Origin of the sequence: Psychromonas sp. psych-6C06, assembly GCF_002835465.1 — a bacterium.
Classification (GTDB): domain Bacteria; phylum Pseudomonadota; class Gammaproteobacteria; order Enterobacterales; family Psychromonadaceae; genus Psychromonas.
In genome coordinates, this window is sequence record NZ_PIZM01000010.1 from 49,669 (window position 1) to 107,339 (window position 57,671).

Genomic DNA, 57,671 nt, shown 5'->3' on the forward strand with positions numbered 1-57,671 from the left:
GTTTACAAGCCTGTATCTCGATGCGGGCTTTTTTGTGTCTGTAATTTGTAATAACAAATTTGTATAATTCAATTCCATATATTGGAACAAGAACGAAATCTAGCGTTATTAAACCAGCAAACAAAGGTCTTGAACTAGTATCTCTTATTTCTAGATAAGATCTGACATAGTCAAATTTGTTTACAAGCCTGTATCTCGATACGGGCTTTTTTGTGTCTGAAATACGGCTATGAGTTATTAATACCAATTCCGCTAATATAGTGATTAAATATTACGCAGGAAAAAGGAGTTAGTTCAAGGCGAAAATTGATGCAAATGGTTGTTTCCTTTACGAAATTTTTAACGCTTAAATAGCTTCTTTTAACCAGTAAGATTGATCAGTTATTTAGTAGATTTGGCATTACTACCAACTAAAACATACAAATCGCCATTTATCACAAGAGGATACTCAAACAAACAGCTTCATCATCGCTAGATAGCTCGCTTTTTTATAAAAAAATGTCCACAATAGCCTCTATATTTTCAATAGTGGTGATGCTTTTAATGACTCAAACTCCTGTAACCTTTTACTGGCACGATTATGAGTAAGACAACTCAAGAGACTGATTAAAAATATATTATTAAAACTAAAAATAATGAAGGTACAAAGGAAGGTACAACTTAATAAACCACTGTTTGTGCGAAGGGAAGATCGGGCAATTTAGCGATCACATTCTCCCCCTCTACTTTAACGTAATCATCAACTGCCAATCCAGGCACCGACACCACCCACAATAAAGCAGTACCCCACTTTACTTTGACGCGATTAAGGCCAACATCAACCTGTGTTACTTGCGCACGAAAAATAGTGCGCTTTTCCGATAATGCTTGAAAGCGTTTTAAGGTGTTAACTGTAGCCATGATTTAACTCTATTTTTGGTTGTTGCCAAATATCAGCAATACTCTGCAGTGGTACATTGTTATTTAAACACAACCCTGTAACCGTTTTATTTTCAAACTTAATACGCACGATGTCGCCAGGTAGTAGTAAACCAAAATCTCCACCAGGAGGAAGCACGGGAAACTTTAAGCCGATCACCTCTTGCAAACCGCTATTAGAAAAAATATTTCTGGCAAGCTCATTATTTACAGCATGATCTTGTGACAGTGGACTTAACACATCATCGGCCCAACTATCACCCGCCGTTCCATCCATTACCGGATTCGTGACAACACCCTTATATTCACCACTAATCATCACCGTGTTTAATTGTGGTGTTTGATGGTCTTGGCTAGACGTCGTAGTGATATAATTTGCATCAATAACATGATCACATTGCGCATCTGTTAATGCTTTCCAATTCCATGGACTAAATTTGTAGCGAGGTTGAACATGTATGGCATCAAGAAGAATATCAGGCTTCAAAATCGCCCCGACGGCTGTTGCTGCTTTCTGAGCAAGGTCAATACTCGATAAATTCATATAACTAAATGAATCAGGAGCCAGGTTCCATTCCGGCGTTAATGTATTACGTTGCAACGAAAAATTAGTACTTTCTAGCTTGCTTTGTATTAATTGCCACATGCCTGTGACGCTTTCAATGTTGCCGGTATAGAGTTCACCATGCGGTTTATGTAAAAATTGCACCGATGAAACAGCAGTAAAACTATAAGCTTGATGCGCAAAATTCGTAGCCTCGCTATATTCCCGCAATACAAAATTTAACTTATGCCCATTTACTTCTATTTCAAATTTAGCGCGAGTGCCTAAATAATTAAGACATTCTTCGCCAAGCAATACCCCGCTTAAGCTATAAACAAAACTATCAATATCAAAATCAAGGGTTGCATTTATCGGTGCTAGCGCCGTTTTAACGCTGCCCGATGACACATGATTAACAATTACTTCATTCATAACAATTAACGCATCCAGTTCTATTCTTAAAAAATCCAGTTCGCCGGTGTTGCTCCATAGAAATTTAAAATCTAATGGGGTGATTGGGTGATCTGGAACGATTGTGGGTGGAATGATTATGGGTTGTCGTTGGCCCGTTGGGTTTACTGCATCTTCAAAATGGCTTAACCACTGTTTTACAATCGCCTTACCACTTTCAAAGTGATTAGTTACTTGGTGTCGTAGCGCATCTGTGTTTTGCCAACATGCAGATTTTGCACAATCTGAACGAGAGGGATATAAATAACCACTGCTAATATCATTAGCACAATCTGTGCCTTTGAAAAACAGTGAACTTAAATCCCTGTCTGCATCTGCTAAACGATGGTTAGTCTGCACAATATTTGATTGCACGTTATCGCCATCGCGTTGCAATGCAATACAGTTTTTCTGTTGTTTAGGTAACTGTTGTTGCAGAGAGTCGATACTGCGTTGCATTGATTGCGCATCGCGTTGCAGTGAAATAATATTTGATGAAAGCGCGGGGCTATCTTCAAAGTAACTGCTAATCACGTTGCTACGCTTAATAGCTTGCGCGTTCCGCGATGTAACCGCCGACTTAATGCCACGATCAACATTTATATCAACCTCAATATCATCGCTTGTCACCTGTTTGTCGATAACATTATCAGCAACGATTGATGACAGACTATCTAACCCTGCATGACTAATTACAGCGTGCAAGCCTGACTCTGCAACTATATCAATAATCGGGGTGATGCCCGCGACTGAAACGGGTGCGGGGTGATAATTTTGAGCAACAATATCGATAATTTTTGGGGGGGCGATGCCTCCCTCAACAATAAAGTCTAACTCTCCCGTGGCTGACCAACGGCTTTTAAACTGCATACGCCACACCTATAGCTCAGTTATTAACCAACCCTTTAAACGCAAAAGGCTACCCGCAAATAAAATGGTACTTGGTAACTTTAAATCTTCGCTACTCGCACTATCACCAACACTCAGCGAGGCTAACACCGTGTTATCAATGGCGATGATTTTAGCGCTTTTAGCTTCAGCGTTAATCAACACCATCGACTCTGGCAAGTCTCTGAAAATTAACTGACCATTTGCGATGCTTGATTTTGAAGGGCTAGGAAATAGTAAATTGCACACTTCTTCTTGCGCCTCATTATAAAGAATAAGGTGTGTTTCCTGCGCATCAATCGCATCACATAACATTTGTAAGCGTGCATTTTTTATAGCAACTGAAAAGTTAATCGTCATGCTTTGTCACCTTTATTAATTTGTATTCAATGACTAAAAAACACCCCATTAGAAGAGAAAAAAGCCCACCAAAGGCGAGCAAAAACAAACTATTTTCGGGCATTTTATTGTCTCCCATAGGGCGTAGGTGTTTGCCAATCAGAAGAGATTGCACTGTAATCGGGCGGTGTGTGTTCATCTGCATTGCCGTATTGCGCTGTCACCATATATTTTTTGCTCATAAGCAGTGAATCAAAGCGATAGTTACCATTTTCATCACTGACCGTTTCATCAATCAATACACCTGAATCGTGGGAAAATAACATCACCCGTTTATTTGCAACCGGAATGTCACTTAATTCCGTTTTGCTTTCGATATAACCAAATTCGCGTAGTTTGCTATTTTGGTCAACTATGGGGTCAGTATAGAAAGGGTTATTCTTCACGGCATAGGTTGAGTCAAAAGGCGCGATTCCGTGGTGTTCAAGGTAAATCGGCTGCGGGTTTGCTTGCGCCTTTGTTTCTCTGTTTGACCATGTTATGGATGATAAGCTGAGTAGTAAGTTTACAATTGGAGCTTGGGAAACAAAGTTAACCCTTGCGTCTATTTCATGCTGAGTTAATGGGCGGTTGTAAATAGCGCAATCTGACACTTCGGAATTACTATATACGCCTATCCCAAGATCACTTGTGTGCGTGAAAGCGCCAACTGATAATTTCAATCCAGCGATTAAACCACTGAATAAGTTTCCTGGTACCTCCAATAAAACATCACCATCTACATACAGCTTAGACTGATCTGTCGCTTCCTCGTACTGCATAACAACGTGGCGTGGCTCTGCAAAAAGCGTTTGTGATCCGTTAAATAAATTTGAAGCACCTAAAGCGTAAAGGTTGTAATCGTTACCATCCCGCTGAATAAACTGAACCCTATCTGCGTTGTTCTCTATTTCTCCAAACTGATTAAAAGCAAACGCTGCTTTGTAAAGGTCTAGCTCGTTTTTAAATCTACACCAGACCTCTATACAGCGAGTGCTAAGATTGTTATCAACAGCCATGTAATTAGTCACTGTTTCTCTTCTTTCTGGATCATACGGCGGTACATACGCCCCTAGGCCTTCGGGAGATAAGGCTTCCGTGTTGTGAGAAACAGAACCGACCACGGTCATATGATCGCGCGAAAGACTTAAATCCTCACCGTTTACGTAAAGTGGCCAATAACTTAACAAACCCTCTGTATCTAATATGGTTTCTTGGTAGGTTCTAGGAGGGGGTAAAAGGTTAAAGTGGGTCGTTACATCGCCTTGTGAAAAAGCTTCATTGTAATAAGCAGCGTAGGCGCAAGTACCTTTCCATTTCGACTCAGCTGCTACACCATTAACCGCACCTGCCACTGACCAGAAAAGGGCGCCTACAGCATTAGCTGTAGCCTCGTTTTTCAATTCTTGTGAAGCTGCCGATACACTACACAACACCCCATTTTTGTATAACTCAACCAAACCTGTTGTTGCATGATGAACGGCAACAATATGACAAAGTTCGTCCACTTTCGGTCTATCATAAATTGTTCGTGTATACCTATTAATTCGCTCCGATGATGGGGTGCTCCTTGCAGAAGATCGAAAGCTATCAATATCTTGTTGAGACACGTTTATATAATTATCAACAGAATCACCTATATCAAAAATGCGCGACCAGGTTGTGTACTCTGAAATAGTCATTAACGTTTCTATCGTTTTATCACCAGTGGTAAAGCCAGAACCTTGCAACTTTAACCACTGCGAACCATCCGTTCTAGCAAACCTAAAGCCGTTTCCCATCTCATAAATTGGATCTCCACCTTGCCAAGCGGCAGTTAAGCCTAAACTACCCTCTGGCGTTATCGTTGATGACTCAAAATGAATAAAAGTTAGTGGGTTTCTTCCTCTTATTTTGTCAAATAAAGTTAAAGCGCCCATACCTACACCTCGACCGTTGAAATATCAAAGCCAATCAGCGTTGCGGATAAATCAGAACGGCGATCATAAGTTGCTCGTAAAAAGCGGAATATTTTGTTGGGGTGCTCTGGTAAATCCTGTAGGTTTTTACGCTCTAGCGATGTGGCGTTAGCCAATGGCTCTACGAGTATAGGCATATAGCCACGCAATGTATTATCTGACTCTTGAACAATAGTGGGCGAGGTGTTGAGATAAAAGCCGTTAGTCGCAGAATCAGGGTAGTTAAACAAGTCACTGCCACGGCTTCCCATGCCACGTTTTTTCCACGAATCGCCGGCATCTAATTGATGGTATCTGCGTGCAACATAGTTCTGACTAGCCACGTTGTTACTGGCGAAATAGTTGTAATATGGATAAGCACTGTTAACTTGATCCCATCGCGCATAAGTACCATCGCTCGCGCTAGATACAGGAACATGATTCATTATAAAGTGATATTTATCTCCGGCTCTAAGCGTGTCAATGTAACCCGCCACAAAGCAAGCTTGCTCTTTACCTGCGCCATATTCTGGCATAGAGAAAATAAAGCGATTGTCACCCACTAAATCCCATTTATGATCACTGTATCGACCAGTTGCAGGCCAACAATGTTCATAAATTGTTTCATAGGTATCTATGTCCGTTACGTTCTCAACCATTGCCACTTTCATTAGTCGTGCGTAAGTACCTGACCACCCACTAAACGCTGTGTTATCAATGCGTAATGACACCTCACCTAAATTACCTGCGGGGCTGAAAACTAAAATGTCATTAGTTCCGTTGGAGTGAGTAATCTCCCAACCTAGCGGTGCAATTTTAATTTCTAATGAACCACTTGCGGGCGCAACGGGTACAGTATCAAGCTCGAACCAAATTTCAGTCGAGGTAACTTTAATAATGCGGTGCTCACCATTGTAATCAGTCACTGCGCTACCTGAACAAGCGATAACTGAGTCCTTTTCATACGCATGACCACCACTAAAACTCGCCTTTGCTAGCAATTCTGTTTCATCCCAAACGATAGAATCAGGCGCTAGCGAACCAAAACCATCAACTAAACAGGCTTTTAAAATGGCAATCATTGTTCCCGCATCGCTATCACCCGTTTGACCTGCGCCTTGCATACTTTCGTTATAAAACTTAACTGGATATGTTTTCATTACTTGTTACCTTTTGTGTATTTTAGGTCTGATTTTGGGATTGCTTTTGAGACTTGGGCGGTTTTGATGAATACGGTTTCTGCATCTATTTCGCGCATCACTTCTACCACTAACCCCGCGGGCAAGTTGTGATGCCCGTGGCGCTTAATAGTGACTATTACGTTACTCATTTACGCCACCTCTTTGTTAACATTGCCACGGATTTGAAGTTCAAATTTGTCACTTTCAATCGGCGTTTCTGGCTCGCCTTGCAAGACTGTTCTGATCACGTTCATCTGATAAACGGCCCCAAAAAAATCGATGCGCAATACGTTGTTGTCTGACCAACCCGTGCCCCACCCTAATTTATTAAGTGTGAAGTAGGGCTTGCCGGAAACAGGGTTGTTGGGCGCAAAATCGTTGTTAATATCACCCACGGCGATTTGCCCAACATGCTCGCCAATCAATTTAAAGTTGGTTGAACTGGTAAACACAATCGCAAAACGTTCAGTGATACAACCATCGTTAGTGACTTGAATCGGGTATAACGTGTCGTTGTATTCTGCCGGTGCTTCATCACCTATTAGGTTATCGCTAAACGCCCCTGTCCATGTTTTTTGGTCAAACAGGTTGGTATAACGTGCGAACAAGTCACCCGCAATCAATACACTGGCAACCTTGGCTTTGTTAGCGTCATAGTTGTGTGATAATGGCCTTGATGTTTTTAGCAAGCCTGAAATATCAACGTAAACCAACAGCGCCATATCTTCGATGCGATAATCAATCTCGTAGTTACCCGCGGTTGGAAATAAGACTGTACCGGCATCCAAGTCGATCACTGCATCGGGTGCGGTCGTGGTGCAAGACGCAAGGCGCACATGAGGCAGTTGCACTAAATCATTAGCGTTTACTGTTTGTAAAAAATGCTCATCTTGATGAATAACTACCACATCACCTTTTTCAAAAATCACAACTCGGCCATCACTTGGCAAGCGGATAGAATCAATACCTAGTTGATCAGCGTCGAGCGGTAGATAGTTATAACTGACGCAGTTATATTTCAACGAGTTGGTATCGAGCAAACCACTTGCGGTAAGCTCAACCACGCCCGTTTTGGTTTCGATGTAACCTTCAAAATCTTGCGTTGGGCTTGATATATAACCGTTGGCATCGGTGTTGGCGTTGATGTTTGAACCATCAAAATTAACCGCATTCACTTGTAGTGATTGTGATGCAACCGGATTTCCGGCAGTGCGAAACACACTGTATTGTGTTTCGGGCAAAATGCCCGTTTTAGACACCCCGCGCACTAATGAAATTTCACCGTTGCCGGTTGCCCATTCGTTTATCTCTACCTCACCTGTTTTTAAATCGATGCTACCCACTAGGTTATCCAGTGCATAAATGCCTGTGTCACCTTTGTTTTCATAAAGCAGACCGTTGTAATTAAACGCTAATGTGTCGCTTAATAGCTCAGTCGGGGTTTGCACGTTAATCTGTAGCGGATGTTGAGTGCTAAACCCTTTCACTACACTACCTGCCAAAATTTCTATTTCAGGCGGGCGGGTCGATTGCTCTGAGCCTCTTGCATAAACATCGTGCCCAACTTGAAAATCGGCGCTACTTAGCGTTACCTCTTCGATAGAAGTTGTACGCAAGGCGAACACTGGGTAGTTGTAAAACCCCGTACTCTGATCACCTATTTGCTCAATGATGTAGTTTACCTTTTCAAAAGGAATATCTATTTTTTGAAGGGTCACAACACCGGTTGCATAATTCACTGTGCCCGCAATTGGGTTGTTTCCAACTTTGGCAATTAAATTTCCATTGCCATCATCAATTAATGTAACTAGGCGATCACGATAATTGCGATAACTTTTAGCCGGCGGTGGGTTAGGATTTGCAGGCGCAAAGCTTGATTGAAACTCAGTCGTGCTTTGATCACTACAAAGATAAGTTAATCGTAACTCAAGGGAGTTAGGCGGTATGTTTGCCGGTAAATTAACTATGTTACCTGCTTGCAGGTCGCGCGCTACACTGAATATTGTTTTTTGCACTGTCTCAGTCGGCGTTAACTGTTCATCCCATGCAAAAGTAAACTGAGTTTCGCTACTTGGCACAGTTGTAAATGTCACGCTGATACTATAAAAACCACCTTCGACAACGTATTCTCCGGCCATATCTCCAGTGATAATGCCATTTTCTAGGGTTGCGGTTTTATCATCCCATGTAATTGTAGTTAACTCGCTATTCAGCGCTGTTTGACCAAGACTGATTTTAAAGTTTTCTTTAATGCTTAAATCGCTTGCTTGCAACGGTTTCAAGTAGTTATTAACGTTTTGATAATGCACTAAAATGGGTACATCGGCATCGGGTAACGCGCTTAACGTTAGTGATAAATTGCCAAATTCATCTAATTGGCCCGTACCAAACGCATCATTCGCGGCTTTTAATACGCCATTTCCATCGTCTTGCAATTCGTACCAACTTCCCTGCGCCATGAACGAGACTTTAGTCGTACCTTTTGAAGGGATAGGTACTAGGGTAGTAACATAAACATAACCCTGATTGTTGATGGTCACTGGAATTGTTTTACTTTCTACCCCTGTGATCAGCTCACCTTCAATACCATCACCACGGTCAAATTTAGCTGCAACCAAGTTAACGGCACTCAAATTGATGTGCGGTGAATCAACGCGCGTACTTGGCACTAATTGCGTGTAGATGCTTTCTACTTTTAACTCAGATTTAGCAAATAACGCATTCGTAATTAAGTTTTTAGTGCCGAAATATTTGGATGCGTCAGCGACCATCGTTTCATAAATCGCGCTAGACGCTGAAATAGGATCATTAGAACTCGGTTGCACACCAACAAATTCATGGCGTAATGGCTCAGTGATAATGCACTGCACAACTAGACGTTTGAAGTCGGTGTTATTACTGGTAAAGCTCTGTAGTTCACTGTTTACTTCTTCGGTTTTTACGTATTGTTCTGCACCGGTTGATTTGTTAATCAACACAATTACATCACCGGCTACGGGGGGGCTAATGTTGTTGCGCTGAATAAATCGGATAGAGCGTTGACCCTGCAACTGCGTATAAAGTAGTTCGCCTTGGTATTTAGCGCCTTTAGTTAAGTAGCGCTCGATAATATCGCGGGTTTCGTCACGCTTAATGTAAGGGTCGTTGACACTCATTAAAGTAATATCAACATTAGGATCGACCGGCGTTTCAACTAAACCTATCGTGGCGCCAAAAAAGGTATCATCATTTGGCGAGTCGGCTTTTACATGCACGCTACGCAGATTTACAACACCATAGGCACGATCAAGATCGGAAATGTCATCAAAGATAGAGTTATGTTCACCCGACACAATCTCATTGCCGGTCATTTCACCACCGCCATCTGATTCATCAGTCATCACTTTGGAGGCAAATAGCTTTATATCGTTTTTGTTAATTGGCATTTAGTCTAAGACCTCGATTAGTTTTAATGTTTCAAGTGTGTACTCTGCATCATCGCTTTGATCTGCATCGTTTTGATGCAAGTGCTTTGCAGTAAAATGATCAGCTTGGCTGTAATCCCATCGCACATTGAATAACTCGCCATGAAAATCTAAGGTTAATAAAGCCGGTGTTAATCGCGTTTGTGATATTGCATTGACTTGGGCGAGGCTTAGCCAGGCATGGCCGTTACCAACTAAATGAATAGGCCGGCCATCAATTAATCGCCCCCTTAACAGCAACGTTTTACCAGTGATAGCAATGTGATTTTGTTGTTTAATCGGGCAATAATCGGTTTTGTTAGGCCATAGCAAGCCATCTGGCAGGGTTATGCCGTTGAGTTTGATCATGTTGTCACCATTTTATTTTTTTCTAATAGCGCGATAAGATCTTCTTTGCCGGCTGTGTTGGTTGGGAACGAGGCGCTATCACCGCCCAGGTTTAACGTCATAATGACGCGTTCAACAGTTTCTGCTGGGGCCGACGCAGGGGCGCTAGTGATGCCCTGCTTTTCAGCGGTTTTCTGTGCTTGTTCGTCTTTTATTTTTTGAGCTATATTCTTTTTTTCTTCATTATAAATTCTCGCATTTAGTTTTAAGGCTTCTTGTGCTTCTTCTAACTCTTTTTTGTTCATGCCCCACGCTTTGTATAATTTGCTATACATTGCGACCTCACGCTCTAAACGTTGTTTGCGATTCTCATAGGCGGCTTTTGCTGCGCCTTCTTCATCACCACTGGCCCGGGCAAGCTCTTGCTGCATTGATGCAATGGCATTTTCAGACGCGCTTTGCATCTGTATTAGCTCACCACGTACCGATTGAACGCCCTCTTTCAGCTTTGATAAATTAGATTTATTTAGGTTTTCTATGCGCCCTTTGGCACGATCAGCACCATCACCCACATCATCTAGGGCAGCCGTTGCCCCCGTAGCCGCCGTTTCAAACGCGCCCCCCATTTTTAACACTTCATCTGCCACACCTAGCACTTTTGCTTGCACCCGCACGGCGGATGAAATAACCCCTTCGTTGGCATCAATCGCGATTTTAGCGTATGCAATAAAGGCGGCTTTTTTATCCGACAATGCAGCCGTACTATTATTGATTGCATCAAACGCAGCTTTTGACGATTTAGCCGTTTTTTCAAGTTCGACCTGTGAAGTGATACCTAACTCTTTAAACGCTTCCTCAAGTGAATTTACACCGGGCGTTAAATCATTGATTTTTTCTTCAACCTGCTTAAGCATTTCTTCCAGTTTTTCACCAGTAAAAATGCCTTCATCACCCAGGCGAATCACTTCCTTATTTAGTGCTTCAAGCTCACTGGTGGTATTGGTTTTAGCAAACACTCCATCGAAAGCTTTTTCAATATCATCCGCACTGGCGGTGGCGGTTTGTGAAATAGTGGTAAAAGCAATTAATGCCTCTTTCCCAATCTCCGTAAAACCGTTACGTACCTTGTTTAGATCTAGCCCCAACTTGGTAAACTGCTCTTTAAGTGGATCAACATCATTAATGATGGATTTAATGTCCACGCCCAGGGCTTTGAACGTATCGCCGGCTTGCTTTTGAATGCTTGCCAATTCGTCACTACTGAGATTTTTTAGCTGCTTTCTTAATCCCGTTTCAATTTCGGCGGCGGTTATCTGTGCTTTGTCCTTTAAGGTTGTCAGCACATCAACCACATCGTTAAGCCCTTCGGCATTTTCAACATCAAGGGATTTAGTTATTTCTGCAATCGCATCAGTGACATTCGCCCCACCTTGTACCAACTCAGTAAATTTATTATTTAAACGTTCGGTAGCGGGCAACAACGATTGCGACAACACCTCTGCATTATGCTTTTGTAATTCAGTTTGTTTTTCTAATGCGGAATTAGTGCGCTCAAAGGTTTGGGTGGTTTCATTAAAGGTGATTTGACCACTTTTTAATAATTGTTCCCACTGATCAGTGCTAGTGATAGCAATGCCCACCTGATCGCTGTATTTCTTATAAGTGGCTGTTAATTGATCGGCGGTTTTCTTTTGTAAATCTAATGATTCAGCGGCCCCCTTTTGTGATTTACGCATTGATGCATAAGCATCACCTAATTTATAAATTTGTATTGATGCCTCGGCGACTGCATAAAGTAGTGCGCCTTTTAATACACCGGCAAATACACGGGTTTGAATAGTTGCCGCTTTTGTTGCCCCCGTTACACCGCCCATTGACGTAACCGCCCCGGCTGCAGCTTGTGCAAACCCAACAAACATACTTGCCAGTTTTAGTTTTAACGCTGTCGCGGCTAATAGCGTGATACTGTCTTTTATTTCGTAAACTTTGCCCGCAACCTGTTTTGCACCTTTCACAAAATCAACAAAGGCATCAGAGATATTTTGCGCCCACTTTTTCAGTGTGCCATCTTGGCCCAACTGCTTGATGGTATCGCCTAACTCTCTAAGCTGTTGCTTGGCATACTCAAGCGCACCACTTTGCGCAATATCATTTAAAAACAGTTGCCATTCATCTTTAAGGTTTGACACTAACCCGGTCATACGGCCCATGTTAGCGGCAGCTGCACCATCGGCACCCTTTCCGATTTCATCGGTTAATGCCTTGATCACATCACGGCCCAACTTGCCCTCTTTACTTAACTTTTGTAGTTCAAGGGTATTACGTCCGGTGGCTTTTTCTAACAAATCCCACACCGGCACACCACGTTCAACCATCTGCAGTATTTCTTCACCCTGCAGTTTTTGTTTTGCCCAGGCTTGGCCCAGGGCGAGCGAAATACCTTCTACACGCTCCATACCACCGCCCAATTTTTCTGATTGGTCGATGATGGCTTGCATTGAGCCATCCATAGGATCAAGACCAAAGGCTTTTAATCGCGCAAAGGTTTGCGTTACTTCTTCAAGCTGTAGCGGTGTTTTCTTGGTGAACTCTTTGATCCACTCAGTTGCTTTTGCGCCCCCTTCAATACTGCCCATCAACGCATCCATTTGAATGCGTAGCCCCTCAAACTTATCACCCGTGGTAAATACCGATAATGCCATCTGTTTCAGTTCAGAGGTGAAACGGCCAATGGCTAACACGCCAGCGGTCCAGTAGGCAGCTTTTGCTAAACTAAACTTGCTCGCTTGCTTTTCTGTTTCTGCCGTAGCCTTCCCCATGTCGCGCATATTTTGGCTATAACCCTGTAGCACGGACTTGCTGTTTTTGATTTCACGGGTTAACTTTTCTTCGCTCTTAGCCAAGTTTGACGCATCAATATTGCTACTTTTAAGGCTATTTTTAAGCTTGTTTAATTCAACAGTTTGACTACTTAAACTGCGTGATGCCTTATGCGCGGCCGCTTGGGTTTTTTCTAGCTGCACTGAAAACTGATCAGTGGGATCGCCGGTTTCGTTAATTTTAAGGCGTAACGTTTCAACACGTTTTGCTAACTGTTGGTAAGTTTCTTTTGTTTTATCAACGGCTTTTTGTTGTTTTTCAAACTGAGAAATTAGCTTTTTCTGATCTTCTAATTTCTTTAAATTGGCACGTAAATCTTTGCTTTTTTTCTGCAGGTTATCGAGTGATTCACTGGCATCATCTACATCACCAGACAATAAATTTTTGGCCTTTATGGCAAGGGAAATAACCGTATCTTTAATGCTCATAATCAGCCTACTTATTACTTTTTATTAAATTTTAGGTACAAAAAAGGGGTGAATAAATCACCCCTTTAATTTGTTCTGCAGTTAATTAACTAGGCAGCTTCACGGCGGAAAAACTTAGATTTGCCTGTGTCGGTAATGGCATCATCTGCCAGGCATTCACCCTCTAAATCAAATTCACCGTAATCATTGCCGATCAGTGATAAACCCGATGTTGGTGCCGGTTTCCAACGGTACACTTTAACCACTGACGCTTTACCCGTTTCATCATTGATGCCATCAAACACCATGCGCACTTCTTCACCGGAGTTAACCAGGGCTTCAAGTGCTGAAACGGCTAACGTTTCATAAGTGACTTTTAATGATGCGCCATCAACAATTGCACCCGTGCTGAGTGTTTTAATACCCGCAGCGGTTACTTCAAAATCAGTACCTTTTACGTAGGTAGTGGCATCATCGGCGGTTTTAACAACCACTACTTTTGAAGCGTCCACCGTTTCTTTTGTTTCAATTAGCCCCGGCATTACCGCAACAACCACTTCATCAGTAACCGTTTTAGAACCTTTAATCTCAACATTACCACGCAGGGCCAACGCCAAGTTTTCATTATTAAATGAGTCTAACGTTGCTGCTAGTTTCACACTTTTAACGCGTTCACTAGATGCAACATTACCGCCACCAGGGCGAAAACTTGGTTTTGTTTTTTGTTCGGTTTCGATGGCAAAATCAAGTTTTGACACGTTACCAACATCACGACCGCCAACATATACAATGCCAAGGCCGATATACTGCTCATTCACTACCATTTTGTGTTCCTTCTTTAAGGGGTGGTTTGTAAAAATTTAACTTGTAGGGGGATAATCGCGACCATATACGCGCCCGATTCAGTGAGTGAAAAGGTCACATCACCTTCATGCTTAAACTCTTTAGCCAACCCATTAAGGGGGTTAGATAAAGAGTTAAACAGCACATTAATCGCATCAAACATAAACTGATCACGTTGGGCATCAGCATCTACATCTGAACCTGTAATGCGAACACCTAACACCAGGCTAAAATGCCGGGTAGCCACTTGCTTGTTGATCTTTTGCTCACCATCTGGCGTTTCAATATCAGCTTGTAACACGGCTAACAGTGGTGATTTATTTTCTTCAAAATGTACGAAATAACCCATTTCAGCACTCACACCATCAAGCGTTGTTAAACGGTTTTTTATTTCAGTTTTTATTTTTGTTATTTGTAATGGTTCGGTCATAACAATTCCAATTCATCTAACAATGCATTTACGGCCATTTCAGATACTTGCGGGGCAATATCAGCTTTTACGGTTTTGAACACTTGCGATACACTCGGCCCATGAAGCACTTTAATAGCACCACGGCCTTTGCCCGTTCTCACCGCTAATGCCATGCCATTAACACCATTGCCATTTTTAAGCGGTAGGAAAAAAGCAGGTAAAAACTTGCGAGAGCCTTTACGTTTAACCTTTATCGTTACCCCTTTAGACTTTTGACCAGGGGCTAAACCTCGGCGTTTATCACCTTTACTTCGGCTCTTATTTTTAACGCTTTTAGTTACTTGTTGGGCATCAAATCGAGTTAATAACACACCACGACTTTCAGCCCCGATCACCGCTGTCAGGTTTCCAGGTGTTGCCGGTGTAATTATTCTTAACTTTGAATTTATATAGGAAGGGGCAAGGTTAACTTGTTGGCCGATACCTTTTTTCGCTAAGTTTTTGGCTTTCCGTGCTGTCGCGTTTATAGCTTTGACGGCTCTTTTATCAACATGCGCAGGAATGGCCGATAGTTCATTTTGAAAACGTTTTAAATTATCTTCAAACATGCCTTACCCCTTTAAACTTTTTAAATATCTATGGCGCTGTAACTAATTAGTGTTCCTTCCGTTTTAATTTTTCTATTTAAACGGTAGGTAGTTGCTTTGATAGTAATTTCATCGCCACGGGCATGATCTGGCAAATCTAAACTAGACAAGATCAACACTGAGGTTGTTTCTGTGCCTAATTCCGTTTCAAGCTCGGTATCTACATCAACAATTACACTGGTATTAATATCAGGCCCGGTGCCATTTGCGTTGTAAATGGCGGGATCACCCATTTTCTGTAATGCCCGCCACTCTTTCAAAGCGAAACGCTCTGATAAGCTCGGCATTACTTAAGTACTGCCTGTACGCTAGTTTCACCACCGGCGGCCGCTTCAAAGGCATAACCTGCTTCATGGTTTCCCGATGCGGTAGTGGTTAACTCTGCAGTACCATCTTTTAGATATAATTTAGTGCCCTGGGTAACTACATCTGCAGATACTTTTGGTAATTCCCATGCGCCACACGTTGCACAAGCAACCACATCACCCGCTTTACCTGCAGTAAGTGTTACCACTATTTTTTTGCCGGGGGTTGCAATCGCAACGCCTGACTCGGTATCTGAAATCAGTGTTACATCAAGTGTTTCACCGTTTGAAATTTGGTTTTTAGCCATGTTATTTCTCGCTTTTTAGATAATGAAAAGCCCCAATAAAGGGGCTATATTGATAAAAATTAGGTTGTTACACGCCTGAACTGCGCACAAAACCTCGGTAATCAGTGGCAGCAACACCGGCATCGATACGCACTTTAGTTTTAACACCATCAGAGGTGAAACCATCTTGTTGCTCAATGTATGGCACTTTAACGCCATCCAAGTAGGCAACTTCAATAGTGTCATTACCTTTACCGGCTGCAAGATAGAACTGTGTTGCACTATCATCATCAAGACGAGGCTCGCCAATGTACTGCGCAAAATTTTGAATTGGGTTGATGATGCCGGCGTTAATATCAGCACCTTTCACCGATGATGAACGGATTGTTTGGTTGGCTTTTGCCTCTTGGCCTATTGGGCCTAAGATAAATGCCGGGCGAATATTTAAGTTACGACCATTTGATTTTTGCATACGCATCTTTTTGCGTAATGTATCAAGTGAATTAACATCATCAATGGCACCAGTACCAATGTTTCCGTGGTCATTATGAAACAGTGTATTACCATCCCCCATTTTAGGGTTTTTGGTTAATACCGCATAAACCAGATCCGCAATGGTCGCTTTCGCTGCTCGGCCCATCTTCATAGGAATAGTGGTAAATGCACCTAAATCATCATTAATGATCGCTTGTCGGCTAATATTGAAAATCTCACCATAAGTAGCAAGCACAATATCTTCGGCATGATCATTAGTGCTGATCATCTTATATTCAGCCCCTTCACGTACTTCACGTAATGAACCAAAGCCATCTAAACCAACACGCTTAGAGGTTTTAAAGTCGCTTAACACCCCTTCATTAGTCCACTTTTCAAAGGTTTCTTCTGATTCTTCCCAACCTTTTAACAGTGATTTATTGGATAAATCAATCAAGATATTGCCAAAATCAGAACTGGTATGCATGAATGCCTGGGCGATCATTTCCATTGGTGCCATAGTTGCACAAGCGATACCACGATCAGCTAATGATGCACGGGCAAGTTCACGTAAACTTAAATGGTTATACTGGTTGCTCGCTTCACGTTGTTCATGACCACTGCGAGACATTAGAGCAGCTTTAATACTGTCACCAACAATATTACCGTTACCGGCATAGATAGAATCTTTTTTAGGCGCAAGTGAATCAGTATCTTTGCCTAATGCAGCAAGCACTTTATCTTTTGCCATTTCAACAGAACATTCCATATCTGCGATACATTCAGTTTCAATTTCTTTATGTTTACCACCAAACATTGCAAAGATATTTTGAATACCTTCACGACGGGTTTTATCGGCAGCGAGAATTTGTGCGCGAATAGTGGCTTCATCTGCGCCTTGTGGTGCAGGGTTATTTGGTACTTGTGCCTTGGGTTTCATCAAGGCTTTAGCTTGTGCTGGCATATTGTGGTAATCCTTCATACGGTTAGAAGTAAAGTAATTAGAGGTTTTGTTTGAGTCGCTAAGTTCATCAGCAAACCCGGCTTCTACTGCTTCTGAACCATTCATCCATGTTTCAGCAGCAAGTAAACTGGTAATATGGGCTTCATCTAACCCTGTTTTTTTCACGTAGCTTTTTAACAGTGTGCTTTCTACTTTATCGAGTAGCTCTGCATAATCACGCATATCATCGGCATCACCCATTTGACCGCCCCAGGGTTTATGAATCATCATAAAGGCGGTATCTGGCATAATGATTTTATCGGCTGCCATTGCAATCACACTGCCCATTGAGGCTGCTAGGCCATCAATGTAACAAGTGACATAAGCAGCATGACCACTTAACAAGTTGTAAATGGTTGTGCCTTGAAATACATCACCGCCAGGGCTATCAAGACGTAAAGTGATGTTTTTAACATCACCTAATGCAATTAACTTTTCAGCGAATTGTTGCGCGCTAATTCCCCACCCACCGATTTCATCGTAAATGGTAATTAAAGCGCTATCATCGGCACTGGCTTTCATTGAAAACCATGTTTTATTTGGTTTATTGCTATGACTGGCTTGTATTGGAATCAACGGGTGGTTCTGTTTCATCTGGCTTATCCTTATCTTTAGGGGCTTTGTCGGGCTGTGGGTATTCTTTATCTTCAGCATCTATTTGGCGCATCACTTCACGCGGATTTTCGCCTCGGTTACGAATCCATTCACTACGGCTTGCCACTTTATTTTCTTTCAAAGTTTCCATTGCATCGGCTTCTTTTTTCGGGTCGATCCAAGGCATGGTTGGGCCTAAATACAAACCATCAAAAAGCGTATCTTTATCTAACTCAGTAGGTACTTTTATTCCGTTTAATAGTTCCATTTCTAGCCAACCGCGATAAACCGGGCGTGACCATTGATTGACAAATTCATCTTGTAAAACTTGAAACCCTATGTGGGCCTCGACTAACTCTTGACGCTGTGATGAAAATGTACCGTTATAATCACGAGCAATTGAGCTGTAACTTGAACGCATACCCGCACTACCGGCGCGTAGTTGACCACTACGCCAAGGCACAACGGCGGCACTCGGGCGGTTGGACTCAATCATGCCAACATCTTCACCAGGCTCTAAGGTGTCCCACACTGAGCCAACACCAAGATCAAACTGGCGCTTATCTTCCTCACCTGTTTTCGCTTCGTATAAGTCGGGCGAACCTTTCTTGATATACATGCCTAGTGCGGCAGCTATTCTCGCCGCAACCCGTTCTGATTCTTCATACTCTTTAAGATCTGAGAAACGGGTAATAACACCGTGAAAAAGCGACACACCACGCAGTTGATGCACACGTTTAATCAGTGCTAAATGCAGCATTCTTTCGGCAGGAATTACCTTTGATTTTGAGCTATAAAATGATTCAGAGGGGTGATCGTATAAAACGTGATAACCGGTTGCGCGCCCCCATGCATTGGTTTGAATGCCCTGGCGAACGCCGTTTTTTACTTCGTTGAACATCGGCACAAAATCAGCCTCTAACAACTCAATGGCAAATTTTGTATTAGTGAGATATTTGTAACCCGGTACATGACCCCGTAATACTTGCGCAAAAATTTCACCATCACGTAACCAAGAACGTAAAACTAAACGTTCCATTGAACTACGCGCAAAACGACCTGTGGTTTCTGGCTTTAAGCTCCAGTTTTTAAAACGTTCACTGATTAATTCAGCAAATTTTACGTTTATTGCTCCACCTTTATTTCGCGGTTGAGGCTCGATCATGATGCCTTTCGGCCCTACAACACGTTCCTCTAACTTATCTAAAATACCAATGGATATATCGTGATTGTTATCTAACCAACGCGCTTGCTCGCGTAGCGATTGACCGGCTGCAAATACTGCTTGATTCGCGCTGTTTTTCTCTCGGTTGGCTTTATGGGTACGGCTTGGTTTAGCTGCTTCAAATGCCTTGATCACATTTCGACTTTTAGCACGACTAGCGCCCCAACTAGGGGATAAGTTAGCAATGGTTGTTTCAAAAAAATTCATAACAAACCTTAAGTGAAGTTAACAAGACGAGGGCCACTACGACCGCGAGTAAACGTGATTAATCGGCGTTCCCACTCTTGACGACCATTGCGGATTTCACCTAAGTTTTCACTCTGCATCATACGACTGCCGATCATCACGTTCTTGCCGGCTAATACATCGGCTTCGGCGGTCTCATACATGGCTATCATCTCTAGGCACTTTTGCTTACTCATAACCAAGAACTCCCACTGTTATTGTTGTTTGAAAGAAAACCACTACTGGCTTGTTTAGTTGCTGTTGCTTTGGGTGTTGGTTTGACTTTAACCGGGGCTTTTCCCGCTTCATCGGGGATAAATAGGTTGGGGTTTTTATCCCAATCTAGCGCCCAGGGCTTTGGCGTTTGCCAGTTCATTTTTTCGTAACCGTTAAGCAATACAATGGCGTGACCATAATCAAACAGATCAATCGCTTCATTACGGGCGCGGTTTGAAATTTTTGTCCACTTGCCGTTATTGCGTACTTCGGCGGTTAATTCTTCATAGAACCACTCACCCAACCAATCAGGGAAATGAATATAATTAGGCCCGAACTGATCACGCTCAAGCGCGGCGGTTAATCGGTCTTTAAATTCATCTGTCTGCAATAGATACAAAGGAACATCACCCAGGGCTTTAGCCTTACGGGCATTGTTTTTTGTATTATCCGGGAATGATTCAGAGATTAATTTGCCACGACTTGACGCCCCTTTAACCAGATAAAAACGTCTATGTAAGCCTTTTATTTTTAATCTGCGATAATATTTATAGGCGTTATCAGATACCCCATCTTCACCACCATGATCACAGGCGGTAAATTGCACCGGCATACGGCGACCAGAATCATCATCTAACTTGTAGCTTTTCTCTAAAACGTCACTGGTAATAAGATCCCAATCTTCGGCAAATCCTGCAGGGTTGATACGTTCAACCACGCCATCATCATCAAAGCGTATCGAATGTTTAATGTTGTAACGATCAATTACCCAACGTTCACCGGCTACGCCATAACCAATAATTTGCACAACAAAGCGCGCATTACGCCCACCTTGAACATCGATTGCAGCAACCAAGAAACGAACACCACGCGGTACAATGCGTTTTGTTAAAGGCTCGGCTCTTGCCATCAGTTCTTCAACGGTACAATTATCAACACCACTGCGCGGTATATAGGGTTTGCCTAAATCCGTATTTGTTACCGCTTTTAATTTGGCTTGTGACCCTGTGAGTTCGTATTCTTCTTCTGCAGATAAAAACTTATAAACAAGTTGTTGCCAGGTTTGGAAAGCTGCCGCCGGCCCCTCCATCCAAAATGAAGCGATGCGGGATTTTCTAGCGTGACCTGTCACGTTACCTTTTTTATCTATTACTTGGCCCTCTTTGAGCCACACACCATTTTTATTTAAACCTCGCTTTTGATGGCTATCAATACGGCCTTGGCAATGTGGGCACTGCATGTAAACCGTATCACTGGCGCTTTTAGCATCGGGCGCATCTTCATCATATTTAAAGGTTTCATACACGGGCTGAAAATATTCGTGACAATCTTCGTGTGGGCACTGCCAATATAACTTACGTCTATCACCCTGGTTATAGAGTGAAATAATTCCTTCGCAGGGTGGCGCTTCATGCGGGGTTTTAGGTCGCCATCGTGGATCATCCACATCAAAGCCGGGCGAACTTTCTGCCATTGTCATGCCACTACTCATAAACGTGGTGGTACGTTTACTGGCTAAAGTAAAACCATCACCTTCACCATCAATATCACTATCCCAACGATCATAATCAGTAAGCGCAACATAGCGGTAATCGGACGAACTCAATACATTGATTGAGGGCCAACCTATTTTTAGGTAAGTACCATCACGAAATATTTTATCGTGTACGTTATTATCGTTACGGTATGGGCTAAGGCGTTTATTTAATTCGGGGCTTATGCGTAAGCAACGATCAACACGTTTTTTACTAAACTCTCGCGCTTTTTCTTCGGTTAGTTGCACGATCAGCATATCCGATGGATCGCAGATCATAATGTGCGTTAACCAACCCTCTATTAATCCGTTGGTTTTGCCGGTACGAGCCGGGCCAACAAAAGCAACCGCATCATAATCACGACTTGCCAAACAATTCATTGGCTCTAACACATAAGGGGCGAGTGATGCATCCCAGGGAATACTATTTTGCCCACCTTTAGGCACCCGCATATATTTTTCGGCAGCATCAGAAACGGCCATGCGCGTAGGGGCAGCAATACTTTTTGCAATATCTAACCGGATTTCACGCGGATCAGCATACTTCATAAATTCTCAACCGCCTGGGCAATGTTATTACGCAGATCATCAATTTTACTTTGCACCATTGAAACCGCATCAGGTGATAGGCCACAATCACGCTCTAAAATATCCGGTAATATTTCAAGCTCTGCGATCATTGGTTTTGCCAAGTTAGAAAACTGCGTTCTCACTTCTTCGGCCAAACACAAAACACTGGTTTCAAGCTCAAATTTAAGACGTTCATTTTCACTTTGATACCATGCACGGCGATCGCCTGGTTTCATCTTATTAGGATCAACAGCTGATCCAGTTGAACCGGTATTACCTAAAAGTGCCACGGCAGCATCTTTTAAATAATATAAATCGGCGTTTCCTTCGCGCCCTGCTTTGGGCAATCCTGCTGCCTTGATCCTTTTACGCACGGTGTCTCGACCAAATCCAAGCATTTCAGCAATGTTTGAAATATTGTATTTATGGTCTGTACTCATACGCACTCAAAATGGAATCAAAAAAGAAGGGAAAAAATAGGCTTACTGCTGACGACCTATGAAACCGAAAAGTAGCCAAACACCGAGATTTCAGTGCCCCCGTGTGTAGCAGGGCTCCGGGAGTACCTTTGGCATGTGGTTGCGATGATGAAGATCATCACGTTCACAACATGGATGAGCTCACTGCTCTCGCAAACAATCACTCACATCTTCCATATAGTTCAACAACTCAGCGAGTGATTGAGGTGGTAAGTACACGCCACCATCATGTACCGGCTCAACACCATTAGCCGTTGTCACTTGGCCTTCTGCGGTGCTTATCCACACCAACTGTGGGTAAGTCGGTTGGCACCCTTGGTAGTTGCTTTGTTGGTTTACGCAACTCGCCATTGCTAGGCTTACCAAACTTATTAGCAAAAGCTTTGATAGGGTTTTTACGTACATCTTCACGGCGCTTATCCTTTCGTTGAATGTCTCGTCGCTTCTTGTAGGTTAACCAGACATTAAATAAAAGATTACCAATTCTGGCGATGGCGGTTACTAGATTCATTCTTAGCGCCCCCATAATTACCCGCAAAGAATTCAACAATTGCCACGAGAAAAGCAGGGAGTTTGGCAATCCATCGAGCGGGTACCCATGAGCGGGCATGCGTCAAAAGGAAACACACTGCACCTATTGAACCCAACCATTGAGCTGCTTTTTCACCACCGACCAATGATGCAAGCAATTCAAACAACGGTACTGCATCAGTGTTTACAACTGGGGCTAATTCTTGTGCCTGGACAATGCTCACTGCAAATAAACCGAACAACACCACAAGGGCATATCCAACGACACTATTACTTAATTTCATATTACTACTCCATGTTTATCTGATAGGAATTACCAGATTTCAAAATGCATTAGGTCATTAAACGATTGATCATCTAATGATTCGTCACCATCCCAATTACCACCCCATCGGAATTGATAACCTTTCAACTCACAATAAGCCTCAAGTAAGCCGGCGATGCGGGCGTAATACTCAGCACAACGAGGTGAATGGTTGTGATCCATAATTGCCCCAACGCCAGAAACATAGGCATATAAATCAACGGCGCTCGATGGCAACGTATTGTGTTTTCCTTTAGGCCACTGCACCTTTGAAGCGCCACTTGTAAACGCAGCGGTTTGCGCAGTTTCATCTCTGTAACCACATGCCACACCAACATCCACAAAATTAAGCAGCCACATAACAGCATGTTGTGTTTTTGTGTTGCAGGTAAGCAATCGAACGCGGGAAATATTTGATAATTTATACAATGGTTTATTCCTTATTTAACCTTGATTTCTAAGTAACGAATGCGCTCATTTGCATCACGATCAAACTCTTGTAATGACTCAACTTTGCTACTTAATACAGCTTGATTAGACGTTAACGCACTCATTTGGCCACTAACGGTATTAATGGCTGTTTTAACGCCCTCAAATTCCGTTGTTATTTTTGTTACCGCGGTTTGGTCTTGATCATCTCTTGCTTTATTCGCCTGGTAAGTCGCGCCTACCGTGCTTAGGATGCCCGATAAAAAAACACTTAAAATAGTCAGAACGGTTTGATTCATAAAACACCAGGCATAAAAAAACCCCAAACAGCCAAGGCCATAAGGGGTTGAAGAGGTTTAAATAATTTTATTACAGATACAAAAACGCCCCGAACAATGTCGAGGCGTGTATATCTAACGATATGTGATTTAGACTACTCGGGTGGGTCCACTTTTTCAAGTAAATAATTTCATTATTATTCTGCTAAGTCATACTTCACTTGCACACACGCAAACTGGATAGTTTTTATTAAGCGTTCATTGGCTCTTTTGTACGCTAAAACAATAGTAAAAGACAAAAGTGTTAAAAGCAGAGCACAAATCAGGGAGAATAAATGATCACCCATTAATGACGTATCTTCTTTCATGCCACCTTTAACCCAAAGCATTACACCAAAATTAAAGTAATACATGTAAAAGGCCCACAATGTACCGATAGCAATTTGATAAAACTTTATACGGCTATAAATGCGTTGAAAGACAAATTCAAAATTTTGTTCTAATAGTTCTACATCACTAACGGTTTCAATACCCTCTCCACAAAAATAGCTAGTGACAATATCAACATCTTCATCTTGTACGCCACTCATGGAAAATGTTGATGGAAGTGCGAAAATAGTAACTATAAATGTAACCAAACAAGCGATATAAAAAATAACATGCCGAGTATCTGGATTATCCTGAAGAAAATACACAGCAGGCATACTTACTATCATGAATCCAAAAAATACGGCGCTCATCATAGGCAATGGTTTAAACAGGTTATCCATGCCTAACATTAAAAAAGAAAAAGGATGCCCTACAAATTTACCCAACCTTTTCATTATTCTATTTTTAAACTTTTGGTTTACTAATAACGACTCTGTTTTATCAAGCACTGACTGAGCTGCATTAAACATTTTTAACGCTTCCTTGTGTAAAATTTAGGCAGATAATATCACTAAATATGTTCCTCTATGATAAATATTTAAAATCACTATAGGCCTTAATATAACTGAAGATAGAGTATAACTTGGAAAAAAGTAATCTCGGTAATATCTCAACTTAATGCAATTTATTTAATGAGCCCCTCACATCAAAAAACCAACATTAAACTTAAAAAAAACTTAATAATAAACATGTTTTCATGCATAAACCTTTATAATGAAAAAAATTAAGAATTAGTAAATTATGACATTTCGAAAAGATATTAATTGTTTAAGGGCAATAGCTGTTTTAGCTGTTGCGGTATTCCATTTCAACAAGCATTGGCTTCCAGGAGGTTTTGCCGGCGTAGATGTATTTTTTGTTATATCGGGCTTCTTAATGACAAGAATTATATTTGAAGGGATAAAGAATAAAAGTTTTTCTATTCTGTCATTTTATGTAGCAAGAGCAAGTCGGATAATTCCAGCATTATTCGTTCTTTGTTTGGTATTGCTCATCCTCGGTAAATTTTTTCTTATCAATTCTGATTATGATCTTTTAATTAAACATGCAACAAAAAGCATTATGTTTATTTCAAACTTTACATATTGGAATGAATCGGGATATTTCGACATTTCATCTAGAGAAAAGTGGCTGCTGCATACTTGGTCACTATCTGTAGAATGGCAATTCTATATGCTTTACCCATTAGCATTAATTTTATTAAGCAAAGCCACCTCCATAACAAAAATTAAATTTTTACTATTATTGGGAACCGTTGCAAGCTTTGTTTATTGCATTGGAGTTACGTATAAATTTCCTAACTTAGCATATTATTTACTACCTTCGAGGATGTGGGAAATGATGCTTGGTGGACTAGCATACACTTACCCCTTAAAAATTAAGAAAAAATATAAAACACACATACAGCAACTTGGTCTTATTTTTATTTTTACTTCGTTTTTTTTTGTATCAAAAGATACCCCTTGGCCTGGCTACATGGCAATATTTCCAGCTCTAGGAACCTTCTTTGTTATACAAGCCAGACTTGAAAATAGTTTTCTAACCAATAATGTTATTTTTCAAAAAATTGGAGAATCGTCTTATTCTATTTACCTATGGCATTGGCCATTAGCTGTATCCATCTACCATTTTTCATTAGCTAATTATTTTATTTATATTGGAATTACTTTATCTATAATATTCGGTTTTCTAAGTCATAAGTATATTGAAAGCTTTAACTTTTCGAGTTTTTATTTGAAATTTAAAAAGCAAATGCTACACATTATTTTACTCTTAATAATTTTCGGTAGCTTCACCTCTATTACGTATGGGATTATTCCTCCCCAACTACATACGTCGGAACCAAGCAAAAATATTATTAAAATAAATAATGAACAATACAACAAAAACCCAAGAAGAGAAGAGTGTATGGGGTCATCAAACAACATACCAGAATGCATCTATGGAGAAGGTAAACTAGGCGCAATAGTTATCGGTGACAGTCATGCGGGTAGCATTATCAGAAGTGTCGAAAAAGCCCTCCCTAATAATATGAGTGTGCTTGACTGGACTATGTCAGGATGTAGAACGATAGAAAATATTTACAACATTCGAAATAAAGGTATTCCAGATTATTCCTGTGGCAAATTCATTTCTTACATTTTAAATAAAATAGAGCTGTACCCAAATATTCCAATAATTATCGATACTAGGTATTCAACAATGCTATTAGGGCCAAATGAGCCAGAACTTGCTTCTCGTAGAGAGTTTGTAGAAGAGCTTATAACTACAGAGAAAAAATATACATTAAGAACAGATGAATATATAACAACAATGAACAATGCTTTTATTGATACTGTTTGTAAGTTATCTGAGAATAACCCTGTTTTTATAGCAGAACAAACTCCAGAAATGAAAATCAATGTTCCCAAAAAAATGGCGAAAGAATTCAAAAAAGGCAATACTGACTTTAGGGTCAAATTAAAAATTCAGGAATACAATCAACGGCATTTAGCATTTCAAGCGACAGTCGCTGAATTACAAAATACATGCAACATAAAAATAATTCCAATTGTGAATAATTTTTGTGATGAAAGCTTTTGCTATGGCGATATCAATGGAAGACCGCTATACATTGATGATGATCATCTGAGTGAATATGGCGCATCAATACTAATACCAACTTTCAAAAATTTGTTAACTCCATTTTTGCCATAGCCACCATCATGCCACCTCATTCATAAACAAACACGCATCAACCCAAGCGGTGCCGGCTTTAACCAACACATCAGCACGCTTACGGTTGATCTTCTTTTTTGCATCATAGCTCAACACCCTTGCTACATGGCTGGCATTGCCGTTACTGAAATGATACGTCACGACCGCTTTGGCCATCTCTGCATCACGTACATTCAACTTTGCCAGAATGGCATCTATCTGCATTGCCTCATCATCGGTGATCATAATATTTGGCTTCGTTATTTTAGCTGCGACCTCTTTAAACATCGGGCTTTCTCCGTAGCCATTCGGCACTGCACGCCCTACTCTTGCCCAGATAGACCATTGAGATAACAACCAACATGTATTTGAATTTAACGACATCTACACTTCCTTTGTATGGTGACATTACAACATTAACGAACGCGCAGTTGTCGTATGAAAACAGTGGGCATCGCCCTTAAATACACCTTCGCAACCACCAGGCACAGGGCTATTACATTTTTCACACCCTTTTAACTGTGACAGGTCACGCTTTAGCTTTTCACTATCATTACGAATCAGCGTCGCAATATACTCATCACGCGAATATGCACCACGGACACCGCCACGGACTGAACAACCTTCATCAAGCAAAGCACGTTCATTAGCGGATAACTTCACCTCCACAACAATAATATCCATTAACTTCAACTTTTCACGTTGCTGTTGCTTACGCTCATTTACCGTTTTTGCCATTGCTCACGCTCCGCTTTTCGATTTCTAAAAATGATGCATAAATGGGTTTTTACCATCGCCTGATATGCCTTAGGGACCTCACTAATTGCCTGCTGTCGTTCAGCAAGCGTCTCAAGCCTGGCAATTCTATTCGCATGCTCTCGCGGTCTAGTTGTATGCATCACACCCACCCCTTAATCTCTTTTTTCAGTTGTTGCCCGAGTCCCTGTGTCATCAACCAATCATGGTATTTCACTAATGCATCACGCATTAAATGCGTTGCATGGGTGTGGATATAGGTTTTATCCATCTTATTTAACACATGGTTTAACAGCATTTCAGCCACCAAATAATCGATATCCAAATCCATCCATGCAGTACGTGCAAACTTACGCAGATCATGTGCACGCCACTCTCGGTCACTCACACGTTGCACAACATCGTTGGCCTGCTTTTCAGAAAGCCCCGCCACCGCGCCAGACTTAAAAATAAAACCCGCACGAGAGTCAGCATCGAAATCAGCTAACAAGGTGAGCGCAACATAAGTTAACGGCAAAACATGATCAACTTTGGTTTTGGTATTCTCTTTGGGAATAAACCACGTGTTATTCTCCATATCGATATGCGACCACTTAGCCAAGCGCGTTTCCCCGATACGTGTTCCGTGCAATAGCATCATCAACACAAAAGTACGTTCCATTTCATCGCAAGCCCCTAATTGCTCAGCAAGTTGCGCTACCGAATTCGCTTGTAATGCACAACTTTTAGGGATTATTTTGGCATCGGTAAAATCAGAAAACTGAATCTCAGAAATCGGATTAAGCGCGATTAACTTCAACGTTCTCGCTTGCTTAAACGCCTTTTTCAAAACAGCCAAAATCAAACGCACCGTTGAAAGCTCGTAATCCTGTTGCAAAGGCCAAATCAATTGCGTGTCGAGCACCGCATGGTCCAACTCATCAATCAACAAACTGCCAAGCTTGGGCATCAAATGCACCTTCACCACAGACTTTACAGAGGCCTTGCGCTTGCTTGACATAAAACGATTACACAACACACGCTTTACGTACCAATCAAGTAGCTCCCCAACTGACTCCCATTCAGGTAATACCACCGTTGAATGTGGAACCAATGAATACTGTGTTAACAGCTCAGGGAAGTGTTTCATCACACTGGCCGTTTTCACTGCCGGATAATTACCTATTTTTTTCCACTGCGTTTTAGAATTGCGATGCAACACCAAGTACCAAGAACCACTTCCATGCGCTCCATAACGAAAACGTAAATTGCCATGGCGAGTATCACGTAGCTGGCTCACAGCATCATCACCCATGTAACGCTGAATTTGTGCTTCCGAAATACGCACTGCGCGGGTTTTGCTCATAGCAAACCAACCAATTTTTTTAAATTTTTCGCATTTTCAATTGCCACAGCTTGCGGAACAGGGCGCGACTCCGGTACAGCTGAAATTGCCTTAGGAACATCAACATTTACATTTTCACCACGCATCACTCGGTTCACTAACACCGTGTAATTACGATAAAACTCAGCGCGAGAGACCCGCTCATTTGCCGTTTTTAGCAGATGGCAAGTCGTATTTCTCACCGCTTCACGCACAGCCGCATGCGACCAATTCGCGGTAATATAACTTCCCAAATTCGCAATCGCTTCACGATACGCATCTTCACGACATGGCAAACCGTAATCTTCAGGCGTTGGCTTACACCAATCAACAAAAGTCCCCACCGATGGCCAATGTGGAGATTTACAAGCGCGTGCATGTTTCACCCCTAGCTTGAGTTGACTAATCGATTTAATACCGGCATCTAAAAAACCTTTTACCCAAGATTTTTTAGCATGATTTAGCGACTCTTCACTGGGGAACGTGTTGCGCCAAGCAGGGAAAATAGCCTGTAACTCAGCAAACAGCGTATTCACCAACATCGTTGTTTCATGTGACAGCTTGCTCGGCAAAGCACTGCGTGGAGAACTCGCATGCACAGCATCAACAACCTGCATCGGCGTAGTGTGCTTCACCATGGTAGATAAATTTTGCATCACAACACCCCCAAATCTTCAGACCAACGCGTATCACCAGAGTGGAAATTGGCAGGTTGGTTCATCGATTGTTGCTTTTGAGCAACGGGGATAGGCGTTCTCCAATGCTTCTCTCGAATAAATTTAGTCAGACCTTTCACGAACTGGCCGTTCGCATAGGTTGCCCATTGGGGGTCAGAAACGCTTGCAGACTCCAACCAAATCAAAATATTTTCAGCATCACAATCTTTCAAATTTTCCTTTTGCCAAATCTTCCAAAGCTGACTGGAAGTACCACCTCGGCGATGCGCTGGATACAGATCAAAAATAGCCTGAATATACTTCGGTTTTTTAGCGCGTTTTTTAACTGACGGTTCTATTGATGGTTCTATTGATGGTTCTATTGATGGTTCTATGATGGTTCTGGGTGATCCTGTGACACTAGGTCGTGTCGTTAGGATCACTAGGTCGGGTGATCCTGTGACACTAGGGGGGTGATCCTCTGCCACCACCTCACCTAGTGTCAAATTGTCACTAGGTGCTATTTTTTCATCCTGTTCACGCTCTGCTTTTTTCGCTAATTTCAGCGCTTCTTTTTTAGCTGTTAGCGAACTAATATCACCTTGATTAATCGTTAACTGGAACATGTTCGATTTATTAAAATGAATCCCACCTTTTCTGTGCTTTTTAATTAAAAAGCCCGTAAGTATGAGGTCATCAACATGACGCATCACCGTTCTACGGTCCATTTCACACTGTTCAGCAAGGTAGTTGTAACTTGGCCAACAAAACCCCTCGTCGTTGGCATTATCAGCCAATTTCACTAACACTAATTTACGAGAAGCATTAGCAAGCTTTACCTGCCAAGCTTGCGCCATTAACAAAACACTCATTCAATCGCCCCTTGTCGCCCAAACTGCATCAATTTAAGCACCTCCAAACGCTCAACCAACTCATCAACCTGTTCAGGGCTCGTCAAAAACAACTCTGCACGACCTGCACGACCACTAATTGACAAACGTACTCCATTACACTGCCGTGTTTGTCCGACACGTAAATTGGCTTTTACAGGCTCCTTTGCAAGAAACTGAACGCAACCAATTGCAATATCTGAAAAACGGGTATAATCTCCACTTACTTCCTTAACGACCGTGGTTGGTGTTTTGGTAAGTATCGAATGGCCCTGTTCCCGCAGGGCTTTTTCATTTTTACAACCGCTGTTATCGCTCATACTCTTTGCCCCTTTCGACTTTCAACCGAGACCAACAACACATTTAATGAATCGATCGCCTCTCTGATCTCCTTAACGGTCATAGAGCACTCTCTCGCACTCATAAACCCATCATTGACCACATTCGGAATAACCCGGGCAACATCGCCAACTTCTGCCATCACCAACATCATCGCTTGCGAAATTGCTTGTGGTTGCTCAGTCATCGGCACCAATTTAACGCCATGTGAATTAGCCAACACATGCAACGGAGTTAAATCCCCCGTGCAAGCACACATCGCATCAAGCTCAGCTACCGATAATTTCGCAGTGCTATTCGTTGGGCAAAGCTTATTGCGTAAACTTTGCTCATTCAGTGCCATCATTTTTGCTAATCGAGGCACACCAAATTCATGTGCACAACGATGCACTTCAATCTCTAACGCATTCATTTTGTTCCCTTTTGTTTGCTTTTTCTGAAATCAAATAGTTACGAATAATGGAATGTTAATTATTATTCTCATGGTCTTTGAGGAGTTCATTGACTGAGACTTTATGATTTGTTGCTTTAGCGACAGACCTAATGTGCTTAGCCGGTAATCTCCCACGATGGATCCAATTCCATACAGACGCTTGTTTAACGCCAAGGATGTCAGCAACATTTGTTTGAGTGCCGATAATATCGACGGCCTTTTCTATTGCTTTCATGCAGATTCCTTTTTTAAATATAGCTTTATGTGTATTTAGCAACACATTAAGCTATTTGTCAACAACACAAAATGTTGTAATGATGTGTATATGGATATAAGTAAACGAATAAAAGACCGAAGAAAAGATATAGGGCTGTCTCAAGAAGAGTTGGCAGAGCGCGTAGGCGTGTCACAAAATGCTATTCATAAACTTGAAGATGGCACGACTAAAAAACCTAGGAAAATATTTGAACTAGCAAAAGTTTTAAAATGTGATCCAGAATGGTTATTGAATGGGATAGCTCCAAAGCATTCAGAGTCAAACCTAATTACCCCAATAAATAAACTATCAGGGCTGTATCCGCTTATCGATTGGGTACAAGCCGGTAACTTTACCGCGATAGCAGAAATTCACCCAAGCGATGCAGAGCACTACCCCTGCCCAGTAAAATGCTCAGACCAAACATTCCTGCTCAAAGTGCGAGGCCAAAGTATGGCCGGCACCTTTAACGAAGGTGAATTGATATTTGTTGACCCTGAAGTAGAAGCGATCAACGGTAAATATGTCGTAGCACGGCTAGATGATGAAAATGAAGCGACTCTTAAACAGCTCATCATCGAAGGTGGCGAACGCTATCTAAAAGCAACGAATCCAGACTGGCCCAACAAAATATTACCGATCAACGGAAACTGCACTATTGTGGGTGTGGTTGTTTTTGCTGGTAGATTGTTTTGAACACAGCACACCTACCCTTTAAGCCTAAGAATATAAATGGTAGGTTTCACCTTACAGCTCCCCAATCGCTTTGTATTTATGGGGATGACATATCAGAAACATTGAAATATTTGTCCATTATTGGTGACTTTACAGTTAATAAAGGGCAACCTTTACACTTAGACTTCAGTGAAGTACTCAAGCTTACAGCAGCTGCTTCTGTCATGTTATTTGCAGAAATTACACGAGCTCAGTTAGCAACAAACAAAAGCGACATCATTACCATCTCTCCACCAACAGATAAAACTCAAAGAAGAATTTTTATTGGCTCAGGTTTATTTAAAGCGATTAAGCCAGGAGGTGAAAGTAAATTAGAAAATTTAGTCCTAAGTAAAAATATATATCAGTCTGGAATTGATCCTGCTAAGTTTTCACTGTCGGTACTAGAGCAAATTAAGTCTTCTGGCATCAACTTATCTCCCCACCATAAAAGAATATTTTCTAGGGGTGTTCAAGAAGCTATGTTAAATGTAATACATCATGCTTATGATGGATTTTCTTCAGATCCACTGACAGGTATAGGAAGACGATGGTGGCATGCTATAATCGTTAATAGAGAAAAAAATAGAATTGCATTTATTATTTACGATAAAGGTCAAGGCATTGCTAACTCGATGAGCGCCAGCACATCTTTGCCTCTTTTCAATCACGGCGAGTGCATTAAACATGTGTTGCCTAGAGGAGTGAGTCGATTTACTGATCAGCCAGAACGTGGAAAAGGGACACAAGACATTCTACAAGTAACTGAAATTGAAGATAACTCTATGATCGTAATTTATAGCGACCACGGTCGCTATATGGAAGATAAAAAAACAGGATTAAGCGAATGCTTACACATGAAATGCAGTGTACATGGTACACTTATTGAGTGGCAATTCCCTTTATGAGATATAATATGATATACAACTTAGCCAAAGAATTTACCCCTACACCATTCGGAAGGTATATTTCCGACGGCCCTAAAAGCGCCGAAAAATTCAGGTCTATATTGATCCCTCTATTAAATGAGTGCCATAAAAAAAATGAAACGTTAACTATTGACTTAGATGATGTTCCAATCGGTATAGGCTCATCATTTTTAGAAGAAACTTTCGGTGGAGTTATTAGAGAAAAAGAGTTCAATGAGCATCAACTTAGCGAAATACTTATAATTAAATCTAACGAAGATAAGAGCTACATTGATGAAATTAGAGAATATATTAGAGAAGCACAGAAGGTAATAAATCAATAATGACTTGGTTAATTGCTCTGGCACCATCTATCGTATCCGCTAGTCTAGTGCTCATTGGTTGGAAGGTGCTGTATGGAAATGCTAAAAGAATTTCCTCTCGTAGCGAAACACATGCTTTATACCAGCAAGCAAGTACATTACTTTACGATATTGAAGAATTATCTGAAGGGTTTTGGTTAAAGGGGAACTACAACGACAGTCCATCAACTTTTGAAATGCTTGCTCTAAATAAAATTAAACGTTTAAATCAAATTCTGTCGAGATTAAAGCAAAGAGATATTCCATTAGATATTACAGCTTTTGTTTTGAGGCGAGTCTGTACATTGCATTCATACTCTATCCAAAAGCAGAGTGAAAATGAAAAAAGATTACATTTAGAAAGTACGCATACACAATTAAATGAAATCGAACAAAAAATATCAGATTCGATTTTAAAAAAATATCCCCATTCATAAGTACAATGCTAAATTTCAACCAAAGGGCTTAACCGCCCTTTTTTCATGCCTAAATCCTCCTCACAAAGCAACTTCAACGCATATTTCCTATAAATTTTTTCAATAAATTTACGTGACAAACCTCAAAAAACACATTTATTAAAAATTAATATAGCTTTTTGTGTTGATCAAATTATAGCTAAATGTGTATATTGTAAAAACACCAACCACACAAAGGGAAACATCATGCAACGAATCACAACTGAAATTGAAGTTAAATTGGTAAAGCAAGCCGTTCAATATAACAAACAAGCGCTGTTAAAACTGCTTGCACCCAAACACGGTAAAGTTATTCGAGGGGAGGATTAATATGCTCGGTCAGCATTTAAAAATAGAGAAAGGTAACACAAGCGCATTTTTAGAAGCCTTTGTGAACGCCTACAACCTTGACTTAGAAGTCGCTGAAAATAATGAAGATACCATTGAGCTGTTAGAGGCAAAATTAGAGCAAAGCTATCTCGACCATGACAAACAACAAACACTTAATGAACAACTGTCTAATGAGTTAGCGACAGCCAAAAAAGAAAACAAACAGTTTCGTGCATTATTTGAAGTCGCAGAGGCAAATGAACAAAAACAAATAGCCACTCAACGAGAGTTAGCGCTCAGCAAGGCCAGTGTTGCCGAGTTACAAAAAGAACTGACCAAGTTAAAAGGGGGCGATAACCCTAAACGACTGCGTGAACAAATAAAACGTATTAAAGAAAAAAGCCTGATTGAGAAAAAGCGTTTAAGCACGGCAGAAGGCGCGCTTAAAGAAGGTCGTCGCCTTGTGGAGCGTCAAAACAAACTACTCGGTGAGAAAGATGCCTTAATAGGTAACCTGAAAAAGGAACTTGCGCATAACACCGGTTCAGGGCTTTACCACAATGATGAACACCACCTCATTATCTGGCCGGAAAAAACACGTTATGAACGCGAAGATGGTTCTCACTTTGAAGGGCGTTCACTGCTCTATTTACACCAAAGTGGCCGTGGCGGATTAATTTCCTTTGACCCAGCAACAGGTGAAGCACACATGTGCAAAGCCCCTAAAAATGGCCTGCGCCCAAGTGAGGAATGCAAAGTATTTGCCAAAGATTGGCTATATGCCGTCAACGCTTTGCAAGATGGAATTGTGCAAGATAAAGACATGCTAGCGGTGAATTACAACGCCGACCTCAAGCCGATGAAGGGCTAAGCACCAGGCGCGATTTACCGCAACGAAAATTAAATACAAGGAAATAAATAATGAGCAATGAAAAAGAAACATTTAAACCAACTATCAGCACGCAAAGCACAAGCATTAACGACATGTTTGGTCAAATTCTAAAGCAAAAGCTAGAAAATGGTGCAGTTGAAGAAGTCATCACTAATAAAGTTGATAGCTTCATTAATGAGTGTGTTAGCGATGCGTTTCGTAGCTACGGTGACATTGGTAAATCAATCAAAGATGCAATCACTCAATCCATTACACCAAACCTTAAAGAATTAGGTTACTTCCCTAGTTACCACCACTTTGTAATGAAATCGATTAAGGCCAGAGTAGAAAAATTTCAAGATGAAAAATTGCAGCACATTGTTGATAAAGAGTTAGAAGAAATTTTCAAAGAACTACCTGAACAAATAACACTTTCATGGGTGCTTGATAAAATTAAAGAAGATATAAAAGAAGATGACTCTGACTTTGATGGTGGTCAGCTAACACTGTTAATAAGAAATGATGGCGGGTCATTTACTTACGTATCAATCGGTAAAGAAGACTGCATGAATGAATACCAATGTGAATATCGCATTGGCCTACATCATGGAGAAATCTTCTCGCTCGATATTAAAGACAAAAATTATGATAATGATTTAATTGTTAATCGAATCTATGGCTTTGAAAAACAACTCTTTAAAGCTTACACCATGAAAGCAACATTAACCTTAGACAAAGGAATGAGTGCAAGCAGCTACGACATTGAAGTTGAATCTAACGAATATGATGACTACTAGGGAACACAGCATGAAACTCAATTTTGATATTTTAACCACCCTACTTTTTGCCTGTGAAAACCAGACAGGTAAAACCATCGACGACATGAAAAACGCCGTTGATTGGAACGTTTGCACAAAACAGGTACAAGCAGTTATCGATTACATGGTGAATCAGAAGTTTTTAATAGCAATACCTCATAAGGTAAAAGGCGGAAAGAAACAACCAACGCGCTGGGTAACAACACGCCACCTACGTAATGCAACACTAAGTAGAGCCAGCAACCATTTTAATAAATAAATTAGGAGTGAATATGATGCAAAAAAGCAAAGAGATGGTTAGCTGTGGTACATCAAAAGTACCTGCTTGGATAGTTAGCCGAGGGATAAAAATGATCTTTGATAGAAAAGCCAGTGTTGATGAAGATGGCGGTATCTCACTAGGCCAGATGCGCGATGATGAATGTGTCATTTCACCAAATGCGATATATCGAACAGAGCGCAATTTAACTGAGTGGCAACCTGCTGAAACAGCCCCCAAAGGTGATGTCATTATCGCTCACTTTTCAGGCCATCCTGTCCCAGTAGCAGCGACTTGGAATGATCCTGAACAGCAATGGATTTTCTCAAACGTACAAGTCAGTTGTTACGAAGGAAAATGGAACGACACTTTTTTTGACACAGAATATGAATGTGCAGATGCGCTCAAAGCATGGATGCCATTACCAACCATAAATGAGGATAAATAATGAGTGAGATTATGTACAGCGAACTCGATAAAGAGCGCTTAATCAATGTAAACGAAATCACCCGTTTAATGGGTGTCGGTCGCACTTACTTTAGCAAATGCATCGTCAAAGAAACGAACTTTTTAGAGATTGCACCACCCATTCGATTATATGGCAACGGTAAACCAAAATACCGATTAGGTGATGTGCTGAAGTTCATTAAGAGCCGGCAAGATTAATGGCAGCATTCACCGTGGTTTGGGTGCCCGATAATTCTCCAACGCTAACCACCATTGCTGACGTATTAAGCATCGGAGGGAGTTGTTGATACCAACCTGAGTAAGCTAGATGCCGAAAAGGTAGAAAGGTGTTTAAAAATAAATGGGGAGGGGTTAGAGGGTGATTATGCGATCTACACAGATAAGGATGAAGGCTAAAAATGGATTTTTTATATTCCAGCGACACATTAAGAAAAGTCTCGTATCAAGATTATTATCGCCTTGCACTGGTAAAATCCGATGCCTGACGGGATTGGCATCGGCTTATGCTGATGAATAAAATTATTAACAGGAATCAACCATGTAAAATCTGGCAAGTAACCCGATTAAGGATATTATTATGAGTTTATGTTTTTAGTTATGGGTTTCGCAGCCAAAAAACTTCCAATTAATTAATGGCATCATAGCCCACATACAACTATCTAAACGTCCGGTAGTTATTCCTTATGCATATTAGCCAATTTAGCTCTATACAGTCGTCATATACAAAAATCAACACTCAACCTATTAACTACATGCGGTGGAATAGACATGCCATTAATCAACGAAAAGAAGCCAGTGGCAGACGTTTTGGGGAAATAAAGTAGCCAAATCGATGCAGAAAAGGAAGGTTACCGGCTCCCTTTTTGAACCTTACCACCCTTTATGTTGCTTCTCGTTGTTTTAAGATGGCTATTACTGTTATATTATGTATATATACTATTCATTGATAACAACAATTTTCAAATGTTACGTTATATTTATAATGCTCGAAATGCCTGCTGGATATAAATAAAAATCATCACAGTAAGCTTATATTTTTCCGCTTAATAGAGCGATATAAATAAAATATTCTGTTCAAATTGAGTAGAACACAGCGATATCCATAAGGAACTAATACAGTTGGCGATAGTTCGTTTCACAGTTTTAGCCAACTATTTTTCCGCTTAATGCGGCGTTAGAAATAACTACTTAACATAAATAGTGGCTCTAATTACTGTTAAGTGTTTACCACAAAGAAGATAAAACATGAATTTTGATTTTGAAATCCGTAATTTAGGTAAAGTTAAGCACGCAAAGTTGAAAATAGCGCCTTTTACTGTAATTGCCGGGGCAAACTCTTCAGGAAAAAGCTTTATCAGCAGAGCGTTATACAGTTTTTTTAATACCATCAATAAAGACCATGTTACTTTAAGTGCCATGAATAGTATGCTCAATATCCAAACGTTACTTCGCTCTGCTTACAATTCTACGAGTGTTCCTAGTAATACTGTAAATGATCTTTTTAACGAGTTAATGACTCATATTGCGACTTTAGAGAACGTGATCAGTAAAGAGTTTGGTGAATGTACATTCTTAGAACAGCACGCTAGAACTCTAATACTCGATGAGTACATTTTAAATACAGAATACGTTATGGGACTTTTGTTAGATGAAATAGCAAATAAAAAAAAGTACAACAACTTCCATGAACGATTATCTGCGGCAAATAACCAACTTAAAAAACTAAAAACTAATATCAAAAACCCATCTACTACATTATCTGAGAAAGTAGAACAGGGATTCAATGACGCGCTAAAAGAAAATTTTCAAATACCAAATTTAAGCGATTTAAAATCTTTTGATGCATCTGCAGAGGAACCAATTTCATTTAATCTAGGCCCTTTGGGTGAGATTTCAATCGTTAAAGAATCAATCAACTTCAAACTAAATGCAGAAAGTATAAGTGAATTCCAGTCGTTGTATAATGTCGTGTTTATTGAATCTCCAATCTATTGGAAACTTAGAAAGCCTTTAATAAATGCACAAAAAAGCCCTTTAAATATATTTAGGCGCTTAAATAAAAGAGTTGAGGGACTTTCAGGTGTACCCCAATATTTTTATGATTTGATTGAGCTAGTAGATGGAAACATTAAATCGACTGCTGCAAATGAGCAACTAGATAATTTAGAAAAAAACATTAATCAAACTTTAGGCGGGAATATTGAATTATCTGACAGTGGTGATATCTCCTTTAAAGATTCATCGACGTCAAAAAATATCAGCATAAATCTTACTGCCACAGGCGTCACCAATTTAGGGATAATAGGGTTACTTTTGAAACGAAATGTTATTGCAAAAGGCAGTTTTGTTTTTGTAGATGAACCTGAAGTAAATTTACACCCCGCATGGCAAAAAGTAATGATAGAGACGCTATATAAACTGAGTAAAAGTGGAATAAACGTTGTGATAGCAAGCCATAGTATAGATATGATGAAGTATGTCGAAAATATTATGGATGAGTTAAGTGAAGAGGAAATAGAACAACAATTTGCAATTAACAGGCTTTCTCAAAGTGGCATATCTACTTCTTCTGAGATATCTCAAAGAAAATCGATTGCAGAAATAAAAAATGACCTAGGTGCTTCATTTATTGATATGACTTTAGAGAGTGGTTGGTAAAATGGATTGTATTAGCCGCTTTCTTGAAGTTATGGACCATGAAATGCCCCAACATTCTGCATTAACAAGTTCAAGATCAGGATACAAAGTTGATGGGGAAGGCATAAAAAAACATTGTCTGCTTTCTGGCTTGAAATCTGTAGATTATTTTGAAATTAATAGTGAACGTGGTTTTCTCTATGTTGAATTTAGCGATTTATTTGCTCATGATGTTCAAATACAATATAAAATCCTTCAGATTTCTGATTCTAATCTGTCTCCCAAAATAAAAAAAGACCTCCGAAAACAATTCAATAAAGAGATAGCCAATGAATTAAAACAAAAGGCTAAAGATTCTCGTGTAATACAGTTAGCACTACCTGAAAAGTTAGCCAATTTACCCGAGAAATTTAATGACAAAGCGTTATATGTTGTCGTTGTTCCTCCTATTGAAGAAGCGAATAAGGTTGAACAAGCTAGGTTTATTGATGACCTTAAAAGTAAGCTCACTTGTTCCGTACCAGATACTATCGCTAAATCTGTTATAGTTGTTCCCTTAAACCATTTTTTAGCCTCATAATATCAATTAAAACATTCTAACAACTTTTAATGTGGGTAATGGAAATTACATCTCGCATTATTCATATTTATAACCATTATGCTTTAACCAACCATGAGCATGTTTGTTGCGCGGATCCTTGTGGGTCCAATGGACAACACCACCTTTTTTGTTGTATTCATATTCACCATAAAACTCAACCATGTCACCTTTTTGCAAATGAGGAATTCTTGGTGCCAAATCGATATTATGGGCTATTAACAGAGTTTGTTTGTTGCGTAGCTTAAGAATAAAACGTTGATGCTTTGAGCCTTTCGTATCATCGGGCAACACCTTAATTACTTTTCCGATCCCTTGTACTTGGAGATCACTTTGCTGTGATTGAAAGGCTTGCTCAATAACAGCATCATCTGCCCATAATGGAAATGAGATAAAACTAAAGAGTAAAACCAAACAAGAGAATAATTTTTTCATGTGATTCCTTATACAATGATGCGTTTTTGAAATTCCCTATATAAAGGAAGAACTTTTTATCTAAGTTGTTTTTCTAACAACTCCCAATATAGGTTATAACCCGCTAATTGTTCATCTAACCAATCGTGTTTATTATAAATAGCCATTATTCCACCGAGTTCATGCCCTAACATTTTCTCAGTGACATGAGGCATCACACCATTTTCACTTAAACGAGTTACAATTGTTCGCCTGAAGTCATGAGGAACAAAATGGTCTAATTTCATTCTATCGTTTAGCCGTTGAACGAAGCGGTTTTGTGCATGACTCGTTAATGGTTTTTTAGCAGATTGACCAGGTATTAAAAACTCACGCTCATGGCCATAAGCTAAATCTAGTGATTTAATTAATTCAACTACCTTATCAGAGAGTGCTCGCCTTATTGCTTTTTTAGTTTTAGAACGATCAGCTGGTAGTATCCAAAGCGATCGCCCCAAGTCAAATTCACTCAAATGGGCTTCTCGAATTTCACTATTTCGCGCACCGGTTAAAATTAATAGTTGAGTACAAACGCGACAGCTTAACGCCGCCCTACTCATCTCAATCTCACGCCATAATTTGGCTACTTCAAACCATTCTAATGTTCGTTCTCGTTTACGTTGATGATTTCCAACTGCCAAGGTTGGGATATCAAGTAAATGGGACTGCTTAATTCGACCTCGTGACTTAGCCCAACGAACAAAGGTTTTAAAGCGACTTAAAATATTACCCGCATTTTCAGGTGAGGAATCTTTATTAATACGGTCAAAAAAAGCAATCCATTGGGTATAACTATAACGTTCAACATTGATAGAGGCATTGGGGACCACATACTTATTAAAAGTAGAATGGTAAAGCGCTTGGGACTTTTTACTTAACTCCTTATCCACGCGCAAGGTTAAGAACTCTTGCGCAATATTACCTAGCAGTTCATGTTCAGCCCCACCTTTGAGTATATGACGCGGATCATCACCATCAAACACAGCTCTCCTGAGTTTAATAACTTGCTCTCGCGCCTCAGCTAGTTTAACCTCAGGATAACGTCCTATTTTCATACGTTGTGGCTTTCCAAACCACTGGAAACGAAAGTAAAAAACGATAACAGCGTTTTTAGATACTCGAATAGTTAAACCATCACGGTCAAAAACCTCTGGTTTACCTGTGTATGGAGCCTTAATACTTCTTAATTTTGAGTCTGTTAATGCCATAAGTCACCAAGGTACAAAGCAAGTTTAAAATAGGTACAAGCTAAGGTACAAAAAAGATAAGTAACAAACAATAACAAGAAAGAACAAAAAGAAACAGAAAAGCAACGCAAGCATAGAGGATATAAAGCATAAAATGGGTAAATCATCACAAGAAGCTACATTAACAAACAATAGCCAACAACCCACTTTATACTGGCACGATTATGAAACTTTTGGGCTGAATCCTGGTGCAGATCGCCCTTCCCAGTTTGCAGGTATTCGTACCGACCTTGAGCTTAATGCGATTGACGAACCTAATGAATGGTACTGCCGAATCCCTAGTGATTATCTACCAGATCCGGTTGCTTGCGTACTTACAGGTATTACGCCTCAGCAGACCCTACAACACGGCGTTCCTGAAAATGAATTTATCACTCATATCAATTATCAATTTAGTCAACCTAATACCTGTGCTGTCGGCTATAACAGTATACGCTTTGATGATGAAGTAACACGTTTTACACTGTATCGAAATTTTTTAGATCCTTATCAGCGAGAGTGGAAAAATGGCTGTTCTCGTTGGGATATAATCGATCTTGTTCGCGCTTGTTATGCATTAAGGCCCGAAGGAATTAACTGGCCTTTGGATGATAACGATGTCCCTTCATTTCGTTTAGAATTATTAACGACAGAAAATCAACTTGCCCATGATCAAGCACATGATGCGATGAGCGACGTATACGCAACGATTGCTATTGCAAAGCTGATCAAACAAAAACAACCTAAATTATTTGATTATTGCTTTAATCTACGCCACAAAGGGAACGTCCTTGCCGCACTCAAGCTTGGTAGCTTTACTCCTGTGATCCATGTATCAGGAATGTTTCCGGCACTACAAGGTTGTATCTCTTATATTCTTCCTATTGCTAATCACCCAACTAATAAAAATGCGATCATTGTCGTTGACCTTAATCAGGATCTAACAGCACTGGAGACAATGAACATTGAAGAGATCCGCCATTATCTCTATACGCCAAAAGCAGAACTTCCTGAAGGTATCGACCGTCCAGCAATAAAACTTGTCCATATTAATAAAAGCCCATTTGTTGCTCCTGCTAAAACATTATCAGAGCAACGTGCTGATGAATTAGGCATCGATAGAACACAATGTAGGGCATCACTTGAGTTCATAAAATCACATCCTCAATTAAGCGAAAAACTACAGTTAGTTTTTTCAGAAGAGCGAGAGTATGTCAAAAAACAAAGCGTAGAGGAGATGTTATACAGTGGTGGGTTCTTTTCCAATAAAGATAAATCGCTTATAAATCAGATATCTGAGCTAGGGATTGAAAGCTTATCCAAAAGGCAATTCGATTTTGAAGACGAGCGTCTGTCAAAGTTACTTTGGCACTATCGCGCACGTAACGGTGAACAATATTTAGAGTTAGAAGAACAAGAAAAATGGCAACGGGAATGTCAATTATACCTGTTAGAACATCAACAAAGTTATATTGAAAAAATTGATGCTTTAGCTATGGAGTATCAACACAGTCCAGACAAAATTGATTTACTGCAACAATTACATCACTATTTGAATTATTTAAGCTGTAAATAATCTCGTCATAGCGTATAATCTTGCTCAGATTTTATTCACATCATATACAGGGAGGAAGTATGAAGATATCTACATTTCGTAATACGATCGCTTTTTTTGTTCTTTCCCCTAGCTTTATATGTTTAGCGAACGATGTACCAAGCAATAGCTTACAGGTCGAATTTCAAAAGAAAAGCCTCAAACAAGAAGAACAGTATGACCTATTAAGTTTAACGACGGTCTATCAAGTACCTGTTGCTACTTACCAATATCTGGATGAAGTTCTTACCTCTTTTTACAATACGATCACATTTACAACATCGATCACTGATAGCACCTTTAAAACAAATTCTCACTATGAACTTGTTGCTATCCCGCTCGTTGCAGAAAATAATCAAGGCGTAAATATTGAACTCTTTGGTAACTTTTCAGATCCATCAACTAAACGTTTAAGTAATTATTCTTCAGATCAAGTGCTATATAATTATTTATCTAACACAGAACAGATGAACATTTACAGTAGCTCACTTTCAGTAGGAGCTGGTATTAGTTTCAATACAAGCAATACAAGTAAAATTAAGATAATCATCTCCAATAGTGAAATACCTGGTTATGGTAATAGCAATGCACTGTTAGGCTTTGAATCAAAATTTTAATCATTTCGTGCGTTATCACTAAATTCCATATCCTATAACAAAATTATATTTCCTCCTTTTCTACAGTTCCGCTATTCTGTTTTCACTTAGTTAAATCAACCGTCAACAAGGGAAGTATAATGTCAAAAATATTCAGCGATAACTCACAAACTATCGGTCACACTCCACTGGTACGCTTAAATAACGTAACGTCTGGTAATGTCTTTGCAAAAGTTGAAAGTCGTAACCCTAGCTTCAGTGTTAAATGTCGTATCGGTGCAAATATGATTTGGGAAGCTGAAAAGAACGGTACGCTGACTAAAGATGTTGAGCTAGTCGAAGCAACTAGTGGTAACACGGGTATTGCACTTGCATTTGTAGCTTCTGCTCGTGGCTATAAAATTACTCTTACTATGCCGAATACAATGAGTATTGAGCGCCGTAAACTATTAAAAGCATTAGGCGCAAACCTAGTTTTGACTGATGGCGCTTTAGGAATGAAAGGTGCAATCAATAAAGCAGAGGAACTTGCTGAATCTAATCCAGGAAAGTACCTTGTATTACGCCAATTTGAAAACCCTGCAAATCCACAGATTCATGAGAAGACAACCGGTCCTGAAATTTGGAACGATACTGATGGTGAAATCGATGTGTTTGTTGCAGGTGTAGGTACTGGTGGTACAATTTCTGGTGTTAGTCGTTACATAAAAGAGACACAGGGTAAAGCGATTGTTAGTGTTGCTGTTGAGCCGACTGACTCGCCTGTGATTTCACAGACACTAGCCGGTGAAGATGTGAAGCCTGGACCGCATAAAATCCAAGGTATTGGCGCTGGCTTTATTCCTAAGAACTTAGATATTTCTCTTATCGACCGTGCTGAACAAGTAAGCAATGATGATGCAATTGAAATGGCGCGTCGCTTGATGGAAGAAGAAGGTATTTTAGCGGGTATCTCGTCAGGTGCGGCAGTTGTTGCAGCATCGCGTTTAGCTGCTGAACCTGAATATAAAGATAAAAATATTGTTGTAATTTTACCAAGTTCTGGTGAGCGTTACCTTTCAACAGCACTTTTTGCAGGTGTATTTGAAGGCGAAACTTTCGCATAATATGTCTTACAATGTAAGTCAATAAAAATAACTTTCATAAAAGGCACTTTTAGTGCCTTTTTTATTTAATGCTCCCCTTTCAATATATGTACAAAAATCCCGCAACCACCCTGTTTTTCAGCTTTTTTTTATCCTTATTTAGTAAAAACCTATTGACCCGCCCCCGCTATTTAAGGATTATCTAACTACAATATGGATGTTGTAATGCATTTTTACTTTTTTAAACTAATATTAAATTCTGTAAAATTGTGACTTGTAGCAGAAAACTTGACCTAGATTAAATTCATTTTAATATTTATTGGTTACTTTACTACAACAGTTTTTATTCATTGTTATAACTGGTTTGTATTGCAGATATAACGATATTTTTTACTAATATTTAAGGTGTTTCCATGTATCAAAAAACAGTAACAATTACAGCTCCAAACGGCCTTCATACTCGTCCAGCTGCTCAGTTTGTTAAAGAAGCAAAATCATTTGCATCGGATATCTCAGTAGAAGTAGGCGGTAAATCTGCAAGTGCAAAAAGCTTATTCAAGCTACAAACTTTAGGTTTAACTCAAGGTACATCAGTAAATATTAAAGCTGAAGGCGCTGACGAACAAAAAGCAGTTGATACTTTAGTTGCATTAATGGCAACACTTGTATAACAAACTCTTTTTTTTAGTTCGACATTTATAAGGATCATTTATGATATCTGGCATTCTAGCATCCCCTGGCATCACTTTCGCAAAAGCATTGTTATTACAGGAAGATGAAATCTCTCTCAACACGGATAAAGTTGAAGATACAAATTTAGAAGTTTCTCGTTTCCTGGATGGACGCGCAAAAGCTTCTGCTCAGCTTGAAGTGGTTAAACAAAAAGCACTTGAAACATTCGGTGAAGAGAAAGAGGCAATCTTTGAAGGGCATATTATGCTTCTTGAAGATGAAGAGCTAGAAGAAGATATCGTAGCTTACATTAAGAAACATAAGTGTTCTGCAGATTTCGCAATTAACCAAATTGTGGAAGAGAATGCTACTATGTTACAAGAGCTTGATGATCCCTACCTGCGTGAACGAGCTTCCGATTTCCGTGATATCGGAAGTCGCTTGCTAAAAAATGTACTAGGTATTGAGATTGTAAACTTAAGCAATATCAGTGAAGAAGTTGTTTTGATAGCAAACGATTTAACTCCATCTGAAACAGCGCAAATCAATCTGGATAAAGTTTTAGGTTTTATTACTGACATCGGTGGCCGTACTTCACATACCTCTATTATGGCTCGCTCTTTAGAGATTCCTGCAATTGTTGGCACCAACGATATCACTCGACGTGCAAAAAATGGTGATATTGTTATTCTAGATGCGCTAAATAACAAAATCATTATTAACCCAAGCGAAGCTGAATTAGCCGACGCTAAAGAAATTAAAGCAGCATTCCTTGCAGAAAAAGAAGAACTTGCAAAATTAAAAGATCTGCCTGCAATGACCCTTGACGGTCATCATGTAGAGGTTTGCTCTAATATTGGTACCGTAAAAGATACAGATGGTGCAAAGCGAAATGGTGCTGAAGGTGTTGGTCTATACCGTACTGAATTTTTATTCATGGATAGAGACCAGCTACCAACTGAAGAAGAGCAGTTTATTGCATATAAAGAAGTTGTAGAAGCGATGGAAGGCAAAGCCTGTATCATCCGCACAATGGATATTGGTGGCGATAAAGATTTACCATATTTAGATTTACCAACCGAGATGAACCCATTCTTAGGATGGCGTGCAATTCGTATCTGCTTTGATCGCCCTGAAATTATGAACCCGCAACTACGTGCATTACTTCGCGCTTCAGCATTTGGTAAAGTGCGTATCATGTTCCCGATGATCATCTCAGTTGAAGAGATTCGTAAACTTAAAGAAATTTTATCGACGCTAAAAGCTGAATTAACTGCAGAAGGCCATCACTTTGACCCAGCTATTGAAATTGGCGTTATGATTGAAACACCGGCGGCAGCTGCAATTGCTCACCACTTAATTAAAGAAGTTGAGTTCTTTAGTATCGGTACCAATGACTTAACTCAATATACATTAGCAGTGGACCGTGGTAACGAATTGATTTCTGACCTTTACAATCCGATGACACCGTCTGTATTAAGCATTATAAAAACTGTCATTGATGCTTCTCATGCGGCAGGTAAATGGACTGGCATGTGTGGTGAGCTTGCCGGAGATGAGCGCGCAACACTTCTATTATTAGGTATGGGCCTTGATGAGTTCTCTATGAGTGCAATCTCAATCCCGACGGTTAAGAAAATTATCCGTAATACTAATTTTACCGATGTTAAAGCATTAGCCGATAAAGCATTATCAGTTGCAACTGCAGCTGAAATCGAAGCCCTGGTAACTGAGTTTAATAAGACCAAAGGCATTAACTAATTTAAATAACGGTTCTATACTTATTCAAGTAATTGATCCGTTTAGTAACTTACACATAATCAAAATTTGGAGTTAAACCATGGGTTTTTTCGATTCATTAAAAAAAGCAGTATCAGGTAACACACAATCTGATGATACAATTGACATCGTTGCACCACTTTCAGGTGAAATAGTAGCGATTGAAGATGTGCCAGATGTTGTTTTCGCAGAAAAAATTGTTGGCGATGGTATCGCAATTCGCCCAACGGGTAATAAAATGGTTGCACCTTGTGATGGTGAAATCGGTAAAATTTTTGAAACTAATCACGCTTTCTCTTTAGAGTCAGACACTGGTATCGAACTTTTCGTGCACTTTGGTATTGATACTGTTGAGCTAAAAGGTGAAGGTTTCACTCGCGTTGCACAGGAAGGCCAAAAAGTAAAAGCGGGAGATACAATTATCGAGTTCGATTTAGAGTTCCTAAAAGACAAAGCAAAATCAATCTTAACACCTGTTGTAATTTCAAACATGGATGAGATTAAAGAGCTTCAAAAAATGTCTGGCACTGTAGAAGTTGCTTCAGATGCAGTATTAAAAATCGTTAAATAGTCATTTTCAACAGATTAACTTACTTGTTGATTGAACGAAAAACGAAATAATAGAAAGAGTCACTTAGGTGACTCTTTTTGTTTGCGTCTCATCTGTTACAATTGTTTTATTTTCATGGACAAAATATTGTGACAATTCTTTATGGTATCCCCAATTGCGACACGGTCAAAAAAGCACAAAAGTGGCTTACGCAAAATAACATCGATTACTCTTTTCATGATTACCGCAAAGATGGCTTAGATGAATCATTAATCCAGAGCTTCCTTACTAAACATAAATGGACTGACTTATTAAACAAGCGCAGTACAAGTTATCGTGCACTAAGTGATTCACAAAAAGAGACGCTTAATGAAGTTAATGCGATTCAATTATTTATTGAGTTCCCAACATTAATCAAACGCCCTCTTATAATTCATGGAGACGCTTCTCAATTAGGGTTCAAAGCACAAGCATATCAAGATTTTTTTGCCGTTTAAGGAATTACCATGTCTGACTCTCCCGTATTAGCATTATTAAAAGATTTAATTAGTCGCCCCTCTATCACCCCTAACGATGCAGGTTGCCAGCCTTTATTAATTGAACGCTTAGAAAAACTAGGCTTTGTCTGTGAGGTGATGGAATTCGAAGATACACTCAACCTTTGGGCGCGCCGTGGTACAGCAAGGCCACTCTTTTGCTTTGCCGGACATACCGACGTTGTTCCGACTGGTCCAGAACATCTATGGAAGTGCCCTCCATTTCAACCTACGGTCATAAATGGCTACCTTTATGGACGTGGCGCTGCAGATATGAAAAGTGGATTATCTGCGTTTATGATCGCTGTTGAGCAATTTGTCGAACAGAATCAAAATCATAACGGCTCTATCGCATTGCTTATTACAAGCGATGAGGAAGGCCCCTTTATTAATGGCACTACACGTGTCATTGATACACTCGAAGCGCGTAATGAAAAAATCGATTACTGTATTGTGGGTGAGCCTTCAAGTACTGATCATGTTGGTGATACCATCAAAAATGGTCGTCGAGGATCTTTAACAGCCGAACTTACAGTTAAGGGTGTACAAGGCCACGTAGCTTATCCACATCTAGTCAAAAATCCGATCCATAGTTGTATGGCTGCAATGGCAGATTTGACTGCGACGGAATGGGATAAAGGTAATGAATACTTTCCACCGACTAGTTTTCAAATAACAAATTTTAATTCTGGAACGGGAGCAAGTAATGTCGTCCCAGGCACTGCGCAAATTCAAAGTAACTTCCGCTACTCAACCGAATTAACTGCAGAGCAAATCATTTCTCGCTTTGAGGCGACCTTAAAGACACATGATGTCGACTATGAAGTAAACTGGACTTATAACGGTTCACCTTTTATTACACAGCCTGGTTCGTTGACGGATGCAGTTAGCGAAGCGATTAAACAAGTAACAGGATTAACAACAGAGCTTTCTACTAGTGGAGGCACTTCAGATGCGCGCTTTATTGCGCCAACAGGCGCTCAGGTTGTGGAAGTAGGTCCAAGCAATAAAACCATCCATAAAATTAATGAAAGCGTTAATGTGGCTGATTTAGAGTCATTAGTCGATATATATCAAGTTACCTTAGAAAATTTACTGACATGCGATTAGTAGAGTTAACTGGGCAGGTAGAAACACACCTCTGTTTGCTCAATAAGCAGACCTTATTGCATCATAAAGTGCGTTCACCATTTATTGAACTACAAAAGTCAGCAAAACGTGCTGGTTTTAACTTACAAATCGCCAGTGGTTTTCGTAGTTTTGAGCGCCAAAAACTAATTTGGAACAATAAATACTCGGGTAAAAACAAAGTGGTCGATAAAAATGAGAACCGCCTTGATATTTCGCGTATATCTGAGCTAGAAAAATTATATGCAATCTTACACTGGTCTGCTCTTCCCGGTGCCAGTCGGCACCATTGGGGAACCGATTTTGATATTTATGATCCCACTTTATTACCAGTAAATCGTAGCTTACAACTTATAAACGCTGAGTATCAGAATGGAGGATATTTCTCAGCTTTGAGCGAATGGCTCAGTGATAACATGTCCCAGTTCGATTTTTATCGCCCCTATCAACATGATTTAGGGGGGGTAGCGCCTGAGCCTTGGCACATTAGCTATTATCCCATAGCACAAGGTTGTCTTAAAGAGATAACCGCTTCCACCCTTTATGATCTCATTATGGAAAATAATATCTTAGGTAAGTCGCTAATTTGCCAACAGTTACCTATGATATATGAGAAATATATTTGTAATATTAACTCATATGGGAAATAAAAATGTCAGAAAGACGCCGCTTTTCACGTGTAATTTTTTCTGGTGACTGTTCATTAAGTGAAGAGATTGCCGGTAAAATCGAACTATTTGAAACAGAGCTCCTCGATATTTCACTCAATGGTGCGCTCGTGCAATCGCCTAAAGATTGGCATAATGAACCGGATGTTGCGGTTAATCTTAATTTAACACTTGCAGGTTCAGAGATAATTTTGGAAATAAATGGCGTTGTTTGCCATCAAGAAGAGGGTTTACTTGGTATCAAGTTCTTAACACTTAGCCTCGAGAGTATTTCACACCTAAGGCGATTGATTGAATTAAACTTAGCAGATGAAGCATTGATGCATCGTGAAATGTCTCAGTTAATTAACCTTGACGAAAACTAGAAGCCAAATATTATCAATTGGTTACTATGTTTTATTTCAATTCTACTATAAAAGGTAACGGCTTACACTTAGTTACCTTTTTAACTATATTGATCCCATATTATTCAATAAAGCTAAACATTTAGCGTTCATAGCAGATAAACTAAATACTAAATAAAACCAAGGGATGAAAAATAGTTAGTTATGGATTTAAAGGCTTATCAGTCGCAAATAAAAGAGCTTATCCCACTTCGCCAAACGCCTGATTTTAACGAGTTACTCGATAAAATTTTATTTGGTGAAAGTAACAGCGATAAATTTCTCATTAAAATGGAAATTAATCGCCTTGCCAAACCTTGCCAGCGATTAATTGACCTTCGAGACAAAGTAACAGAAGCCTGTACGTTATTCGAAATAGAGGGGACTAAACACTACTTAACTAAAGCGACTATTCCAGTGCTTAAGGATAATATCGCTTTATACGGTCTATATACTGTTGGTGCATTTGAGGCTGTTCATGAATTTGTAAGTCTGCAAAAAAGCAAGCTAAATAAACAAAATGAAATCAAAAAACCTAAGCAAACTACAAAAGAACAATGTGAATATTTAACACTTTCACAGAAGAACAAACGCGGAGCTCCGCGTATGTTCTTTGTTTCTGAAGTTTTAGCAGAAACAAATGATGGTTTACGTTTTAAAGCATACACCTCAAACATATCTGTCACAGGTGTAAAAATTAAGCTAGAAGATGATATTCGATTGGCCAATGATGAATTAGTCTCGATAACTTTTACAGGTCTGGCTTTAGAATATCATGATAAAGTGTTATCACAGGCAATTCAGTATCGATTAGTAAAACAAGAAAATGATATCGATAATCACAGTTACTTTTATTTAAACTATCACGATAGCAATGATACCTTTAAATCATTTATCAGCGACTTTATTCGCATTAACCAGTATAAATACAAAATTGATGTACATTATTACTATCAACTCGCTAAAATCAGCGCATTAAAACATAGCTACTTAAATGGAATGGCGGTTCTTCCCATTTATCTTAATGAGCAGTCTCCAACACCACTCCTTTTTACACTTAACAATAATACTAATAATAAGATTAGTGATGCATGGCAATGCGATCAAATTGACCAATTACCCCTACTTTTTGATGAATTACGTTTTGTAAAGCTAATTGCACAGATGTCAAAGCAGCAAGCAACAACTGTTTATACTTTTACTCATAATGTTCAAGGTAAGCAGTATTTTCTCTCAGCTACAGAAGAGGAGTTGCTTGAAAAAGGACTTAAGCAACTGTTCATTAATTGTGGTCGAAGTAAGGTGAGTTGGCGTGTTTACCATCTTACTTTACGCCCATTAAAATACACCTCCTCTACTGAGCAAGATATTACCGAGCCAACACCAGCAATATTTAAAAAGGTAACTCACCTTGCGACGTTGCAACAACTAACAAAAGCTTACCCTTTCGACATTAATACCAAGCTTGATAATAATGATGTAAACCAGCTTAATCAATTTGTACATCGCGCTAGCGACAGTAAAGCAAAATCGAAGAGCTTTACCCTATTCTCAAAAGAAAGGCGTAAAGAGGAGCGTTATCTCTATAAGAGCGAAGTGAAAATCACTGATAAAAAGAATAATTTCAGCGGACATCTTATTGATTTTTCATTATCTGGTTTAAAAGTAAAACTAAAACAAATTAGCGCTTTTCCGATCGGCGCGGTTCTTAAAATTAGTTTTACCGAATTACAAAAGATTTCAAAATCCTACCCACTAAAAGAGCTTAAATATCGGGTTATAAAAACCTCACCAAGCAATATTTTACATTTACAAGTTTGTCAAAAGAAAAGCTTAGAAATCTGTCAGCATTTTTTTTCTACGCTTGTTAAAAATAACGAAAAACATTTTACCTGCATCCCCTTACAAGGCGCTAAGCAACCCACTTCAAAACATTTAGTAGACATTGCAGAAGAGTCTTTTTTAAATGCTGTATTCTTCATTAGTAAAATTGCTAATAAACCGACGATTAAATTTTCTGCAATAGATAGCATTCATCATTCTCTGCATAAATTATTCAGCTTGAAAAGTGATACTCCCTATGAGTTAAACTTTTACCCATTAGCTAATAATCAGCTTTATGAACGATTAGTCATAGAGCAATTTAAAGATAGCGAAGAAAAAATGGTGCGTAAAGAGGCACTTATCTATGTCAATGTAGTAAGAAATAGTGAAGGAAAGTGGCATATTGAAAGTTTCCTCGATGACGACTTTAACTCAGAAAAGGCAAAAGTAAACTTTATAAAAGAGAGCCAGTTTACAGGGGGGTTCTATGCATTACATTATCGCTTAACTTCATTACCAAGTGTTGATATTAATACTATAAAATCTGAAATTAGAGCGATTTCACGGTTTGCTATTCATTTGACCAAAAAACTTGAAGAGGAATTAAAAGCAGTTGAGGGAATGATTGAAATAACTGATAGAACAGAAGAGATTATTAATGCGGTCAACAACAGATCGTAAAGCATATACTAAGCAAATATGGGCGTTCGTTCTTTAAGCAGTAGTGAGTTGTAATGTGCATTCGCAACAGAATAAACATTAAAGCCCACTACTGGACGCTAAGTTTTTAGTCTACTTTTTCCAAGACGCATTTTTATGCGCACTTAAAATGGCAAGCGCACCTTGCAGATCAAGATTATTTAAAGAAATAGCAGCCTTTTCTTGCACGATTGGTTTAGCGTGAATCGCAATTCCCATCGCAGAAGCGTCCATCATCACCAGATCATTTGCACCATCACCGATGGCAACTGTTTGTGACATGGGAATCGAGTATTGCTCAGCAAGCTCTTTTAAAGTGCGAGCTTTCACGTCTGCATTGACTATTTCCCCAGTCACAGTCCCGGTTAAATAATCATTTTCTATTTCAAGCGTGTTAGCTATCGTAAAATCAAAGCCATGATCCTTTTGCAAACGCTCAGCAAAATAATTAAAGCCACCAGAGGCAATAGCGACCTTCCACCCAGCTTGCTTTAAACCGGCGATTAATGATGTCAAACCAGGCATCAATGGCATATTATCAGCCACTTCTTTTAAGATTGAAATAGGCATATTTTCCAGTTTACTGACGCGTGTGCGTAAGCTTTCATTAAAATCTAGTTTACCTTGCATCGCAAGTGCAGTTACTGCAGAAACCTGTTCACCCACCCCATATAAACGCGCTATTTCATCAATACATTCAATTTGAATCGTCGTTGAGTCCATATCCATCAAGACTAAACCTGGTTTAGACCAATCTGGAAATTTCTCCATTAGCGCAAAGTCTACAGTCGCTTGTTTAGCAAACAGCTCTAATTGACTTTTTAATACATCAGGATAGTCACTCAACAAAAAACGCATGGTTACCACATCAGCAATAACTTCTGGTGAAAAAAGCATTGTTGATGCAACACCTTGTGAGCTAAGCAATGAAAGTAATGTATTAAGTTGCGCAGTTGTAAGCGTTTCGCCCATAATAATAAGCTCGGCTTTTGAGCAAAATTCTGCCTTAGTTCGCAAAGTTAACGTATTATTTTCAAAGAAAATATTTTCAAGATCAGCCACATCTTGTTTTAAATCATCGCGCCATTCAATTAATGACTGAGCTTTTGAAGGAATTTGCAGTTTTTCTATCGTTTTCAAAGTAATATACCTATCATTTAAATTTAGATGAGCCTCATCCGCTGAAGCACAAACAACAATAACGATTGCACTTGATGATTACAAGTGATTAAAGGATTTTCAATGAAGAGCAAAATGTATTATGGACTGCGAGCTTTACAAATAACGACGCTGATAGTGGTTAGCGTTGTTATTCTGTTTCAGTTAAATGAATTACGTGTTATTTCTAATGAAGTCCGCTATCAGCAAACAGAAAAGTTTTCATATTCACTTACCAATTTAGCAGCGGCGGAAGCATCTCGCTACTTGGGGCAAAAGAAAAGTAAAGATCTGCAATTATTAATTAATGAGCTCAGTAATGATCCAATGGTAAGAGACGCGACAATTTATGACCATTTAGGAAAAATTCTTTATCAATCAAACGATCCACTTTTATTGCCAATTCTCTTAAAAATAAATGAGCCAGTAAACGATGATATCAAAGGCGTTATTCCGTATATTGCTGAATTATACAAAGAAGATAAAAAAATCGGCTACATCAGGATCTCACTAAAACAAGATCATATCTTACGTTTGATTTTTAATTATCAACAACAATCTCTTGAAACACTCACTTTACTATTACTACTCTCTTTTTTCGCAGGTAGCCTAATAATGGCACTTTTCTTTCGTAGAGCAGAGGCAGCCTATTACCGCTTAAATAAGCTAATACCAAATTTAATCGCCATGAATAAAAAAAGTTAACCTCAGTAGGGTTAAGGAGTTTTATATTGAATTTTTAAATACTAAGGAAATTTTTGTTGTTAGTTGGCAAAGCCTAAGAAACTAAAGTAATTATAGTTTCTTCTAGATAGGAATAATAAGTAGTTAAATAGCCTCAATTGTTGTTAATGAAAGCGTTATTCTATTTTGAATCATATAGTGATATATTTTTAAGGTACATACCGTTATGTTTCGCGTAAATCTAAGGCGGATTATCCTAGCAGTAACGGACTCTTGTTAAATAACTTTGCATAAAAGCCCGAGGTACTAGCGTTATTGCGACGCTTTGCTTCTCCATAACTGAATTGCTTTACCTTGAGATTCCGCCTATAAGTCATGTGATGCAGTTGCCCTATCTACTTTTTAATTCACGTTATAGTATCACTATAAAATTATTTATCCTCATAATACGCATTAATAGTTCCCCCCTTCCTTATCACGCCATAATTACAACGGCTACTCAGGAGAATTCCGCTTTGCATTAATACAAAACGAAATAAATAGCTGATCTATTTTACTGATTAAAGCAACTTACCTCTTCGTTGAAACTTTCGCCTATTCATATGGAATAATCACATGTCATAGGCTCAGTCTTGTATAAACAGAAAAGTGGCTCCTTTTTTGTATTGCGTGGTATTGACGAAGTCATTATGCCAATTCGGCTAATATTGATCAGTTATTTAGTGGATTTGCTATTACAGCAATAGCCAATAAAATATTGAGATAATAAACTTGAAAGTTCAACTGCCCCTAAGTCTTTAACTTGCAAAAAAAAACCAATATCGACATAGATATTGGTTTTTTATTAAGCGAGCAGACATTGATATGTAGTGCCTGACTTTACAATATATTATTCACCTTTAGGGATAATAACACCATTTTCATCAGTTGCTTGTACGTTAAAGTTATCCTCAACACACATTTCATAATCACCAGCAGACCATGCGCTATAAGCTGTTTGATATGGTGCTAATTTACACTTAAAGCTATGGTTTGCAGGTGTATTTGCATTCCAGCCCCAATCTTTATCCCAGTTAATCATCAATGCGCCAGCACCATCTGTGTTAAATGGTTTCATGTCAGCACAATCTAATTTTTCACCAGTAATATCAAGGTTTAAGTAGTTCGAGAACTCTTTGTAGTACGCGATACGGCTTTTAGCTTGATTCGATGTTGTGCCTTTATTACATTCAAATGCACCGTTAATGATTTGAATCGTTGCACCAAATCCATGTTCAATACCTGCTGCTTTATCAGCTGCATTTGGCTGCCACGTACCATCGATCACATGTAACATGCTTGGTTTTGGTGGTTGTGGGTAAACATAAAAGAACACCGCAGAAGCAAGGTTTAGCCACGTATCAGCCACTAACTCAGGATTTTTAAGTAGTACCATCTTATCGCCGAACATCGCTTCAGAGAATGGTCCATAGTTGTAGTTCCAGCTTAGCTGTTTAGCACCACGGCCAAAGTAGCTTTTGCCTTGACATGGCCAACGATCGCCCTGCCAACCTGAACAAGCGTTGTATGGACCTGTTGTATCTGTCTCTTGTTTGTACATTTCTCGCACATAGTACAAACCTTGACGCCACTCTGGGTTACCTTTAGCACCTTCCCAACCTGGAGCATGAGCACCCGTTTCTTGAGTGAAGTGAGCAAACATAGTTGCTAAAGAACGCTTACAGATCTCTTCTGAATTACGGCCATCTTCGTAGGTACGACAGAAGGCAGGGAACTTAGCAATTGCCTGTAAGAAACGACGGTAAGTGTATGCTTCGTTACGAATTGGGAATAAGAACTCCCATAGCTCACTATCAATCACCGATTCAACACGTAAGACATTTTCAGGATTAGCAAGACGAAGAGGCTCTACTGCTTCTACTGATTCATTATCAAGCGTAACAGCATCTGCACGGATAAGGTCAAATAGCTCTCCACTGGTCAACTCTGTTTCAATTGAAGAAAGTTGTGCACGAGGAATTAAGAAACCACCACTACCATCTTCTGTAACACTTAACTCACCATTAAATGGTGGAGGCGTTGGAGTTGCAACAGTAGGTGTCGGTGTAACAACGACCGGTGTTGGAGAAGGCGCACAAGAAGGAACCGGAATTGGCTGATCAATTGGATAAGTTACGTAAACACCACACTGTAAAACAGTAACAAATGCCGGTGTTGGCGTAATAACAACTGGCGTTGGCGTAATGACAGCTGGGGTTGGGGTGATCACAACTGGCGTTGGTGTAATAACTACAGGTGTTGGTGTTGCTACACTACCACAGCTTGTTTCTTCCCAGAACCAAGAAGCTGTACTTGGTGTTTCCCATGTCCCAGGATTATTTTTAGCGATAAAACATTTACCTTGGTAACTTACTACATCGCCATTACTTGCCTTGGTTTTACCAGCAATAAATTCAGTTGTATCAACTGGTGTCGATGTTGGAATTAGCGTTGGTTTAGCTGTTGGAGTAGCTGTTGGAGCTACGGTTGGTGTACCCGTTGGAATAATTACTGGAGTTGGCTCAACAGTATTACTACAATCAGCAACTGTCCAAAACCATGAATTAGCATTTGGCGTTTCCCAACTACCAGGCCCATTTTTGGCAATATAGCAGACACCGTCATAAG

62 protein-coding genes (1 of these 62 running past the window's edge) are annotated in these 57,671 nt (G+C 39.8%); 25 read left to right on the forward strand and 37 right to left on the reverse strand.

The annotated features are described in order from the left end of the window. Positions 1-660: 660 nt before the first annotated feature. The 24 genes from CW745_RS13840 to CW745_RS13950 all read right to left on the reverse strand — a co-directional run bounded on the left by CW745_RS13840 (position 661) and on the right by CW745_RS13950 (position 24,629). A complete protein-coding gene (locus CW745_RS13840) occupies positions 661-900 on the reverse strand; it encodes a hypothetical protein (RefSeq protein ID WP_101109284.1) in 240 nt (79 codons plus the stop codon). Then, on the reverse strand, positions 887-2,782 hold the full coding sequence (locus CW745_RS13845) for a hypothetical protein (protein ID WP_101109285.1): 1,896 nt from the start codon (positions 2,780-2,782) through the stop codon (positions 887-889). Before CW745_RS13845 ends, CW745_RS13840 begins: the two co-directional genes overlap by 14 nt. A 9-nt stretch (positions 2,783-2,791) precedes the next feature. Beyond that, on the reverse strand, positions 2,792-3,160 hold the full coding sequence (locus tag CW745_RS13850; RefSeq protein ID WP_101109286.1) for a hypothetical protein: 369 nt from the start codon (positions 3,158-3,160) through the stop codon (positions 2,792-2,794). A 104-nt stretch (positions 3,161-3,264) separates the two neighbouring features. Next, positions 3,265-5,097, reverse strand: a complete 1,833-nt coding sequence (locus CW745_RS13855) for a LamG-like jellyroll fold domain-containing protein (protein WP_101109287.1) — start codon at positions 5,095-5,097, stop codon at positions 3,265-3,267. 2 nt (positions 5,098-5,099) lie between these two features. Then, positions 5,100-6,275 (reverse strand): hypothetical protein, encoded by a 1,176-nt coding sequence (locus CW745_RS13860; protein ID WP_101109288.1) that lies wholly within the window; start codon positions 6,273-6,275, stop codon positions 5,100-5,102. Beyond that, positions 6,275-6,445: a hypothetical protein gene (locus CW745_RS16705; protein ID WP_193755614.1), complete on the reverse strand. Its 171-nt coding sequence runs from the start codon at positions 6,443-6,445 to the stop codon at positions 6,275-6,277. The genes CW745_RS13860 and CW745_RS16705 overlap by 1 nt, the downstream gene beginning before the upstream one ends. Further along, positions 6,446-9,721 carry a hypothetical protein gene (locus CW745_RS13865; RefSeq protein WP_101109289.1) on the reverse strand — a complete coding sequence of 1,092 codons (3,276 nt, stop codon included), beginning with the start codon at positions 9,719-9,721 and terminating at the stop codon, positions 6,446-6,448. Then, complete coding sequence (locus CW745_RS13870; RefSeq protein WP_101109290.1) at positions 9,722-10,108, reverse strand: hypothetical protein; 387 nt, start codon at positions 10,106-10,108, stop codon at positions 9,722-9,724. It lies immediately after the preceding gene. Then, the gene (locus tag CW745_RS13875; RefSeq protein ID WP_101109291.1) at positions 10,105-13,395 is read right to left on the reverse strand and encodes a tape measure protein; all 3,291 of its coding nucleotides are present in this window, start codon (positions 13,393-13,395) and stop codon (positions 10,105-10,107) included. The genes CW745_RS13870 and CW745_RS13875 overlap by 4 nt, the downstream gene beginning before the upstream one ends. Before the next feature lie 89 nt (positions 13,396-13,484). Beyond that, positions 13,485-14,198, reverse strand: a complete 714-nt coding sequence (locus CW745_RS13880; RefSeq protein WP_101109292.1) for a hypothetical protein — start codon at positions 14,196-14,198, stop codon at positions 13,485-13,487. A gap of 14 nt (positions 14,199-14,212) precedes the next feature. Next, positions 14,213-14,647 (reverse strand): hypothetical protein, encoded by a 435-nt coding sequence (locus tag CW745_RS13885; RefSeq protein ID WP_101109293.1) that lies wholly within the window; start codon positions 14,645-14,647, stop codon positions 14,213-14,215. Continuing rightward, entirely contained in the window at positions 14,644-15,237 is a 594-nt protein-coding gene (locus CW745_RS13890) for a phage tail protein (protein ID WP_101109294.1), read from the reverse strand. The genes CW745_RS13885 and CW745_RS13890 overlap by 4 nt, the downstream gene beginning before the upstream one ends. A 20-nt stretch (positions 15,238-15,257) precedes the next feature. Beyond that, entirely contained in the window at positions 15,258-15,563 is a 306-nt protein-coding gene (locus tag CW745_RS13895; protein WP_101109295.1) for a hypothetical protein, read from the reverse strand. Next, on the reverse strand, positions 15,563-15,889 hold the full coding sequence (locus CW745_RS13900; protein ID WP_101109296.1) for a DUF2190 family protein: 327 nt from the start codon (positions 15,887-15,889) through the stop codon (positions 15,563-15,565). Before CW745_RS13900 ends, CW745_RS13895 begins: the two co-directional genes overlap by 1 nt. Before the next feature lie 67 nt (positions 15,890-15,956). Next, complete coding sequence (locus CW745_RS13905) at positions 15,957-17,939, reverse strand: ClpP-like prohead protease/major capsid protein fusion protein (RefSeq protein ID WP_238596823.1); 1,983 nt, start codon at positions 17,937-17,939, stop codon at positions 15,957-15,959. Next, on the reverse strand, positions 17,896-19,371 hold the full coding sequence (locus tag CW745_RS13910; RefSeq protein ID WP_101109297.1) for a phage portal protein: 1,476 nt from the start codon (positions 19,369-19,371) through the stop codon (positions 17,896-17,898). The genes CW745_RS13905 and CW745_RS13910 overlap by 44 nt, the downstream gene beginning before the upstream one ends. An 8-nt stretch (positions 19,372-19,379) precedes the next feature. Further along, positions 19,380-19,553, reverse strand: a complete 174-nt coding sequence (locus tag CW745_RS13915) for a hypothetical protein (RefSeq protein WP_238596824.1) — start codon at positions 19,551-19,553, stop codon at positions 19,380-19,382. A gap of 29 nt (positions 19,554-19,582) precedes the next feature. Beyond that, positions 19,583-21,688 carry a terminase gpA endonuclease subunit gene (locus CW745_RS13920; RefSeq protein ID WP_101109299.1) on the reverse strand — a complete coding sequence of 702 codons (2,106 nt, stop codon included), beginning with the start codon at positions 21,686-21,688 and terminating at the stop codon, positions 19,583-19,585. Then, positions 21,685-22,149, reverse strand: a complete 465-nt coding sequence (locus CW745_RS13925) for a DUF1441 family protein (RefSeq protein ID WP_101109300.1) — start codon at positions 22,147-22,149, stop codon at positions 21,685-21,687. The genes CW745_RS13920 and CW745_RS13925 overlap by 4 nt, the downstream gene beginning before the upstream one ends. Before the next feature lie 180 nt (positions 22,150-22,329). Beyond that, positions 22,330-22,599: a hypothetical protein gene (locus tag CW745_RS16710; protein WP_193755615.1), complete on the reverse strand. Its 270-nt coding sequence runs from the start codon at positions 22,597-22,599 to the stop codon at positions 22,330-22,332. 65 nt (positions 22,600-22,664) lie between these two features. Next, positions 22,665-23,003 carry a hypothetical protein gene (locus CW745_RS13935; RefSeq protein ID WP_101109302.1) on the reverse strand — a complete coding sequence of 113 codons (339 nt, stop codon included), beginning with the start codon at positions 23,001-23,003 and terminating at the stop codon, positions 22,665-22,667. Between the two features lie 29 nt (positions 23,004-23,032). Further along, on the reverse strand, positions 23,033-23,383 hold the full coding sequence (locus CW745_RS13940) for a M15 family metallopeptidase (RefSeq protein WP_153069767.1): 351 nt from the start codon (positions 23,381-23,383) through the stop codon (positions 23,033-23,035). An 80-nt stretch (positions 23,384-23,463) separates the two neighbouring features. Beyond that, positions 23,464-23,751, reverse strand: coding sequence for a hypothetical protein (locus CW745_RS13945; protein ID WP_101109304.1), 288 nt, complete (start codon positions 23,749-23,751; stop codon positions 23,464-23,466). A gap of 176 nt (positions 23,752-23,927) precedes the next feature. Beyond that, positions 23,928-24,629, reverse strand: coding sequence for a hypothetical protein (locus tag CW745_RS13950; protein ID WP_101109305.1), 702 nt, complete (start codon positions 24,627-24,629; stop codon positions 23,928-23,930). Positions 24,630-24,900: 271 nt separating this feature from the next. Here CW745_RS13950 and CW745_RS13955 point away from each other — a divergent pair, with 271 nt between their 5' ends. Continuing rightward, positions 24,901-26,856: an acyltransferase family protein gene (locus CW745_RS13955; protein WP_101109306.1), complete on the forward strand. Its 1,956-nt coding sequence runs from the start codon at positions 24,901-24,903 to the stop codon at positions 26,854-26,856. Between the two features lie 6 nt (positions 26,857-26,862). On the opposite strand, the gene CW745_RS13960 is transcribed toward CW745_RS13955, so the two are convergent. From CW745_RS13960 to CW745_RS13995, 9 genes are read right to left on the reverse strand one after another with little or no spacing between them, the layout of a single operon-like run. Then, positions 26,863-27,240 carry an antiterminator Q family protein gene (locus CW745_RS13960; RefSeq protein ID WP_101109307.1) on the reverse strand — a complete coding sequence of 126 codons (378 nt, stop codon included), beginning with the start codon at positions 27,238-27,240 and terminating at the stop codon, positions 26,863-26,865. Positions 27,241-27,264: 24 nt separating this feature from the next. Continuing rightward, complete coding sequence (locus CW745_RS13965) at positions 27,265-27,594, reverse strand: hypothetical protein (RefSeq protein ID WP_101109308.1); 330 nt, start codon at positions 27,592-27,594, stop codon at positions 27,265-27,267. Then, positions 27,579-27,755, reverse strand: a complete 177-nt coding sequence (locus CW745_RS16715; protein ID WP_193755616.1) for a hypothetical protein — start codon at positions 27,753-27,755, stop codon at positions 27,579-27,581. The genes CW745_RS13965 and CW745_RS16715 overlap by 16 nt, the downstream gene beginning before the upstream one ends. Beyond that, complete coding sequence (locus CW745_RS13970; RefSeq protein ID WP_101109309.1) at positions 27,755-28,957, reverse strand: site-specific integrase; 1,203 nt, start codon at positions 28,955-28,957, stop codon at positions 27,755-27,757. The genes CW745_RS16715 and CW745_RS13970 overlap by 1 nt, the downstream gene beginning before the upstream one ends. Then, entirely contained in the window at positions 28,954-29,631 is a 678-nt protein-coding gene (locus CW745_RS13975) for a replication protein P (RefSeq protein ID WP_101109310.1), read from the reverse strand. The genes CW745_RS13970 and CW745_RS13975 overlap by 4 nt, the downstream gene beginning before the upstream one ends. Beyond that, entirely contained in the window at positions 29,631-30,503 is an 873-nt protein-coding gene (locus CW745_RS13980) for a helix-turn-helix domain-containing protein (protein WP_101109311.1), read from the reverse strand. Before CW745_RS13980 ends, CW745_RS13975 begins: the two co-directional genes overlap by 1 nt. Further along, positions 30,500-30,841 (reverse strand): hypothetical protein, encoded by a 342-nt coding sequence (locus tag CW745_RS13985; RefSeq protein ID WP_101109312.1) that lies wholly within the window; start codon positions 30,839-30,841, stop codon positions 30,500-30,502. Before CW745_RS13985 ends, CW745_RS13980 begins: the two co-directional genes overlap by 4 nt. Then, the gene (locus CW745_RS13990) at positions 30,838-31,272 is read right to left on the reverse strand and encodes a phage regulatory CII family protein (protein WP_101109313.1); all 435 of its coding nucleotides are present in this window, start codon (positions 31,270-31,272) and stop codon (positions 30,838-30,840) included. The genes CW745_RS13985 and CW745_RS13990 overlap by 4 nt, the downstream gene beginning before the upstream one ends. A 55-nt stretch (positions 31,273-31,327) precedes the next feature. Then, positions 31,328-31,528, reverse strand: a complete 201-nt coding sequence (locus CW745_RS13995) for a YdaS family helix-turn-helix protein (RefSeq protein WP_101109314.1) — start codon at positions 31,526-31,528, stop codon at positions 31,328-31,330. A 90-nt stretch (positions 31,529-31,618) separates the two neighbouring features. Between CW745_RS13995 and CW745_RS14000 the strand changes: the two genes are divergently transcribed. From CW745_RS14000 to CW745_RS14050, 12 genes are all read left to right on the forward strand, one after another. Then, complete coding sequence (locus tag CW745_RS14000; protein ID WP_101109315.1) at positions 31,619-32,245, forward strand: S24 family peptidase; 627 nt, start codon at positions 31,619-31,621, stop codon at positions 32,243-32,245. Further along, a complete protein-coding gene (locus CW745_RS14005) occupies positions 32,242-33,171 on the forward strand; it encodes a hypothetical protein (RefSeq protein ID WP_101109316.1) in 930 nt (309 codons plus the stop codon). The genes CW745_RS14000 and CW745_RS14005 overlap by 4 nt, the downstream gene beginning before the upstream one ends. A gap of 8 nt (positions 33,172-33,179) precedes the next feature. Continuing rightward, positions 33,180-33,515, forward strand: a complete 336-nt coding sequence (locus tag CW745_RS14010; RefSeq protein ID WP_193755617.1) for an STAS-like domain-containing protein — start codon at positions 33,180-33,182, stop codon at positions 33,513-33,515. Beyond that, positions 33,515-33,970, forward strand: a complete 456-nt coding sequence (locus CW745_RS14015; protein ID WP_101109318.1) for a hypothetical protein — start codon at positions 33,515-33,517, stop codon at positions 33,968-33,970. The genes CW745_RS14010 and CW745_RS14015 overlap by 1 nt, the downstream gene beginning before the upstream one ends. Positions 33,971-34,195: 225 nt before the next feature. Next, on the forward strand, positions 34,196-34,318 hold the full coding sequence (locus CW745_RS17020) for a hypothetical protein (RefSeq protein ID WP_274521255.1): 123 nt from the start codon (positions 34,196-34,198) through the stop codon (positions 34,316-34,318). A gap of 1 nt (position 34,319) precedes the next feature. Next, positions 34,320-35,189: a hypothetical protein gene (locus CW745_RS14020; RefSeq protein WP_101109319.1), complete on the forward strand. Its 870-nt coding sequence runs from the start codon at positions 34,320-34,322 to the stop codon at positions 35,187-35,189. 50 nt (positions 35,190-35,239) lie between these two features. Then, positions 35,240-35,986 carry a hypothetical protein gene (locus tag CW745_RS14025; RefSeq protein ID WP_101109320.1) on the forward strand — a complete coding sequence of 249 codons (747 nt, stop codon included), beginning with the start codon at positions 35,240-35,242 and terminating at the stop codon, positions 35,984-35,986. Positions 35,987-35,996: 10 nt separating this feature from the next. Then, the gene (locus tag CW745_RS14030) at positions 35,997-36,266 is read left to right on the forward strand and encodes a hypothetical protein (protein WP_101109321.1); all 270 of its coding nucleotides are present in this window, start codon (positions 35,997-35,999) and stop codon (positions 36,264-36,266) included. Between the two features lie 13 nt (positions 36,267-36,279). Beyond that, a complete protein-coding gene (locus CW745_RS14035; protein WP_101109322.1) occupies positions 36,280-36,714 on the forward strand; it encodes a hypothetical protein in 435 nt (144 codons plus the stop codon). Beyond that, entirely contained in the window at positions 36,714-36,932 is a 219-nt protein-coding gene (locus CW745_RS14040; RefSeq protein WP_101109323.1) for a hypothetical protein, read from the forward strand. The genes CW745_RS14035 and CW745_RS14040 overlap by 1 nt, the downstream gene beginning before the upstream one ends. 1,047 nt (positions 36,933-37,979) lie before the next feature. Further along, positions 37,980-39,392 carry an AAA family ATPase gene (locus tag CW745_RS14045; RefSeq protein ID WP_101109324.1) on the forward strand — a complete coding sequence of 471 codons (1,413 nt, stop codon included), beginning with the start codon at positions 37,980-37,982 and terminating at the stop codon, positions 39,390-39,392. A gap of 1 nt (position 39,393) precedes the next feature. Beyond that, positions 39,394-39,951 (forward strand): hypothetical protein, encoded by a 558-nt coding sequence (locus CW745_RS14050; RefSeq protein WP_101109325.1) that lies wholly within the window; start codon positions 39,394-39,396, stop codon positions 39,949-39,951. A 57-nt stretch (positions 39,952-40,008) separates the two neighbouring features. On the opposite strand, the gene CW745_RS14055 is transcribed toward CW745_RS14050, so the two are convergent. Both CW745_RS14055 and CW745_RS14060 read right to left on the reverse strand, forming a co-directional pair. Beyond that, positions 40,009-40,404 (reverse strand): DUF3465 domain-containing protein, encoded by a 396-nt coding sequence (locus tag CW745_RS14055; RefSeq protein WP_101109326.1) that lies wholly within the window; start codon positions 40,402-40,404, stop codon positions 40,009-40,011. A gap of 56 nt (positions 40,405-40,460) precedes the next feature. Continuing rightward, positions 40,461-41,630, reverse strand: coding sequence for a site-specific integrase (locus CW745_RS14060; RefSeq protein ID WP_101109327.1), 1,170 nt, complete (start codon positions 41,628-41,630; stop codon positions 40,461-40,463). A 133-nt stretch (positions 41,631-41,763) separates the two neighbouring features. Here CW745_RS14060 and sbcB point away from each other — a divergent pair, with 133 nt between their 5' ends. The 11 genes from sbcB (at position 41,764) to CW745_RS14115 (ending at position 53,144) form a co-directional block, all read left to right on the forward strand. Continuing rightward, the gene (gene sbcB, locus CW745_RS14065; protein WP_101109328.1) at positions 41,764-43,224 is read left to right on the forward strand and encodes an exodeoxyribonuclease I; all 1,461 of its coding nucleotides are present in this window, start codon (positions 41,764-41,766) and stop codon (positions 43,222-43,224) included. A 59-nt stretch (positions 43,225-43,283) separates the two neighbouring features. Continuing rightward, a complete protein-coding gene (locus tag CW745_RS14070) occupies positions 43,284-43,859 on the forward strand; it encodes a hypothetical protein (RefSeq protein ID WP_101109329.1) in 576 nt (191 codons plus the stop codon). A 119-nt stretch (positions 43,860-43,978) separates the two neighbouring features. Next, positions 43,979-44,944, forward strand: a complete 966-nt coding sequence (gene cysK, locus CW745_RS14075; RefSeq protein WP_101109330.1) for a cysteine synthase A — start codon at positions 43,979-43,981, stop codon at positions 44,942-44,944. A gap of 392 nt (positions 44,945-45,336) precedes the next feature. Beyond that, on the forward strand, positions 45,337-45,594 hold the full coding sequence (locus tag CW745_RS14080; RefSeq protein ID WP_101082110.1) for an HPr family phosphocarrier protein: 258 nt from the start codon (positions 45,337-45,339) through the stop codon (positions 45,592-45,594). A 40-nt stretch (positions 45,595-45,634) separates the two neighbouring features. Further along, positions 45,635-47,356, forward strand: coding sequence for a phosphoenolpyruvate-protein phosphotransferase PtsI (gene ptsI, locus CW745_RS14085; RefSeq protein ID WP_101109331.1), 1,722 nt, complete (start codon positions 45,635-45,637; stop codon positions 47,354-47,356). Between the two features lie 79 nt (positions 47,357-47,435). Continuing rightward, positions 47,436-47,945, forward strand: coding sequence for a PTS glucose transporter subunit IIA (gene crr / locus CW745_RS14090; RefSeq protein ID WP_101109332.1), 510 nt, complete (start codon positions 47,436-47,438; stop codon positions 47,943-47,945). A gap of 128 nt (positions 47,946-48,073) precedes the next feature. After that, entirely contained in the window at positions 48,074-48,421 is a 348-nt protein-coding gene (locus tag CW745_RS14095; RefSeq protein WP_101109384.1) for an ArsC family reductase, read from the forward strand. A 9-nt stretch (positions 48,422-48,430) separates the two neighbouring features. After that, positions 48,431-49,570: a succinyl-diaminopimelate desuccinylase gene (dapE, locus tag CW745_RS14100; RefSeq protein WP_101109333.1), complete on the forward strand. Its 1,140-nt coding sequence runs from the start codon at positions 48,431-48,433 to the stop codon at positions 49,568-49,570. Further along, the gene (locus CW745_RS14105; RefSeq protein WP_101109334.1) at positions 49,561-50,238 is read left to right on the forward strand and encodes a M15 family metallopeptidase; all 678 of its coding nucleotides are present in this window, start codon (positions 49,561-49,563) and stop codon (positions 50,236-50,238) included. Before dapE ends, CW745_RS14105 begins: the two co-directional genes overlap by 10 nt. 2 nt (positions 50,239-50,240) lie before the next feature. Next, positions 50,241-50,621, forward strand: coding sequence for a PilZ domain-containing protein (locus CW745_RS14110; protein WP_101109335.1), 381 nt, complete (start codon positions 50,241-50,243; stop codon positions 50,619-50,621). 183 nt (positions 50,622-50,804) lie between these two features. Continuing rightward, positions 50,805-53,144, forward strand: a complete 2,340-nt coding sequence (locus tag CW745_RS14115; protein WP_101109336.1) for a PilZ domain-containing protein — start codon at positions 50,805-50,807, stop codon at positions 53,142-53,144. Positions 53,145-53,255: 111 nt separating this feature from the next. Here the strand turns inward: CW745_RS14115 and serB are convergent, their stop codons facing one another. Then, positions 53,256-54,302: a phosphoserine phosphatase SerB gene (gene serB / locus CW745_RS14120; protein ID WP_238596825.1), complete on the reverse strand. Its 1,047-nt coding sequence runs from the start codon at positions 54,300-54,302 to the stop codon at positions 53,256-53,258. A gap of 102 nt (positions 54,303-54,404) precedes the next feature. Between serB and CW745_RS14125 the strand changes: the two genes are divergently transcribed. After that, entirely contained in the window at positions 54,405-55,025 is a 621-nt protein-coding gene (locus tag CW745_RS14125) for an AhpA/YtjB family protein (RefSeq protein ID WP_101109337.1), read from the forward strand. Positions 55,026-55,893: 868 nt separating this feature from the next. Here CW745_RS14125 and CW745_RS14130 read toward each other — a convergent pair. Continuing rightward, positions 55,894-57,671, reverse strand: partial view of a chitinase gene (locus CW745_RS14130; protein ID WP_202973202.1) — the 3' portion only. 151 nt of this gene lie beyond the right edge of the window; only the last 1,778 of its 1,929 coding nucleotides appear in the window; its start codon lies beyond the right edge, outside the window; it ends in the stop codon at positions 55,894-55,896.

What these genes read in the sequence shown, in the direction of transcription:
- CW745_RS13840 (WP_101109284.1), bottom strand. Translation starts at nt 900, where the DNA reads ATGGCTACAGTTAACACCTTAAAACGCTTTCAAGCATTATCGGAAAAG.
- CW745_RS13845 (WP_101109285.1), bottom strand. Translation starts at nt 2,782, where the DNA reads ATGCAGTTTAAAAGCCGTTGGTCAGCCACGGGAGAGTTAGACTTTATT.
- CW745_RS13850 (WP_101109286.1), bottom strand. Translation starts at nt 3,160, where the DNA reads ATGACGATTAACTTTTCAGTTGCTATAAAAAATGCACGCTTACAAATG.
- CW745_RS13855 (WP_101109287.1), bottom strand. Translation starts at nt 5,097, where the DNA reads ATGGGCGCTTTAACTTTATTTGACAAAATAAGAGGAAGAAACCCACTA.
- CW745_RS13860 (WP_101109288.1), bottom strand. Translation starts at nt 6,275, where the DNA reads ATGAAAACATATCCAGTTAAGTTTTATAACGAAAGTATGCAAGGCGCA.
- CW745_RS16705 (WP_193755614.1), bottom strand. Translation starts at nt 6,445, where the DNA reads ATGAGTAACGTAATAGTCACTATTAAGCGCCACGGGCATCACAACTTG.
- CW745_RS13865 (WP_101109289.1), bottom strand. Translation starts at nt 9,721, where the DNA reads ATGCCAATTAACAAAAACGATATAAAGCTATTTGCCTCCAAAGTGATG.
- CW745_RS13870 (WP_101109290.1), bottom strand. Translation starts at nt 10,108, where the DNA reads ATGATCAAACTCAACGGCATAACCCTGCCAGATGGCTTGCTATGGCCT.
- CW745_RS13875 (WP_101109291.1), bottom strand. Translation starts at nt 13,395, where the DNA reads ATGAGCATTAAAGATACGGTTATTTCCCTTGCCATAAAGGCCAAAAAT.
- CW745_RS13880 (WP_101109292.1), bottom strand. Translation starts at nt 14,198, where the DNA reads ATGGTAGTGAATGAGCAGTATATCGGCCTTGGCATTGTATATGTTGGC.
- CW745_RS13885 (WP_101109293.1), bottom strand. Translation starts at nt 14,647, where the DNA reads ATGACCGAACCATTACAAATAACAAAAATAAAAACTGAAATAAAAAAC.
- CW745_RS13890 (WP_101109294.1), bottom strand. Translation starts at nt 15,237, where the DNA reads ATGTTTGAAGATAATTTAAAACGTTTTCAAAATGAACTATCGGCCATT.
- CW745_RS13895 (WP_101109295.1), bottom strand. Translation starts at nt 15,563, where the DNA reads ATGCCGAGCTTATCAGAGCGTTTCGCTTTGAAAGAGTGGCGGGCATTA.
- CW745_RS13900 (WP_101109296.1), bottom strand. Translation starts at nt 15,889, where the DNA reads ATGGCTAAAAACCAAATTTCAAACGGTGAAACACTTGATGTAACACTG.
- CW745_RS13905 (WP_238596823.1), bottom strand. Translation starts at nt 17,939, where the DNA reads ATGAAACAGAACCACCCGTTGATTCCAATACAAGCCAGTCATAGCAAT.
- CW745_RS13910 (WP_101109297.1), bottom strand. Translation starts at nt 19,371, where the DNA reads ATGAATTTTTTTGAAACAACCATTGCTAACTTATCCCCTAGTTGGGGC.
- CW745_RS13915 (WP_238596824.1), bottom strand. Translation starts at nt 19,553, where the DNA reads ATGTATGAGACCGCCGAAGCCGATGTATTAGCCGGCAAGAACGTGATG.
- CW745_RS13920 (WP_101109299.1), bottom strand. Translation starts at nt 21,688, where the DNA reads ATGAAGTATGCTGATCCGCGTGAAATCCGGTTAGATATTGCAAAAAGT.
- CW745_RS13925 (WP_101109300.1), bottom strand. Translation starts at nt 22,149, where the DNA reads ATGAGTACAGACCATAAATACAATATTTCAAACATTGCTGAAATGCTT.
- CW745_RS13935 (WP_101109302.1), bottom strand. Translation starts at nt 23,003, where the DNA reads ATGAAATTAAGTAATAGTGTCGTTGGATATGCCCTTGTGGTGTTGTTC.
- CW745_RS13940 (WP_153069767.1), bottom strand. Translation starts at nt 23,383, where the DNA reads ATGTGGCTGCTTAATTTTGTGGATGTTGGTGTGGCATGTGGTTACAGA.
- CW745_RS13945 (WP_101109304.1), bottom strand. Translation starts at nt 23,751, where the DNA reads ATGAATCAAACCGTTCTGACTATTTTAAGTGTTTTTTTATCGGGCATC.
- CW745_RS13950 (WP_101109305.1), bottom strand. Translation starts at nt 24,629, where the DNA reads ATGTTTAATGCAGCTCAGTCAGTGCTTGATAAAACAGAGTCGTTATTA.
- CW745_RS13955 (WP_101109306.1), top strand. Translation starts at nt 24,901, where the DNA reads ATGACATTTCGAAAAGATATTAATTGTTTAAGGGCAATAGCTGTTTTA.
- CW745_RS13960 (WP_101109307.1), bottom strand. Translation starts at nt 27,240, where the DNA reads ATGTCGTTAAATTCAAATACATGTTGGTTGTTATCTCAATGGTCTATC.
- CW745_RS13965 (WP_101109308.1), bottom strand. Translation starts at nt 27,594, where the DNA reads ATGGCAAAAACGGTAAATGAGCGTAAGCAACAGCAACGTGAAAAGTTG.
- CW745_RS16715 (WP_193755616.1), bottom strand. Translation starts at nt 27,755, where the DNA reads ATGCATACAACTAGACCGCGAGAGCATGCGAATAGAATTGCCAGGCTT.
- CW745_RS13970 (WP_101109309.1), bottom strand. Translation starts at nt 28,957, where the DNA reads ATGAGCAAAACCCGCGCAGTGCGTATTTCGGAAGCACAAATTCAGCGT.
- CW745_RS13975 (WP_101109310.1), bottom strand. Translation starts at nt 29,631, where the DNA reads ATGCAAAATTTATCTACCATGGTGAAGCACACTACGCCGATGCAGGTT.
- CW745_RS13980 (WP_101109311.1), bottom strand. Translation starts at nt 30,503, where the DNA reads ATGAGTGTTTTGTTAATGGCGCAAGCTTGGCAGGTAAAGCTTGCTAAT.
- CW745_RS13985 (WP_101109312.1), bottom strand. Translation starts at nt 30,841, where the DNA reads ATGAGCGATAACAGCGGTTGTAAAAATGAAAAAGCCCTGCGGGAACAG.
- CW745_RS13990 (WP_101109313.1), bottom strand. Translation starts at nt 31,272, where the DNA reads ATGAATGCGTTAGAGATTGAAGTGCATCGTTGTGCACATGAATTTGGT.
- CW745_RS13995 (WP_101109314.1), bottom strand. Translation starts at nt 31,528, where the DNA reads ATGAAAGCAATAGAAAAGGCCGTCGATATTATCGGCACTCAAACAAAT.
- CW745_RS14000 (WP_101109315.1), top strand. Translation starts at nt 31,619, where the DNA reads ATGGATATAAGTAAACGAATAAAAGACCGAAGAAAAGATATAGGGCTG.
- CW745_RS14010 (WP_193755617.1), top strand. Translation starts at nt 33,180, where the DNA reads ATGATATACAACTTAGCCAAAGAATTTACCCCTACACCATTCGGAAGG.
- CW745_RS14015 (WP_101109318.1), top strand. Translation starts at nt 33,515, where the DNA reads ATGACTTGGTTAATTGCTCTGGCACCATCTATCGTATCCGCTAGTCTA.
- CW745_RS17020 (WP_274521255.1), top strand. Translation starts at nt 34,196, where the DNA reads ATGCAACGAATCACAACTGAAATTGAAGTTAAATTGGTAAAGCAAGCC.
- CW745_RS14020 (WP_101109319.1), top strand. Translation starts at nt 34,320, where the DNA reads ATGCTCGGTCAGCATTTAAAAATAGAGAAAGGTAACACAAGCGCATTT.
- CW745_RS14025 (WP_101109320.1), top strand. Translation starts at nt 35,240, where the DNA reads ATGAGCAATGAAAAAGAAACATTTAAACCAACTATCAGCACGCAAAGC.
- CW745_RS14030 (WP_101109321.1), top strand. Translation starts at nt 35,997, where the DNA reads ATGAAACTCAATTTTGATATTTTAACCACCCTACTTTTTGCCTGTGAA.
- CW745_RS14035 (WP_101109322.1), top strand. Translation starts at nt 36,280, where the DNA reads ATGATGCAAAAAAGCAAAGAGATGGTTAGCTGTGGTACATCAAAAGTA.
- CW745_RS14040 (WP_101109323.1), top strand. Translation starts at nt 36,714, where the DNA reads ATGAGTGAGATTATGTACAGCGAACTCGATAAAGAGCGCTTAATCAAT.
- CW745_RS14045 (WP_101109324.1), top strand. Translation starts at nt 37,980, where the DNA reads ATGAATTTTGATTTTGAAATCCGTAATTTAGGTAAAGTTAAGCACGCA.
- CW745_RS14050 (WP_101109325.1), top strand. Translation starts at nt 39,394, where the DNA reads ATGGATTGTATTAGCCGCTTTCTTGAAGTTATGGACCATGAAATGCCC.
- CW745_RS14055 (WP_101109326.1), bottom strand. Translation starts at nt 40,404, where the DNA reads ATGAAAAAATTATTCTCTTGTTTGGTTTTACTCTTTAGTTTTATCTCA.
- CW745_RS14060 (WP_101109327.1), bottom strand. Translation starts at nt 41,630, where the DNA reads ATGGCATTAACAGACTCAAAATTAAGAAGTATTAAGGCTCCATACACA.
- sbcB (WP_101109328.1), top strand. Translation starts at nt 41,764, where the DNA reads ATGGGTAAATCATCACAAGAAGCTACATTAACAAACAATAGCCAACAA.
- CW745_RS14070 (WP_101109329.1), top strand. Translation starts at nt 43,284, where the DNA reads ATGAAGATATCTACATTTCGTAATACGATCGCTTTTTTTGTTCTTTCC.
- cysK (WP_101109330.1), top strand. Translation starts at nt 43,979, where the DNA reads ATGTCAAAAATATTCAGCGATAACTCACAAACTATCGGTCACACTCCA.
- CW745_RS14080 (WP_101082110.1), top strand. Translation starts at nt 45,337, where the DNA reads ATGTATCAAAAAACAGTAACAATTACAGCTCCAAACGGCCTTCATACT.
- ptsI (WP_101109331.1), top strand. Translation starts at nt 45,635, where the DNA reads ATGATATCTGGCATTCTAGCATCCCCTGGCATCACTTTCGCAAAAGCA.
- crr (WP_101109332.1), top strand. Translation starts at nt 47,436, where the DNA reads ATGGGTTTTTTCGATTCATTAAAAAAAGCAGTATCAGGTAACACACAA.
- dapE (WP_101109333.1), top strand. Translation starts at nt 48,431, where the DNA reads ATGTCTGACTCTCCCGTATTAGCATTATTAAAAGATTTAATTAGTCGC.
- CW745_RS14105 (WP_101109334.1), top strand. Translation starts at nt 49,561, where the DNA reads ATGCGATTAGTAGAGTTAACTGGGCAGGTAGAAACACACCTCTGTTTG.
- CW745_RS14110 (WP_101109335.1), top strand. Translation starts at nt 50,241, where the DNA reads ATGTCAGAAAGACGCCGCTTTTCACGTGTAATTTTTTCTGGTGACTGT.
- CW745_RS14115 (WP_101109336.1), top strand. Translation starts at nt 50,805, where the DNA reads ATGGATTTAAAGGCTTATCAGTCGCAAATAAAAGAGCTTATCCCACTT.
- CW745_RS14125 (WP_101109337.1), top strand. Translation starts at nt 54,405, where the DNA reads ATGAAGAGCAAAATGTATTATGGACTGCGAGCTTTACAAATAACGACG.